We start from the raw sequence: 46,420 nt of genomic DNA on the forward strand, positions 1-46,420 counted from the left end.
CGGTACTCGGCGTGAGTCTGGCGCGAATAAGAAAAGGCATCCTCCGTTGAAAGATGCCCTACGAGAAGGTTATCACCTCTTGATCTTTGAAAAGAAACTTGACTAATGGCCACATAAGAAAAGGCTTACCCCGTGAGAGGTAAGCCTTTTTTCAGTACTGCGAGGTCCGGCAAGTCGCCGGGCCCGTTCTGCCCCGCTAGGGAGCAGCCGGGGAAGCGGCCTGTCCCGCGGTTTGCTGCATGGTGGGGGCCTTGTCCTTCATCGACTGCGGCATAGACGTCTTCGCCTTAGTCGCTGGCATGGTTGTATGAGTACCCTGGTGCCCGCTGGCCATCCCGCTCGATGCAGCGCCGGACTTGCCGACATTCATTGCTGCGCCTGTGCCCACACCGGCACCGGCACCGGCACCCGCGCCGTGACTGGCGCCGTGGCCGGAGCCCCCTCCCATCCCCCCCCGGGCCATGCCCTGGGTGGCAAATGAAAGCATGGTAAGCGCGGTCACCGCATAAATCGCCAACGTTCTTTTCATGGGTTATTCTCCTTCGAAGGGATTGTTGCTGCTGCCTCTGTTTCTACACAAGCCATGCCATGAGCGCCGAGCTTCGCCGCCGCGTGTGATTACCGGCAGTTGCAGCAGCCACCCTGGACAGCCCCCCCAAAAGTCGGTGCAAAAAGGTTCACCTTGCAGTGAACCTTTTTGCACATAAAGCCGTTACGCCGGAACGTCTTTGCAGCGCCTTGCCCTCCGGCATCCTTTTTCACCACTTTACCACCGGGTTCTCCAGCACCCCGATGCCGTCGATCTCGATCCGCACGGTGTCCGCCTGCTGCAGGTAGCGCGGCGATTTGAAACCTACCCCGACGGCCGAAATGGGGTTGGGTTAAATCGCTGACGGATGTCTCAAAGTTCTTAGACGCCTCCTGCGCAAAAATCAGTTTCGGCAACCTCTCTATTGGTTTCCGCACGAAACGGTTACTCAGGTGACTGATGCGCCAAGCCAGTTGCTGGAAAACCGAAACAGCAGGAAGTCTCACTCCGTTGTGGTCGAACCGGTAAACTGCTCATCGAAAGAACACAATTCACCGCGACGGTCTAATGAAATTAATCAAAACTGTTATATAGCGGGCGTAATGGTTGTTTCGCTGTGGACGATAGTTACCATCGAATGGCGTTTTGAGAGTTAATTAAATTATTCAATCTCGTCTCCGCCATTTCGCGGGTAAGGTTTTCCGACAAAAAGATTTCGCAAAACTTTATGTGAGCCGTGCCGGGTACTGCTTTTAAGGGCTTGTCTGTTCTACTGGATTGGATAGAACGGCTAAATCGGCATCCCAATTGCCCCCACCCGGGTTGATAATGACTCCTCCCCAAACAGAGTATTGCAAATTTGGCATGTATACTGCTCTAGGCCCACTTATTGTCCTTGTATGTTAAGCCATTAAATGGAGGCGCAGATGGGTATTTCACGGTGGAGATGGTACGGTAGAGTAGCCGACTGGCATCGGCTTTTGTTCAATTTGTTATTTTTTGTCCTATGCGGCGCAATTCTCGCGGCGCAACCGGCGCTGGCGCAGAACTTCACCTACCAGGCCGAGATGGGGGCGATGCGTTACGGCCACTCCGTCACGCTGCTGCCGAGCGGCAAGGTATTGATCGCCGGTGGCTACAACGACACCTCGTGCCTCAACTCCGCCGACATTTACGACCCCAAGACAGGAGCGATTTCCAAGGCACGCCCCATGCTCTTTCCCCGGAAGGATCATTCCGCTACCCTCATGGCAAACGGAAAGGTCCTCATTGTCGGGGGGCGCAATGGATTGGAGACAGTAAAGGCTGCCGAAATATTTGATCCCGCCACCGGCGTCTTCAACAAGACCAAAGGAACACCCATCGACCGGATCGGACACTCGAGCACCCTGCTCCCCTCCGGCAAGGTCCTTATTTCGGGAGGCACCACGGGCAACGCACCGGCGACGACAGCCGAGATTTACGATCCCAAGGCTGACTCCTTTGTCACGCTTCCCTCCAAATCCGCGGCGCGGATGAACCAGAACGCAATCCTGCTGCAAAACGGCAAGGTCCTGATTACAGGCGGCCTGCAAGACGACGTCTACGTCGCAACGGCAGAAATCTTCGACCCCACCACCGGAAAATTCGCAGTCACCGGGTCCATGACCACCCCTCGCTCCGCCCACTCCGCCACGCTTCTCGCAGACGGCAAGGTACTGATCGTCGGCGGACGCAACGGGTCCAACATCTTGCAAACCGCGGAGATCTTTGATCCCGCCACCGGCAGTTTCACCGCGGTCTCTGCACTGGGCTCAGGGCGCTCCGACTGCACCTCCACCCTTTTGCCCAACGGCACGGTCCTGGTTGCCGGGGGGCGCGACGAGAAAGGCTACCTAAGCAGTGCCGAGGTCTTCGACCCGGCCAGCGGGGTCTTTGTCCCCACGGTAAATATGACCTCGGTTCGCGACGTTCACTCGGCCATCCTTCTTCAGAACGGAACCGTCCTTATCACCGGCGGCTGGAATGGCCTTTCCGCAGCGAGTAGCGCAGAGATTTTCAACCCGGAGTTGCCGAAAAAAACCTACAAACTCCTGCTGAATATGGTGGGAAATGAAGACGTCACAGTCGGGTTCTCCCCCGGCGAGAAATGTTCAGGTACCTGCAACCAGTGGTTCCCCGCCGGCACTATGGTGAACCTCTCGCCGGTCCTTTCGGAAAATTCCCAGTTTCTCGGGTGGTCGGGGTGCGACTCCACGTCGGGTACCGTCTGCAGCGTGGCCATGAACGACAACCGGCTGGTCAAGCTGAAGAGCACCGGCGTCACAGCATCCGGCAGTGCAAATCAGGTCGCCATTACCGCAACGGCTGGCCCCCACGGGGCGATCTCCCCCGCGGGAATAACCATGGTCGACCGCTTCGGAAACCTGACCTACACCATCACTGCCGATACCGGCTACCATATTGAAGACGTGCTGGTAGACGGCAGTAACGATCTCGGGGCCATTGACACGTTCACCTTCACCAACGTCAAGGAATCCCATACCATCTCGGCGACCTTCGCCCTCGATGGCGCCTTCACTATAACGGCAGGAGTTACGGACCCGGCCACCGGTTCCATCTCCCCTTCCGGACCAGTCTCGGTCAAGACGGGGAACAGCCAATCCTTCACCGCGACCCCGGCTGCCGGGTACGCCATTCAGGACCTTATCGTCGACAACACATCGGTCGGTGCGGTCACGGACTACACTTTCACCGATGTGACGGCGAATCATAGCATCACCGCCTCCTTCGCCCGATCGGTTTTCACCATTACCGCAACGGCTGGACCCGACGGAACCATCACCCCGGAAGGACCATCCAGTGTCACCAGCGGTTCAAACCAGAGCTACACCATCACCGCCGCCGCAAACTACCAGGTCAAGGACGTCGTCGTCGACGGTACCTCGGTGGGGGCGGTAACCTCGTACACCTTCAGCAACGTGACGGCGAACCACACCATCGCAGCCACCTTCACCCCTATTGTCTATACCGTGACGGCAAGCGCCGGCGCCAACGGGAGCATCACCCCCGAGGGGGCAACCGGGGTCAAAAGCGGCACCGACCAGAGCTACGCCATCACCCCCGCTTTGAACTACAAGGTGGCTGACGTCGTCGTCGACGGCGTTTCCGCTGGGGCGGTGACAAGCTACACCTTCTTCAGTGTGAACGCCAACCACACCATCGCCGCCACCTTCACTCCCATTGTGTATACCATCGTGGCCACCGAAGGTCCCAACGGGAGTATCAGTCCGGCAGGAACGACGAGTGTCAACAGCGGCACGAGCCGGAGCTATACCATCACCGCCGCCCCCAACTACAAGGTGGCCGAGGTCGTGGTTGACGGCGTCTCGGTAGGTGCGGTAACAAGCTATAGCTTCGAAAACATCACCGCCAACCATTCCATTGCCGCAACGTTCACCCCCATCATCTATAACATCACGGCCACTGCCGGAGCCAACGGGAGCATCACTCCCGCCGGGACAACCCAAGTGAACAGCGGCAGCAGCCAGAGCTATACCATTAGTGCCGCCGCCAACTACCAGGTGGCCAATGTCGTAGCGGACGGTGTCTCCCTGGGGTCGGTCTCGACGTACAGCTTCACCAACGTAACCGCTAACCACACCATTGCAGCCACCTTCGCCCCCATCGTGTACACCATCACGGCCAGCGCCGGGCCCAACGGAACGGTCGACCCCGCCGGGGCTCTGGGGGTCAACGCCGGCTCCGACCAAAGCTACACCATCACCGCCGCCGCCAACTTCAAGGTGGCAGATGTGCTCGTCGACGGGGCCTCGGTTGGGCCTGTTACGAGCTACAGCTTCACCAACGTCAGCGCCGGCCACACGCTCAGCGCCACCTTTACCCCCATTGTCTATACGATCACGGCGACAGCCGGGGTAAACGGTACCATCGATCCGGCCGGAGCCAGCAGCGTGAACAGCGGTACCACCAAGGCCTATACCATCCTCGCCGACGCGCACTACCGGATTGCCGATGTCCAGGTGGACGGAGTTTCCGTAGGCGCGGTGTCAAGCTACAGCTTTGAAAACATCACCGCCAACCACACCATTGCCGCCACCTTTACCCCCATCGTCTACACCGTGACGGCCAGCGCCGGCGCCAATGGTACCATCGACCCGGTGGGCCCGAGGGAGGTGAACAGCGGTACCAGCGCGGTCTACGCCATCACGCCGCTCCCCAACTACAAGATCGCCGATGTCGTCGTCGATGGGAACTCGGTGGGCGCCACCACGAGCTACACCTTCAGTAACATCACTGGCGATCACACCATCGCGGCGACCTTCGCCCCCATCATCTACACCATCACTGCCACCGCGGATGCCAATGGCAGCGTGACCCCGGCGGGCTCCACCGATGTCATCAGCGGCTCCACCCATAGCTACGCCATCACCCCGTCGCCGAACTACAAGGTGGCCAACGTCCTGGTGGACGGCTCTTCCGTCGGCGCCGTCACCAGCTACACCTTCGTCAACGTGACAGGTAACCACACCATCTCCGCGACCTTCACGCCGATCATATACCAGATCAGCGCCAGCGCCGGTGCCAACGGGAGCATCACGCCGGTAGGGGCGACCAGCATAGCCAGCGGTTCCTCCATCACCTACACCATCACCCCCAGCACCGGCAGCACCGCGACCGACAGCTACAAGGTCGCCGCGGTCCTCGTCGACGGCAAGTCGGTGGGGGCGTTAAGAAGCTACACCCTCGCCAACGTCACGGCGGATCACACCATCACTGCGGCCTTCACACCGCTGGAGGCGAGCCTCGACTACTTCATCGTAACCGCCACTGCCGGCTTCGGGGGGAGCATCAGTTCCGCAGGTGACAGCGTGCTCTATCCCCACGAGAACAGCCCGGTCTACAGCATCGCCGCCGCCCAGGGATATGACATTGCCCAGGTCACCGTCGACGGCGTTGCCATGGGGCCCATAACGAGCTACGCCTTCGCCGACGTCACAGCCAACCACACCATCACTGCATCCTTCACCCTCAAGACCTACGCCGTAATTGCGACAGCCGGTGCGAACGGAAGCGTGACCCCCGCCGGCACCAGCGAGGTGCCCTACGGCGGCAGCGTCACCTATACCATCACCCCTGCTGCCGGCTACCGGATTGCCGATGTCCAGCTTGACGGCAAGTCACTCGGTGCGGTCCCGAGCTACACCGTCAGCAACGTGACGGCAGATCACTCCCTCACGGCGGCGTTCGTTCCGATAACCTACCGCATTTCGGCCTCTGCCGGCGCGAACGGCAGCATCACCCCGGTAGGGGAGAGTATACTGAACAGCGGCGCGAGCATAACCTACACCATCACCCCCATCGGCCTGTACCGGATCGCGGACGTGCAGGTGGACGGCGTCTCCGCCGGCAAGCTGTCAAGTTACACCTTTACCAGCGTCTCGGCTGACCACACCATCACCGCCAGCTTCGAGCCGCTGGTGGCCGGGGTCGACTACTTCGCCATCACCGCCAGCACGACCACCTCGGGGGGGAATATCACCCCCGCAGGGACCACCAATGTCCTCAAGGGAGCCAACAGCCCCGTCTATACGGTAACTCCGGATACCGGCTACGTCATCGTCTCCATCGGTGACAACGGGGTACAGATCGCCAAGCGCCCTGCAGCGCCGTACACCTACACCTTCACCAACGTCCTTAAGGCGCACGCGCTTACCGCGAGCTTCCAGCTCGCCACCTTCACCCTTACCCCCATTGCCACCGGCAATGGCACCATCTCGCCGGCGTACCCGGTTTCCCCGACCTACGGGTCGAGCTACTACTTCCGGTTCACGCCCGCCGCCGGATACCACATCGGCGACGTCCTGCTCGACGGCACTTCGCTTGGGCCGGTGGACGGATACAATTTCACCAATATCACCGCAAACCACACCATAGAGGCCAGGTTCGAAGCAAACGCCGCCATCACCATCTCCGCCAGCGCTGGACCTAACGGCAGCATCAGCCCTGCAGGTGACAGCTCCGTGCTGAGCGGCAGCAATGTAACCTACACCATGACCCCCGCGCCCGGATACCGGGTCGCCGACGTGGTCGTCGATGGCGTCTCCAAAGGGGCCCTCACCAGTTACACCTTCACGAAAGTGTCCGCGGTCAACCACACCATCGCGGTCTCCTTCACGCTCAACGTCTACACCATCACCGCTGCGGCCGGTGCTAACGGGGCCATCACGCCTTCGGGCGTCACCACCAACATCGCCCCGGGGGCATCGCTCACCTACACCTTCACCCCTGCACTCGGGTACAAAGTGGCCAGCATCGTCGTCGACGGTTCATCGAAGGGAGCAGCCGACAGTTACACCTTCACGAACATCATGGCTGACCACACCATTAGTGTGAGCTTCACCCAGATAACCTACACCATCACCCAGTCCGCGGGCGAGGGGGGCGTTAACTACCCCAACACCCCGGCCTACATCGGCTACGGCGGCAACGCGACTTACACCATCCAGCCAAGTCCCGGGTACCACGTGACCGACGTCCTCGTGGATGGCGTGTCGGTGGGCGCCGTGTCCACCTACACCTTCACCAACGTGACCGCTGACCATACCATCCAGTCCGTTTTCGGGTTGAACCCCACCGTAACCATCACCGCGACTGCCGGCGACAATGGCACCATCAGCCCTGCCGGAGCAGTGCCCGTCGTTTCCGGCAAGAGCATCACCTTCACCTTCACCCCTGCGGCAGCGTACCGCGTTGCCGACGTGGTGGTGGACAACGTCTCCAAGGGACCGCTGAGCAGCTACACCTTCACCAACGTCTCCGCTCAGGACCACACCATCACGGTGTCCTTCACCTTCGACTCCTACATCATCAGCACCAACGCCGGGGCGGGAGGGACCATCTCCCCTTCCGCCAATGTCGCCGTCGCCAAAGGGGGGGACAGCCCCATGTACACGGTAACCCCGAACCCCGGCTACCTGATCGTATCGGTCGGAGATAACGGGAGACAACTGGCGAAGGAGCCCACCGCACCCTATACCTACACCTTCACCAACGTCACCGCCAACCACGTCCTGAGCGCCGCGTTCAGGTTGCAGACCTTCACAATAACCCCGATCGTCGGCGCCAACGGCTCGATGTCGCCGGCCTATGCGGTGTACCCCACCTACGGTGCCAGCCAGTACTGCACGATCACCGCGAACCCGGGGTACCATGTGAAGGATGTGTTGATCGACGGCACATCCGTGGGACCGGTGACGAGCTACAACTTCACCAACATCACCGCAAACCACACCATCGAGTCGATCTTCGAGGCAAATCCCGCGGTGACGGTGACAGCAGGTGCCGGGGCGGGGGGGACCATCACCCCATCCGGCGCCATAAGCGCGCTTACCGGGACCAGCCCGACCTTTACCTTCACACCAGACAGCGGATACCGGATCGCCGCTGTCACCGTGGACGGCAACTCCGTCGGGACCCCGTCGAGCTATACCTTCAGCAAGATCGCAGCAAACCATGATATCGCGGTAACTTTCACCGAGAACATCTACACCATCAACGCCATCACCGAACCCAATGGCACCATTACCCCAGCCGGGAAAACCATCGCGAATGGCGGTGACAGCATTACCTACACCATCACTCCGGATCCGGGGTACAAGGTGCTGAACGTGGAGGTGGACGGCGTCTTCCAGGGGGCGCTGACTTCCTACACCTTCAGCAACATAAGTGCGAACCACACAATCGATCCGTCCTTTGCCTTGATAACTCCCTGATCCCGTTTTCCAGCTCACCACTCATTGGTGCCGGGGCACAACCCGGCACCTCCCTTAGGCCCGGCAGGTTCATTCTGCCGGGCCTCCTTGTGCGTATCTTGATCGGTGCCGCGTCCACTCCCCACTGAAGCCACCGCCATGTGGACAATGCAATCAGAACATGTCGTCGAGTACCGCTTGCGCATTGCTTCAATCCCGCTTAATTGTTTCGCCTTGACAACAGGCTGCCTAAGCGTGTAAGCAAGTTAAAACAAATTTAGTGATAGACGACAATACTAAACCATTCGCGAGAGTGGGGCGGAAAGCCTAAAGGGTCTCCAGGAGACAGCCGGGTTGCCGAAATATCAAATGATATTCAGCCCCGGCTTTTTTGCGTCCGCGAGACGGAGCCGGGGGATGTCCAAGGGGGAACGATGGACCGTTCACAGCGAGCGGCGCAGGCAGGGGAGCGCACCGCCAGGAAGATGTTAGGGGAGATCTTCGTGGAGAGGGGCATACTCTCCGCCCTGACCGTGGAAAGGCTCGTCGCGTATGCGCGCAAGAAGGGAAAGCGTTTCGGAACCGTGCTGGAGGAGTTGGAGCTGGTGACGCCGGACGAGTTGGCCCAGGCGCTGGCGCAGCAGCACGGCATGAAGTTCCTCGGGGACTTTCACCGCTACAAGTATTCTGAGGCACTGCTCGGGTTGATCCCGACCAAGGTGGCCCTGGCCAATCTGATCTTTCCGCTGAAGATGCAGGACGGGAAGTTGGCCGTCGCCATCAGCGACCCGACCCTTTCCGGCGTGCTGCGCACCTTGACGGAAGAACATGGCCTGACCGTACTCCCCTACGTGGCCCCCCGGCGCGAGATCATGCTGGCCATCAAGCTGCACTACCTGAAATCGGCCCCGGCGGCGGCAACCGACAAGAAAAGCGTGCTGGTCGTGGATGACGACCAGGCGGTGAGCCATTTCATCAGCTCCTCGTTGAAGCGCAAGGGATACCACGCCGTCTGTGCCGGCGACGGCATGGAGGCCTTCAAGGAGATCATGTCCAGCCGGTTCGACCTGGTGATCACCGACAAGGAGATGCCCAAGCTGAACGGCTACGCCGTGTTGGAGAGCCTGCGCACATTCCCGGAGACGGCGAACGTGCCGGTGATCCTGATGACCTCCGCCGCCACGGTGGATGAAGAAGCCACCGCGTTGCGGCGGGGCTTTTTCGACTTCATGTCCAAACCCCTGCGCGAAGCCACCCTTTCCGTCAAAGTCCAGCGCGCCCTGGCTATGACCGAAGAGTATTGAGCGCTACGCGGAGATCCTGAAACAGCAAAGGCCGCCCGTTGCCGGGCGGCCTTTTGAATTGGTTGGTGGTGCGAGAGAGGGGACTTGAACCCCTATACCGTGAGGTGCCAGATCCTAAGTCTGGTGCGTCTGCCAATTCCGCCACTCTCGCAAAATCGCACAGCTGAAACAACAAACCCCGCTTTTTAAACGGGGTCGCTTTTTATAGGTTGGGGTGGGTAGTGGGATTCGAACCCACGTATGAACGAGTCACAGTCGTTTGTGTTAACCGCTTCACCATACCCACCATATTCAATTGTGGTACGCCTGAGAGGGTTCGAACCTCTGACCTACGGCTTAGAAGGCCGTTGCTCTATCCAGCTGAGCTACAGGCGCAGAAGTAGAGCCTGCAATGAGTGGTCGGGGTGAGAGGATTCGAACCTCCGGCCCCCTGCTCCCAAGGCAGGTGCGCTAGCCAGGCTGCGCTACACCCCGATTCAAGAAGCACGTTTATAGCACAGCGTTTCGGGGTGTGCAAGATCTTTTTTCTCGTAAACACAACAACCAAAGGAACAGGGATGAAGGGGATGACAGGGATAAATTCTTCCGAAGGATAAGCAACATCCCCTTTATCCCTTTCATCCCTGTTAGTCGTTCTTTGCGTCTTGGCGGCTTTGCGTGAGCGCCTCTTTGAGCATCCGCATCGCACGGCCGCGGTGGCTGATGGCGTTCTTCACGTTCATGGGAAGTTCCGAGAAGGTCTGCCCGTACTCGGGGACCAGGAACAACGGATCGTACCCGAACCCCCCCTCGCCCCGCGGCGCCTCCAGGATCTCCCCCGCCAGCATGCCGTCGAAGGTCTGGCAGGTCCCGTCGGGAAGGCAGAGCGCGATGACGCAGTGAAATGCACCCGTGCGCCCCTCGCGCGGCACGCCGGCCAGCTCCTTCAAAAGGAGCGCGTTGTTGTCGGCATCGTTGGCGTGCTCGCCGGCAAAGCGCGCCGAGAAGACGCCGGGACGCCCGCCGAGGTAGTCGACGCAGAGCCCGGAATCGTCGGCGAGCACCGGCTTCCCGGTGAACCGGGCCGCCGAGAGCGCCTTCTTGATCGCGTTCGCCTCGAAGGTGTCGCCGTCCTCCACCACCTCCGGGAGATCCGGAACGTCGGCGGGAGAAAGGATCGTCTCCACAACCCCGCGCAACAGTTCGGCGAACTCTCTCAGCTTCCCCTTGTTGCCCGACGCTACCAGGAGCTCTTTCATGCCTGAAGCGCCTCCCGCTGCAGTTCGAAGAGCCGGGAGAGCCCGAGCATGGCGTGGCTGCGCATGGCGTCCATCTGCTCTAATGTGAACGGCTCCGCCTCGGCGGTTCCCTGCACCTCGACAAAACGCATGGACGAGGTCATCACGAAGTTCATGTCCACCTCGGCGCTGGAGTCCTCCGGGTAGTCGAGATCGAGGAAGGGAACGCCGTCGATGATGCCGACGCTCACCGCGGCCACCGCCTCGCGCAGCGGGCTTTCGCTCAGTTCGCCGTTGTCCACCAGGTTCTGCAGCGCGTCGGCGAGCGCCACGTAGGCGCCGGTGATGGAAGCGGTGCGGGTGCCGCCGTCGGCCTGGATCACGTCGCAGTCGATGAGGATGGAGCGCTCGCCGAGCTTCTCCATGTCCACCACCGCGCGCAGCGACCTGCCTATCAGGCGCTGGATCTCGTGGGTGCGTCCCGAGAGTTTCCCCTTCGCTGACTCACGCTGGTTGCGGGTGTGGGTAGCGCGCGGCAGCATGCAGTACTCGGCCGTCACCCAGCCGGTCCCCTTCCCTTTCAAAAACGACGGAACCCTTGCCTCCACCGTCGCGTTGCAGATGACCTTGGTGTCACCAAACTCGATCAGGACCGACCCCTCGGCGTGCTTCAGGTAGTTGCGGGTGATCTTAACATCTCTGAGTGCGTCCGCCGCGCGGCCATTGCTACGTGTCATCTCTGTCTCCCAAAGCCGTTCAACGCTCAACGTTCAACGTTCGTTTATCCTTCTTCTATTTAAAACCGCCATTTCCCCGACGGCTGCATCTTCGACTCGACCTGAAGGGGTCAAGGTGCAACAGACCACGTTCGCGGTCAGTCCCCCGTGCCGCCGTTCCCCGGCGGTGACACCCCGATCCGGACCTGACCGTTGCACGTCAACCGCCCGAGCCCGCTATTCACCCGGCCACCCGATGTTCGGTTCAACGTCGAACATTGAACGGCTGCCGAGTCAGTTGCCGCTGGGCGCTGTTTTGAGCTGCGGCACGACGTTCACCTTGCCGCGGCCGCCGTTGTCGTAGATCCTGGGTCCGCTCTCCCCCCAGAAGTTGTTGGGGGCGCGGAACTCCTCGGTCCCGGCGTTGTAGATATCGTGCCCGCTGTTGCCGCTGATGACGTTGTCCCAGGCCACGCCTGCGCCGTCGAAGACAAGCATCCCCTGCATCCCGTTGCCGGTGATCAGGTTGCCGTTCACCCGGACCCGCGAGCCGGTCAGGGACAGACCGTAATCGCTGTTGCGCGCGAGCTTCATGCCGCTCACACTGCCCTCGCACTCCAAAAGGGTCACCCCGCGCCCGTTGTCCAGCGCCGCCCCGCCGGCGAGCTTGACCCGGCAGTTGTCGCACGAGAGGGCGGAGCGGTTCATGGCGAGACTGGCATCCTGCAGGTAAATGGAACTTTTTTGTGCCGAGATCCCCACCCGGTTGCCGATCAGGTTCAAGCCGCGCAGGGTCGACTCGCTGTTGGCGAAGACAAGGCCCGTCTCGCAGTCCGAGGCGCCCCCCGTTTCCATCTGCAGCAGCGCATCCTGGAAGCGCATGCCGACCGCGCAGCGCTCGGCCCGCACCCCCTTCAGGGTCAGGTTTGAAAAGAGCGCCTCCAGTCCCGTCTGCGCGCCGTCGATGCGGCAGTTCTCCAAGACGTTTTTCTTTTCGCTCCCCAGCAGGGTCACCCCCTGCCAGTCTCCCGGCGTCGAATTGGCGAAGTTGGAAGTAAAGCGGATAGGGTCATCCTTGGTGCCCGAAGCGACGAGGCGTCCCTGCACGACCAGGATCGGATTGCGCCCCTCGCTCTTTTTGAAGCGGACCACCGTTCCCGGTTCCACGGTCAGCGTCGCCTGGGAAGCCACCGTCACCGCGCCCTGCACCAGCACCTCCCCGCGCCAGACCGTGTCCTCGGTCAGCATCTGGTCGACGTAGGAGAGTGCAGGTTTGAACGGTGCCTCAACGCGCTGTGCCACCGGTGCAGCCGGAGTTGCAGCCGCGCCAGCCTCGTCGCCCGAAGTCTTGACCGAACCGGTCTCGGCAGCCGCGATCTTGACCAGCGCCGTCCTGTCCGCCGTCCTGTCCGCCGTCCTGTCCGCCGTCCTGTCCGCCGAAGCGTCAGCGAAGGCCGAAGCCTTGGCCAAGGGGGGCGTGCCCACCGTAGCCTTGGCGAAGGTGGGAAGCAAAAAGGCCGCCAGAAGCGGCCCGCAGATAAATGGTGTCAGGTATCGTCTCATTGGACAGGGATCTGTAGGCTTTCCTGGTGGTAGACCTTGTTCTTGCCGCAGCGCTTGGCGAGGTAAAGCAACGAATCCACGATATTGAACAGCTCGTCCATCTTGTCGGCGTTCTCGGGATAGCTCGCAACCCCGATACTCACCGTCACGCCGCGATTGGTCCCCTCCACCAGCCTGCTGGCGGTGCCGTTTTGCACGCTGTCGCGCAGACGCTCCGCCGCGAGGATGGCCTGCTCCAGGCGCGTCTCCGGCAGGAGCACGATGAACTCCTCCCCGCCGTAGCGGAAGGCGACGTCGACGCCGCGGATGGTCTGCAGGATCAGTTCACCCATCAGTTCCAAAAGACGGTCGCCGGCGGCGTGGCCGTAGCTGTCGTTGTAGGACTTGAAGTCGTCCACGTCCATCATGATGATGGAAAACGGCTTGTGGTAGCGCCTGGCGCGCGCCATCTCCTGCCGGAAGTACTGCTTGAAGTAGCGGTGGTTGTGCAGCCCGGTCAGCGAGTCGGTGATCGCCAAAAGCTTGGTCTGCTTGTGCAGCGTGGCGTTGTGGATCGCCATGGCGGCAAAGGAGGCCAGGATGGAGAGCAGGTTCAGCTTCTCCCGGTCGAACTGCCTCGGGGCGAAGTCGTCCAGGTAGAGAATACCCACGATCCGCTCCTGGAAGATAAGGGGCACGCAGACCAGCGAGCGGATCCCCTCGTTCAGGGCGATCGGGTTGTTGAAGAAGGGGGTTTTCTCGGTGTCCTCTATATAGAAGATCTCCCCCCCCCTGAGCACCTGCTCGGTCAGCCCCCCCGGGGCAACCTCCCAGCGCTCCTTCTTCACGAAGTCGGCCGTAAGACCCGAATGCGCGTGCAGACTGAGCTCGCGCTTCGCATCGTAATAGAGCGCAACGCTCCCGGCCGGGGTTTCGGCAAATCTCATCGCGGAGGTGAGGATGGCTTGCAGCACCGTGTCCAGGTCGAGCGTAGAGACGACGGCTTTGGCAACCTCAATCAGGTCTTTGAGCGCCTTAACTTGGGACTCGAGCGACTCTTTCTGGCTGTTGCAATCACACTGGGTCATGGAGGCTCCCGGCAGGAAAATTAGCCAGCCATTAATATCACAGCGACGCCGTGCTTGTAAATGGCCGAGCTGTGTAAACATCGGCAATTTCGTTTTTTATGAGGGGCGGAAATTTTAATCTATTAACGCTTGACTTCGTCATACATCTTGTGGTTTATTTCTGGCCGCCCACAAAATGTAGGGCCCCAAGCAAATGACATGGCTACATGTTGAATATTCCAAGGAGGACGAAAGGTTATGAAGAAAACAGTCGAAAAGGGTCAGATCCCGGGTCTCACCAAGAACGCATTGACGGTGCTGGAGAAGCGCTATTTGAAGAGGGACCAGACCGGGAAGCCCCTTGAGACTGCATCCGACATGTTCCGTCGCGTGGCCACGGCGATCGCGCAGGCGGACACCGTGTTCGACAAGAAGGCGGACATCTCGGCGCTCTCCGACAGGTTCTACAGCATGATGACCAACTTCGAGTTCCTCCCCAACTCCCCGACCCTGATGAACGCCGGTCGCGAACTGGGGCAGCTCTCCGCCTGCTTCGTGCTTCCCGTGGGCGACAGCATGGAGGAAATCTTCGAATCCGTCAAGTACACCGCGCTGATCCACAAATCCGGCGGCGGCACCGGTTTCTCCTTCTCGCGCCTGCGTCCGGCAAACGACGTGGTCATGTCCACCACCGGCATCTCCAGCGGCCCCCTCTCCTTCATGAGGGTGTTCGACGTCGCCACCGAGACCATCAAGCAGGGCGGCACCCGTCGCGGCGCCAACATGGCGATCCTGCGCGTCGATCATCCGGACATCATGGACTTCATCATGTGCAAGAACGACCAGCGCCAGCTGAACAACTTCAACATCTCCGTCGGCATCACCGAGGAGTTCATGAAGGCGGTCGACGCGGACAAGGACTACACCCTGATGAACCCGCGCGACAAGAAGCCGGCCGGCTCCCTGAACGCACGCAAGGTGTTCGCCCGCATCGTTAAGCAGGCCTGGGAGAACGGCGAGCCGGGGATCATCTTCCTGGACCGCTTGAACAAGGACAACCCGACCCCGCACATCGGCGAGATCGAGTCCACCAACCCCTGCGGCGAGCAGCCGCTGCTCCCGTACGAGTCCTGCAACCTGGGCTCCATCAACCTGGGCAAGTTCGTGGTCCACGGCAAGGTGAACTGGGACAAGCTGAAGGAGACCGTGCGCACCGCCGTTCACTTCCTGGACAACGTCATCGAGGTGAACAACTACCCGCTGCCGCAGATCGATGAGATGACCCGCTCCAACCGCAAGATCGGTCTGGGCGTCATGGGTTGGGCCGACATGCTGATCATGCTCGGCATCCCCTACGGCTCCGAGGAGTCCGTCGAGCTGGGCGAGAAGGTGATGCAGTTCATCAACGAGGAAGGAAAGATCGCCTCCCGCGAGCTCGCCAAGACCCGCGGCCCCTTCCCCAACTTCAAGGGTAGCGTGTACGACGTCCCGGGCGGCGATCCGATCAGGAACGCGACCGTCACCACCATCGCCCCGACCGGCACCATCTCCATCATCGCCAACGCCTCCTCCGGCGTCGAGCCGCTCTTCGCGGTCAGCTTCGTGCGCCAGGTGATGGACAAGAACATCCTGGTCGAAGTGAACCCGCTGTTCGAGAAAGTCGCCAAGGAGCAGGGCTTCTACAGCGAGGAGCTGATGCAGCGGATCGCCGAGCACGGCACCGTGCACGACATCAGCGCCATCCCCGAGGACGTGCGCGACGTGTTCGTCACCGCCCACGACATAAGCCCGGAAGAGCACATCACCATGCAGGCCGCCTTCCAGCGCCACACCGACAACGCCGTCTCCAAGACCGTGAACTTCCCGCGTGAAGCCACCATCGAGGACGTCGAGGAGGTGTACCGTCTGGCCTACCAGATGAACTGCAAGGGGGTCACCATCTACCGCGACGGTTCCCGCGACGAGCAGGTGCTCTCCGTCGGCAAGAAGGAAGAGCCCAAGGCCGCCGTGCCCCTGACCGCGGAAGAGAAGCGCAGCATCAAGCGCGAGCGTCCCAAGGCGCTCAAGGGTTGGACCTACCAGATGCAGACCGGCTGCGGTCCGCTGTACATCACCATCAACGAAGACGCCTCCGGTCTCTTCGAAGTCTTCACCACCATGGGCAAAGCCGGCGGCTGCGCCGCGAGCCAGTCCGAGGCCATCGGGCGCATGGTATCGCTCGCCTGGAGAAGCGGCGTGCAGGCCCGTCAGGTCGTGAAGCAGCTCCTCGGCATCTCCTGCCACAGCCCGAGCGGTTTCGGCGACAACAAGGTCCTTTCCTGCGCCGACGCCGTCGCCAAGGCGATCCAGTCGCACCTGGCCCTCACCGGTCATGCCGAAGTCATCGAAGCCCCCGCCTTCGAGAGAGGCGCCTGCCCTGAGTGTGGTGGTGTCGTGGAGCACGAAGGCGGCTGCGCAGTATGCCGCGTCTGCGGCTACTCCGAGTGTGCCTAGCGAGTCAGTTGAACGCTACTATTGCGAGGGGTCTTAGAAAGACAGGCTGAGCAAAAAGTATCAAACGGAAGTAGAAGCAAACGAAGGGGGACCGCACCAGCCATGCTGGCGCGGTCCTCTTTTTGTTTCCCTACTTATAAATAGAAGCCCTTGATGAGTGAGGGGAAAGCCTCTCCGAAAGGACGGTTCCGCCTGCCCCCGCTCATAATGGCCCACAGCCCCCTACTACCCCAAGCAGTTTACTTTCCCGCCACCTGAGTTAGAATCAACCAATCCCGCCGCCCAACTCGAACCGCTCCTCTGCACTTTCGCTACACGTAACGAGCATCACTTGGATTGAAAGGCTACAGAAGTCCGACGGCTATCGGTTTCCCTCAGCTATCACCCGTCTCAACTGAGACATCTAAGAGGTCAGCCATGGAATATTTCGTCTGTCGCTGTCGTGGCATCGGTGAGGTGTTTGTTGATGGCGTGAGCCAGGGAACCAACAAGGACGCAGACGGCAAGGTCTCGGTCAAGCTGTGCAATCCGGGATTACACATCATCTCGCTGCGCTGCCAAAACGGGGGGAACTGCGTCCCGAAGACGGTGGAGGTGAACATCTGCGATACCGACCCGATCTGCCCCAAGGAGGTGCACTTCAGATGTTCATGAGAACTTTGCCGCTGAAGCTGTTCCTATTCGCCGCCCTTTGTTGCGCCGGGTGCGCCCACTACCACGACAATCCTCCAGCCTCGTCCTCCCAGCCGGGCTATCGCTACGACACCGTGCGCCTGCCGCCAAGCAAGGAGAAACCTTTCGTCGTCCTTGCCTTTTCCGGCGGGGGAACCCGCGCCGCCGCCTTTTCCTTCGGGCTGATGGAGGAACTTCAGAGGGTCACATACACTGCGCCTGATGCCTCCAAGCGGTCCCTGCTCCAGGACGTGGAGATCGTTTCCTCCGTCTCAGGCGGCAGTTTCACTTCCGCGTACTACGCACTCTTCCCCGACACCTTCTTCACCGATTTTCCCAAAGAGGTGCTGACCCGGAACATCCAGGGAGCGCTGGTGTGGAGGATGCTCAACCCGTACAACTGGTGGCGCCTTGCTTCCCCTGACTTCAGCCGCATCGACATGGCCGAAGAGTACTACGACCATGCCATCTTCAAAGGGATGAGCTTCGGCGCGCTGCTTCAGCGTCCCAAAGGGAGTTCCCCCTTTCTGGTGCTCAACGCCACCGACATCGGCATCACCCACCGCTTCGAATTCACCCAGGATCAGTTCGACCTGCTCTGCTCAGACCTCTCAGGCGTCTCCGTCTCGCGGGGGGTTGCCGCCTCATCCAATTTCCCGGTCGCCTTCGCTCCGCTTACGCTCAACATCTACAAGGATGGCTGTGTTCCGCTGCCGCTTTGGGTCGAAGAAGCGCTCAAGCCCGGCAACCGCGACAAGCGCCGCATCGCCGACGCGACCGCCGCGCACTCCTACCGCGAACCGGACCGTCGTTACGCCCACCTGCTCGACGGGGGGCTCTCGGACAACCTCGGCCTGAGGGGGCCGTTCACCGCGGTAACGACGCTCGACAGCGCCTGGAGCTTGGTGAAGCAAATCAACAGAGAAAGGATCGGGCGGATCATCTTCATCTCCGCCAACGCGAAAACCACCAAGAAACGGAGTTGGGACGCGAAGAGTTCGCCTCCCGGCGTGGGAGCGGTCCTGGACGTGGTCATGAACGGTCCCATGGACGATGTCTCTTTCGACAGCCTGGAGAGCACCGACGGCCATTTCAATCAGATGAAGCAGTTGGGGCGGACCATCGATTCCTGCAACGCGCGGCTGAAGCAGGCATTCCGGCCCGCGGACGAGCAGGGAGGCACGGCGAGAGGCCCCGAGCCAGAACCGATCCCCAATCCCCTCACCACCGATTATGGCTTTGTCGAGCTTACCTTCGATGACATCCCCGACCCGCATCTGCGCCGCTGCCTGCAGGAGCTCCCGACCAACTTCTCGCTGCCGGAACCGACCACGCGCCTGTTGCGCGTCTCGGCCCAGTACCTGTTGATGAACTCGGAAAGGTTCCAGGAGGTCATGAAGCGGATAGACGCGAAGTGGCAGCCGGACCAGGTCACCATCGACCAGGCACTCATCAACGAGGTGTGCGGCAAATACTGAACAAGGCCAGGATGGGCCGAGCCAGTCCGGACAGCGTCCTCACCCCACCAGCCGCTTAACATCCGGGAGGTTTTATGCCGACAGTGGAACGGGTTAACAACATCTCCTTCTTCGACATCGACTTCGAAGGTGACATTTTATCGGACGCCCAGTTGTGCTTCCTCAGGCAATGGTCAGATCGGGAGTCGCCTAATATGGGGCAGTTTTGCTGCAGCTTCAGATGGGTCTTTGATTGGGCTGACGGGGAGGAGACGTGCCTGCGCGGCATGGAGCGAATGGACCTCTCTCAGATGTTTATGAGCTCGGAGCTGATAGCTTCCCTTCTGGTGAGTTGTGAATATGCCGTGGGGGTTCTATGCATTTGGGAGGCCACCCCTCATGGAGCCGATCCGCTGGACTTAAAAACGAAGGCCTGGGACAACCACTACCTCGCCTATGAAAAGTTCAAGAGCACCCTCGAGGATACCATTGCCGCCTCAGGCTCCGGCGTCTTAATCCGGCGAAGCGAGCGCCGTTATCCGCTCACCGGCGTTAAAATCACCGAACCTGTCGCTGACATCATGGACTGTCGGGAAAAACGGGTCAAGCTGGGGCGCTGGCTTACGGGGAACTATGAGGGACAAAAGGAAGCTGCGTTGCTCGCCGCAATCGAAGGGCAAAACCTCAGCGACCGTATGTACGAAATGCTCTTTATACGCTGGACAGACGCGCTTGCAGTGTATGACGGCGGGGTGGGCGATAACTATGAAACCGCCCTGCTGCGATCAGCCTTGGTATATGAATGCGCCATCATCCTCCGTCGCTCCCTCTGTTCTTTGGCTGACCGCATGGATGTGACCACAGCTTCGCTGCGCGCTTATCTGCCGAACCCTTGGATCGTAAACCGGCGTCTGGAATCCCTCGGCCGTATCAGGACCTCTTTCGTCACGCTCCCCCCGGTTCAATCGATCGAGGCCCAGCACCTGCTCAAGGCGGCCTACAACTCCTTCGGCATCCCAGCGCTCATCAATCACTCCATGGAGAAGGCCCGCATCCTCGAGTCCCGCTGGCAGTGGACAAAGACACAGTTTATGGTTGCTGTCGGTCTTGTCACCTACATCATGGACAAGGTGGGCATCTTCGAGCTGCTGAAAGGACTGTTCCGGAGCTGAAAGCAGCCGTTTCATGCAGCAGCCAACCTCTCGCTGATCAGGTCCGGGTTTTTCCAGGTCGACGACCACGAAGGGCGTTGGTTCAGTCGATACGTTCCCCGTTTACTACCTTTTTCTGCCGACATAGACCGCAATGGGCACGGTGTAGACGATCTTGCCGTCTTCCCTGCGGGCGTTGATCCCCAAACTGTCGACACCGACGTCCGCCGTGACCATCTCCCGGATCACCTGGTCGTCCCCCGGCTTCGGGAAGGATGCCCGTATCTGCGTCTCCAGCTCGATATCCACGCCGTAAGCACTCCGGCGGCAGTCAACCAGACCGGAGCGCTGGAACAGCGTCGCGAATTCTTCCTCGGTCAAGGCATGGGTATGGGAAGGGTCGCGGATCAGCTCCAACCGGTCGTAGGCGGCCGATTTTGCCGAAGGAACGGCGACATCGGCCACCATTACCGCGCCGCCCGGCCGGCAGACCCGGATCATTTCGGCCAAAGCCCCCTGCGGGTCCAGGAGATGGTGAAAACTGTAGCGGGTGAGGACCAGGGAGAAGGAATCATCCGGGTAAGGCAGCGAAACGGCGGTGCCGATGTCCCAGGTGAGGTTGGCAAGCTGCTGTTCGGCTTGACGCTGCCTGGCCTGCTCGATCATGGCGGGGGTGATGTCCACTCCCGTCACCAGCCTGGCACGCCTGGCAAACGCGCAGGCAACCATCCCCGGGCCGCAGGCCACGTCCAGCACCTCATCCCGCTCTCCGACTCCCGACAATTCGACCAGCGCCTGCAGCGCATCGTGATGCCCCGGGACCTGGGTGAACGGTACGGCCTGCTGGGAGAATTGCTCTATGATCTTCTCCCGGTGCGCCTGCTCTTTATCGTTGGTCATCGTCCCCCCCTTTTCAAATGATGATCACAATAGCTTGCAATCTCCCTGGCTGTCTTGCTATATACGGCCAATGAGTGTCGCGAAACTGCCAAAACTGGCGCCGATTGAAATCGGCTGGAGAACGGACCTGCATTTGCCGGTTATACCTCTGTCCATGGAGGTAAAACATGCCGGGTGTGCCGCGCCCCACGCCCACCCCCGCGGCCAGCTCATCTACGCCAGCCGAGGCGTGATGAGGGTGGTGAGCGGCAATGAAGTGCTCGTGGTCCCTCCGTCTCAGGCTGTATGGGTTCCCCCCGATGTCGAGCACGAGGTCTATTTTCCCGGGGAAGTGTCGCTAAGGAATCTGTTCCTGGAGAGAGGCGTATCCGGCAGGTTGCCCAACGAGTGCACCATCCTCAAGGTATCCCCCCTCTTGCGGGAGCTGATTCTCAAGGTGGTTACCGTCGGCGAGAACTATCTACCCGAGAGTTCGGGATATCGGCTCATGATGGTGCTCGTCGACGAGTTGTGCCAGGCCGAGCCGACCGAACTGCGTCTCCCCATGGGGCATGACGAGCGTCTGCAGCGGGCCATAGAGAGGATGATCGCGGACCCTGGCGGCATCGAGACCATCGAGGGGCTGGCCTCAGTCGCCTGCACCAGTCCCCGCACCCTGGCGAGGCTTTTCATCCGCGAAACCGGCCTTACCTTCGGGGCATGGAAGAAGCGGCTGATCCTGCAGGAGGCGATAGAGCGACTGGCAAGCGGACAGAGCGTGACGACAGTCGCCTTCGACCTCGGTTACCAAAGCCTCAGCGCCTTCATCGACATGTTCCGCCAGGCCCTGGGCGCATCCCCCGGACAATACCTCAGCCAAAACAGCGGCACATCCACCCCAAGTTGACCCCCGCAAAAAGGACAACGTCCCCGTCCCTGCGCGGTGCCAGAGGTTCCCCGAGTACCGGCGCAGGACCGTCGCCCCATCAAGCCCCATCCAGTCGTCAAAAGGGAACTACCTACGTCCCTGAGGTGATTTCCTCTGAGTGAAATCAACCGCATTTTCAGCCTTGCCGGTTGCGGGTGCGCGTTTTCACCCTCATTAAAGCGCAAACCACCTCACCATCCGAATCGTTACACTTCCGACACTTACCTACACCAACAACGGTGGCATGCTTAATGCTAATTATATGTAGCTGCATTCCGGGATGCGCGAATACCAAACTGCCGGGGTGACTGTGGTGAGGTACACACCCTAGTCACGCCGGGACCCTCGCAGGAAAAACCGAAGGTTCTCAAGGAGGAATTGTTTTGGAATTAAAAAGAGGAAAAATGAAAAATGTAGTACTTGCACTGATGGGGGCGATACTTGCCGCCGGCACCGCGAATGCGGCGGTGACCTACAAGGTAATCGCCAACAATGACCTCGGCATGCACTGTGCCTGCCCGACCTTTGAAGGATTCCTGCTGCTGCCCCCCTTCAACACGATCAGGGCCCAGGTTATCCAGTACGGCGGCGACAAGCCGATCGTCGTCAGCTCCGGCGTCACCGTGAGCTACTCGTTTGCCGAAGAGACCGATGCCACACTGCAGGCGGACACCTACTTCTCCAGTTGGATCGCCAACGCACCGAAGTTGTTCCCGGGCTTCCAGCCCGTAGTGAACGGCAAGGTCAAAGGCCTTACCGGTAAAGGTATCGCGGACCTCATGTCCTATGACAGCCAGTCCATGTCCTACGTCGCAGCAGGCATCCCCGCCTACCCGGTCACCACCGGTACCACCAAGGACATCATGACCGACCCGCTGGGCGGTCCGAAACGCGACCCGTATCTCACCGCCAACGTCACGGTGAAGAACACCGCAGGTGCCGTCCTGGCCACCACCTCGACCGTGGTCCCGGTCGCCTTCGGCGGCTGCTGCTCCTGCCACCTCACCCTGGCCAGCCAGAACGGCTATCCCGCAACCCCGGCCGGCTCCTTCGCCTACCTCGGCAAAATGCACAGCCAGAACTCCAGCGGGATCGACATCGCCATGATCGATCCTGACGGCGACGGCAAGGGCGGCCCGGTGCGCTGCTCCTGGTGCCATTGGGATCCGGCCATGGGCGAGAGCGCCGCACCCGGCTGGCCCACCGGGACCAAGCTCCTTTCCGGGGCTAACTTCACGCTCAAGAAATCGGCGTATTCCTTCTCCGACGTCTTGCACCGCTTCCACTCCCAGAGCCAAAAGGTGCTGACCCAGTACGACGCGAATATCGCCAACAACTGCTACGACTGCCATCCCGGCAACAATGTGAACTGCTATCGCGGTGCGCACAAGGGCAAAACCGCCATCTGGTGCTCCGACTGCCATGGCAACCTAAACCAGAGGGTAGCCACCAACCAGCTGGCGAAGCCTTGGCTGCAGGCAACCCTGCCGACCTGCTACAACCCAAGCCCGGGAATCAACTCGGCTTTCACCTGCCACAGCGCAAACACCTACAAAACCAATGTGACCTGGGATCCGAACCTGTTCGGTAAATACATCAACGCCCGCGGCCACTATACCAGCGTACTGCTGTGCCAAACCTGCCACGGTATGCCGCACGGCGAAAACCCCTCGACTTCTGCCCCGGACAACGTCCAGAACTCCACGCTCCAGGGTGCCATCAGGGCCGTGTACCCGACCGGCAAGGACAAGAGCTACGCACTGGGCGTCTGCGACGTCTGCCACTACCAGAAATCGACCACCTGGTCGGTTCCGCCGCACGAGCTGTAATAAAGCAAAAGGGGGAGCGTAAGCTCCCCCTTCTCTTGTCCACGCCGAGACGGATGCGGGGCAGTTTTGACCTTAGCGGTCAAGGAAAACCGGCACTCGTTTCTCAAGGAAAGCGCCCATCCCCTCCTTCTGGTCCGCCGTGGCGAAGCTGTAGCCGAAGAGTTCCGCCTCGTAGGCGCAGGCCCGGGCCAGGTCCATCTCCAGGCCGTTGACCACCGCCTCCTTGCAAAGCCTCACGGCAACCCGCCCCTTGGCGGCGATCTTGGCCGCCAGCCTCTGCGCTTCGCCCAGCAACTCCTGCTGCGGCACCACCTTGTTCACCAGACCGATGCGCAGGGCCTCCGCGGCATCGACCATCTCGCCGGTCAGGATGATCTCCAGGGCGCGCCCCTTACCGACCAGGCGGGGAAGCCGTTGCGAGCCGCCGAAGCCGGGGAGGATGCCGATGTTGACCTCGGGCTGTCCGAACCTGGCGTTGTCGGAAGCGATGCGGATATCGCAGGCCATGGCAAGTTCGCACCCTCCCCCCAGGGCGTAGCCGTTCACCGCGGCTATGAACGGTTTGGAAGAGCGCTCGATGGCGGCGAAGATGCCGTGGGCCTTGAGAGCCAGGTCGCGCGCCTGTGTCGAGGTCATGTCCCGCATGAGGCCGATATCAGCGCCCGCGACGAAGGCCTTTGCGCCCGCCCCGGTCACCACCGCGGCGCGGATCCCGTCGTTGCGCTCTATCTCGGCGACCACTTGCTGCAGTTCCTCCAAGGTCCCCGGCGTCATGGCGTTCATTGCCGTGGGGCGGTTCACCGTCACCGTCGCAATGTGGTCAGTAACTTCCAGAAGCAGGTTTTCCAATTCCATTCTCCCCTCCTTGCCTGAAAGAGAGTCCTCTCTTTCGGTCTCTCTTGACGCAGATGAGCATACCCGGAAACCGGCAGACCCACCAGTGCCAGGTCTTGAAAAATCAGTTTTTGCTCTTTGCGGGAGATGTGTCTCGAAAGACAAGATCCTCCATCCCTGTCAAAGATGAAGTGAGCAATAGGGATTTCCTGACCGGAGCCCCTGAGGCATGCGCGGGTTCGTGATCGACACGACCACAGAAAATCCTCTATCTCATAAAGCTCAACGCTGCCTTTACCTACGCATCATGGCCCGCTTCGGCTTGAAGAATCGACGGGAAGCCTTACACTTGTTGTCATTGCACCTGCAGAAAGGAGGGGCGGCTAGGACGCAGGGATACGATCTTTGGTGTTTCACTATGCAGTGACTATCAAAGGAGGATTCTATGGCAATGATTATCTTGAAGAGACCGGCGATCCTAGGAATTCTACTGGCCTTCGTGCTCCTGATGCCGGCGGGATGGGCCTCGGCACAGACGTCCTTCGACCGCATCGTGGTGTTCGGGGACAGTCTTTCCGATCCGGGCAACGCCTTCGTCTTCGTGGGTAAGGCAAACACCCCGCCCTACCAGCTGCTGGACCAGCTCCTCGTGCCCGACCTCCCCTACGCCAAGGGCGGCCACCACTTCAGCAACGGCGCAACATGGGTGGAACAGCTGGCACGACAATTCTCGCTTTCAGACAATACCCGCCCGGCCTTCAGGGACCTCGGCTTCGACGCGACCAATTACGCAATCGGTGGCGCCAGGGCCCACGACAAGGCTGGAGAGGCCACCATGACCTTCGAGGTCACCACTTTCCTCAACGTTTTCGGCGGACAGGCCCCGCCCAACGCGCTCTACGTGGTGGAATTCGGCAGCAACGACATCAGGGACGCACTGGAGGCCCAGGACCCCGCCATCGTCGAACAGGCGGTGGCAACCCTGCAGGCCAACATTGCCGCCCTCTACAACGCCGGGGCCAGGAAGTTCCTGGTTTGCAACGCACCGGACCTCTCGCTCACACCGGCGCTCCTCGCCACCGACAAGGCGATGCCGGGAGCGGCGGCCGCCGCGCATCAGTTGTCACTGTACTACAACTTCCTCCTCGACTACCTGCTGACGTCGATGTCCGCCCAGCTCACCGACCTGCAGGTGGTGAAGGTCGGCTTTTTCAGCAAACTCGATGAACTGGTCACCAATCCGGAGGACTTCGGTTTTAGCGTCGTCGACTCCCCCTGCCTGACCCCCGGCTCGCCTCCCTACGCCTGCAAGAATCCTGATACCTTCATATTCTGGGACGGCATCCATCCAACCGAAAAGGTGCATGGTGTCATTGCACAGCAGGCGCTCTCAGAGTTGGCGAAGTAACCGATCAAAAAGAAACCGGAGCCTCCGAAATAGGAGCTCCGGTTTTTTCGTTTGTCACGGCAGCTCCTGCGCTAACCGCGCCATGGAGATCGCGAACGCGACGCGATGTTTGCGATCCAGACCACGGAGATTGCGAACGCGACGCGACGTTTGCGATCCAGACCACGGAGATTGCGAACGCAGCGCGATGTTTGCGATCCAGACCACGGAGATTGCGAACGCAGCGCGACGGTTGCGATCCAGACCACGGAGATTGCGAACGCGACCCGATGTTTGCGATCCATACCGCGGAGATTGCGAACGCAACGTGACGTTTGCGATCCGCACCACGGAGATCGCGAACGCGACGCGATGTTTGCGATCCAGACCACGGAGATTGCGAACGCAGCGCGACGGTTGCGATCCGCTCCACGGAGATTGCGAACGCGGCGCGACGGTTGCGATCCGCTCCACGGAGATTGCGAACGCGGCGCGACGGTTGCGATCCGCTCCGCAGAGATTGCGAACGCGGCGCGACGGTTGCGATCCGCTCCGCAGAGATTGCGAACGCGGCGCGACGGTTGCGATCCGCACCACGGAGATTGCGAACGCGACGCGACGTTGTGAACGTGCTACGAAGATTGCAATCGCGGCCGATGTTGCTTCCTGTTAATTTTGTCGGGATTCGTTGAAAGGATGTGAAATGAGGCCGGTTCTCACATGAGGGTCCGGCCTTTTAGATGGGGTTTATGAGGGGCTAGGTTACGATGATGGCCACCGGTTCACTCCAGGGGCCGAGTTCGTTGTTGCCGATACTCCTAATCCGGAAGTAGTACCAGCTCGCCCTTTCCAGATTGCCGACGACGGTCCGGACCTTCTTCAGGTATCCGTAATCCGCGTACGATTCTTCGCCTTGGGGATGCCCCTTGCAGATCTGCAATAGATAGGAGCCGGCCCCAGGGTCTCTAACCCAGATCAAGGTAACCTCCCCGATGTTCGGCCCGTTCTTCGCCCTCAGCATCAATGCGACGGAGCCGACGGACCTGTTGTACGTCCTCTTTGTCTTTTCCTTCGGCTGGTACCCGTTGTTGTGGAGCCAGGCGTCATCTTTCTCATGCTTCGCCCTGAGGACGAGATAGCTTGCGTTGATGTGCACGTCCTCCAACGCGGCCGAGATCACCGCATCGAGCTCCTTGGTTGTCAACTGGTTCAGGGCGGTGGCTCTCTCCCATTCCCTTGAGATCGCCTCTTTGTGCCCCCTGAATTGATCCGCTCCCGGAACCCATCCGTCCTTTTGGGTACTGATCTTTGGATGCGCAGCTTGCAAAGTGGCAGCGTCATCGAGCCAAAGGACCAATTCCGGGGGATCCATGTCCGCATGGTTCATCACGAATTTATCGAATACGCTCATGCTTATCCCTCCTGTAAAATTTGAATTTCCTAATTTTACACAGGACTATGTGGCTGTCAAGGGGGACTTGAAACGTGTCATGGATTATGGCTATGGGGTTGGGGCTATGGGGTGGGGTCTGCAAAACCGGGGGGGCCTGGCATACGAGGCCTCCCCGGCTCGGGCGGGGTCTACTCTATTCTCAACTTCGCCTTGATCTCCGGCGCGGAGGCGCTGGTCGCATAGACCGGGGTGCCGACGTCGAAGAGCTTGGACGCAGTCAATCCGCCCACTACGACCGGGTCCAGCCCCACGTTCCGGGCCAACTCGACCGCGGCTTCCACTGCTTCCTGATCGTCACCGGCGATCGGGATGCCGATCTTGTCGCCTTTACTGTTCACCGTCTGCTTCAGGTCTTCGAAATAGACCGTGTTGAAGGCCCGCACGATCCTAGCTCCGGGAAGCAAACGGGCCACCACGCTCCCCATCCCCCCCGGGTCCTGTCTCGCTTCCAACGCCATCGCCCCGTCCCGGTCAGGGTAGGGGTTGGAGGTGTCGATGACGATCTTCCCTTTCAAGGCCTGCTTCGTTTGGTTGTCCAGGTCCCGGTACGCCTTGAGCGGCACCGAAAGAAGAACGACATCGCCAAAGGCGATCGCTTCCGCTACGGTCCCGGCCCGGGCAGCAGGCCCGGCGGCCGTCACCAATTCCTGCAGGTTCTCGGGGTGCCTTGAGCTGAAGCAAACCTCGTAGCCCGCCTTGCCCAACAATATGCCCAAGTTACCGCCGATGTTGCCCGATCCGACGATGCCTATCTTTGTAATTCTCATGTTCGGATCCTCCTCGTTCGCTGATCTGCGCCCCCTCCTTCACTTACGAAATTTCCTCCTTTAAAGAGTATACTCCCTGGCGGCGTCCCGCTTCCAGGTCTTATAATCCTGGCAGATCGCTTGTAAGCCGGGGGCAGCCGACTGCCTGGGGAGAGACGCCAAAGACGCGCGTGTCAGGATTCGGCGCGCGTTCTTTTTCTTGTGACGGCAGGTTCGCTGTGTTACAGCAAAGGATGCAAGATCGTTATCGTCACTGGAGGGGTTGCCGTGGCAAACATAAAACGCAGCATCTTGGGTAACGTCGCGGAAATGGTCATTCACATCGAGGCCTACCCCAAGGGATTCGAGGCCTTCGGCTTTGACAAACTCGGCAGGAAGGTGATTTTCGCGCGGCGTACCACGCTGGAGCCGATCATCCTGGACGGCGCGCGGGTGGCGCAGGGCCTGGCCGACTTCGCAAGGAAGCCGGTAGCCCTGCGGGTCCAGTCGGAAAAAAGGGAGGATTTTCTCCCGAAAACGGCGTAAGGCGGCGCTGCCGCCGCTCAAGCGCCACTTGGGCAGGAGAAGCTGGTAGTAATGGAAAATTTCGTACTGATCGGGGTCTTCGTCCTTTTGGGGATGCTCTTTCGCCGCCTCGAGGCCTTCCCCAAGGACTCGGCTCAGACCCTCAACATGTTCGCTCTCTACGTCTCGTTGCCGGCGCTGATACTCCTCAAGGTGCCGCAGATCGCGTTCTCCCGTGAGATCCTGACCGCGGCGCTGGTACCCTGGGGGATGCTGTTCCTCTCCGTCGCGTCGGTGCTCTCCGCGGCGCGCCTGTGGCGCTGGGACCGGGCGACGGTCGGGGTGCTGCTCCTGGTGGTGCCGCTTGGGAACACCTCGTTTCTGGGCGTGCCCATGATCCAGGCCTTCTTTGGCGCCGCAGGGCTCCCCTACCTGATCATCTACGACCAGTTGGGGACGATGATCATCATGGTCACCTACGGTTCCTTCATCCTCGCCCTCTACGGCAAGGACGGCTCGGTGAAGCTCTCGGCGATGGTCCGCAAGATGCTCTTCTTTCCGCCGAGCATCGCCCTCATGGCGGGACTTTTGGCCCGCGGCTGGCCCTACCCCGAGAAATTCGCCCAGGCGCTGCAGAACATCTCGCTTACCCTGGTGCCGGTGGTGATGACCGCGATCGGCATGCAGATGCGGCTGAGGCTGCCGCGCAGGGTGATCGGGCCGCTGAGCTTCGGGCTGGCCATGAAACTCCTGCTCGCGCCGCTGGCGGTCCTGGCGGTCTGCCGCTTGGCCGGGCTCGCCGGCATGGTGGTCGACGTCTCGGTCCTGGAGGCGGCCATGCCCCCCATGGTGACCGCCGGCGCCCTTGCCGTCGTCGCCGGCATGGAGGCGGATCTCGCCGTAGCCATGATCGGCATCGGCATCATCCTCTCCTTCGGTACCCTCCCCGCCATCTACTGGCTGACGCGCCTTGGGTCCTGAATAAAACTTTGGCCACGGAGAAAACGTGAAACCCTCCGTGGCCAATGGTCCGCTTCTAAATAATGCTAGAACAGGTAGTAAAGGGAAAGTCCGGCACGGAACCCGTCGGCGGAGCCGACGTGGATGTCGAGGTTCTTTTCCCTGGCGTCGGTCGCGACCACGTAGGCGACACTCGGCAGCAGGTAGAAGTTGTGCGCCATCTGGAGGTAGCTCGCCACTTCGAAGGTGAAGTCCTCGTTGGCGGTGACATCACGGGTTGCGGTGTTGAAGTTCGCGTCCATCTTGGCGTCGATGGTCACGGTGTGGCTCAGTTCCTTCTCGAAGCCCAGGGACAGGGTGTGGGTGTCCTGGTCGCCGTGGTTTCTGATGGTGGCCCGGTAGACGGCGTAGGGGATGTTGTGGTGCCCGAGGTTCGCGCTCGCCGCGATGAAGGGACTAACATCGGTGGTGCCGGTACCCGCCTCGCTGTCACCGGCGGTATCGAACTTCAGCCCCAGGCCGGCCACCACGGTGTACGGCGCCTCTTCGCCGCCCAGCAGGCGGTATTTCGCCTCGAGCGCGAAATCGCCGAAGCCGTCACGCTTCTCCTGTTCCGGGGCGAACCCGTCCATCTGCACCTTGACCCGCTCGCTGAAAACGTAGGGGAGGGAAGCGGAGACTTCCAGGCCGTGGCCGAGACCGACCCCCACGGAGTAGAGCGATTCGGTGGTGTTCGCGGTCACCTTCCCGGTTTCCCCGAGGCCGCTTATGTCACCTTTGGTGTGGGAGTACTCGAACTGCGCCTGTGCCTCGACCTGCTTCTTATCCAGGACATCCGTGACCAGCAGCTTGTGCTCCGCATGCGCGGTGGCCGTTGTCATAAGTATCCCGCCCAGTACTGCCAATACCATCTTCTTCATGTAACAGTCTCCTCCTGCATTGAAATTATCCGCCGACGTTGCCCGCAGGTGTGACGTATCAACCGGGAGCCGTGATCCGCCAGGCCCCGATGCGGCCGCACCTAAGACAACGAAGGGGCAAAAACTTTTAATACAACAGAACATCCCGATATTACAACCCTAAACGGCGCAGCACCGGCACCTTTTCCGAAAGAGAGCACGGCGCTTCGGCCGCCACCTCCCCATAAACGGCGTTTACAGCGTTTCGCACCCGCGCAGGGCTTTAGGGTGAGCACACCCCTCCCTTCTTTGCAAAGTCCCCATACCGCCGGGATTGACAAAAAAGAAGAAAAATAATACATTGTTCTAGCTCATGAAGAAGGGGCCGTTGACAGCGCCCCTCCGACAGGAGCAGTTCCCGAACAAATCCGCAAAGGAGCAGGACAATGAGTCTCGCATTGCAATGCAAGTTTTTCGGCCACGTCATCACCGTCGACAAGGCGCTGGCCGTGAGGGACGGAGCGACGCCGGAACACCGGCACGCCCTCGTCTTCGAGTGCGACAAGTGCGGCAAGCCGGTACGCCCACGCGCGGCCGGCGACAAGCACGTCGCGCACTTCGTGCACATCAGGCAGAACCCCGAATGCTCCTACGCGGAGCCCTCCAGGGAGTACTAGCGAGGCTCGGGACGACCGGCGGCCACCGGGAAACCCGGTCCCGCAGCGGCGCGAAGCCGCTGCCCGGGTTCCCATACCGGCTGGAAAGAAAGCGGCTCCTGTGCTAGGATCGCTCGCATGACCGGTTTAAGCGAAACGGCCGCAAAGCGGCGCAAACAACTGCTGCGTTTCATCTCGACCGACCTGCTCGGGCCGATCGCGGGGAAGATGCCCAAGTCGTGCATCGAGTCCCTGGAAAAAGCGTCCTTCTATCCCAACATCAGAAAGCACATCCTGGACATCATCCCGGTGACCGAAGCGCGCATCGTGAGGCACGAGGTCGCCGCGGAGCTCCCCCCCTTCATCAGAACCGAAGCCGTCTTCGGAAAGCGCAACCTCTATCTGCTGCACGACGCCACAGCCTCGCCCCATTCCGGGATGGCCTGGATCGAAAACAAGATCCTCGAAGAGAGCGTGGGCTCCCTGCGCCGCATCATGGACTGGGGGGACGTGCAGCACGAGCCCCTGCTGCCGGCAAGCGAGCTCCGGCTCCCGGAACCCGTGGTGGTGTGCCATCCCGCCACGTACTACCACTGGCTCCTCGAGGTCCTGCCCAACGTGCTGTTCGCGGTGGCCGCCTTTCCCGGGGTGAAGATCGTGCTGCCTGAGAACTGTCCGCGCTACGTCTTGGAGGGGCTGGCAACGGCCCTCGGCCCCGGGGCGGAGCGCGACTTCGTCTTCTGCTCCAATCCCATCCGGGTGGAGCGGCTGGTGGTGCCGCAGTACCACACCCAGCCGGAATTCACGGACCCGCAGGTGCTGGAGCTCCTGAGATCGTCGGTGAAGGCAAAGGTGGTAGCGCAGGGACCTTCAGGCCCCGGACGGAAGATCTACATATCGAGACAGAAAAGCAGGCGCCGTCTCGCCGGGGAACCTGAGCTCGAGGAGAGGCTGCAGGAGGTGGGCTTCACGGTACTGCACTGCGAAGAGCTCTCCTTCGCGGACCAGATCCGCGTCTTCCACGAAGCCGAGGTCGTGGTAGGGAGCCACGGCGCAGGACTCAGCAACCTGGTCTGGTCCGAGCCTCCCTGCCGGGTGATCGAGATCTTCCCGAAAAACTACATCCTCGACTGCTTTGCCTGGCTCGGTTTCAGCCTCGGTTTCGATTACCGCCACGTCATCTGCGACACAGGACACAGGATAGACCAAAGGGCCATGGACGCGGTCCTCGCTGCCGTGCGCTGAGTCCGCCGCGGCCAATGTCAACGCCGTCCCCCCTTCCTGCATGAGCTTTTGCCCGACCTCGGCAACACGATCCAACAGCACACGCGCATGCCTCCGGCTCCAGCGGCCGGGGGCATTTTTGCGCCCGTTTTGCCCCCTCCCTTTTAGCGCCCGTTGTTTCGCAACGGATCGTTTCCAGCAGCGGGAAGTTCGCAGGCCCGTGCAACTGGTACTTGCCGGTTCTCGTTCTGTTTACCATTCTCTTCGCACAAGATCATGTATACACTTTTCGTTTACGAAAAACTTGATGCTGCTCTTTTTTTCGGATATAAACGCCCGTCCGCAAATTGTAATACAAGATATATGCTGTCAAATCCTATAGTTAAATCAATTAACCTTTTTTCTAAAACGATAAACACCGGTTAATTACCGGTATTTACAACAGACAAGGACCACCAAAACTTTTTAAATAGTTATCAATAGAATTTGGTTCAGTCAACATGGCATGAATAAGGAAAGATCAGTGAAAGTGAGTATCGTTAAAAAGATCACGGCATTGATTATCGCCATCGTCATAACAGCGGTGAGCGTGACGACTTACATTTCGTTGGCGAAGATGCGGCAGGAAATGGTGCGCGTGGCGACGGCGTCGCAGGAGAGCAGGTTGAACACCTTCTGGGAGCTGTTGCGGCAAAAGGGTGAACTGAGGATCTCAGATAACCGCCTTATGGCCGGCGATTACGTCATCAACGACAACAACGAACTTCCCGACAAGGTGGCGAAGATATGCGGTGGGACGGCGACCATCTTCATGAACGACGAACGCGTGGCGACCAACGTCATCAAGGAGGACGGCAGCAGGGCGGTCGGTACCAAGCTGCAGGGACCGGCCTTCGACGCGGTGTTCCGCAAGGGCGAGCCGTACCGCGGCGTGGCGCCCATCCTGAGCATCCCCTACTTCACCGCCTACGACCCCATCCTCGACGCGGGGGGGCACGTCATCGGCGCTCTTTACGTGGGTGTTAAAACAGCCGACTTCCTGCAGTCTTTCGAACACACCAGGATGGTGGTGATATCCCTTGCCATCGGCTTCACCCTTTTGGCCAGCGGCCTTGCCGCCTGGTTCACGAAGATGCTGCTCGCCCCTTTGGGTAAGGCCGCGGCCATCACCGAGGCGGTGGCCGAAGGGGATCTCACCGTGGCCATCCCGGCCGGCGGCGGAGACGAGGCGGGCAAGCTCCTTACCTCGCTGAAGACGATGGTGTTGGGGCTGTGCGGCATGATCAGTCGCGTCACCGGCTCGGCCGGGGCGCTCCAGGGGATCTCCGGACGGCTGGCCGCGGAAGCGGTGCACGCCGTGGCGGCCGCAAGGCACCAGCAGGACAAGGTGACCGAGGCCTCGGCTTACGTGCGGACCATAGCGGACAAGGCGGAGGAGATCCAGAACGGGACGCAGAGGTTGTCCCAGGCCGCCTCCGACTCCTCGTCGGCGATCCTGGAGATGACCGCCAGCACCGACGAGGTCGCCCTGAACGCGGAACGGCTTACGACCCTGGTGGCCGAGGTGACCGCGGCCATGATGCAGAGCGCCTCCGCCACCAGCGAAATCGGCGAGCACACCAGGTCCCTGGTCTCCTCGTCGCTTTCCACCGCTTCCTCCATCCTGGAGATGGAGGCGGCCACCAACAGCGTCAAGGGGAACGCTCTTTTGACTGCGGAAGTGGCCCAAGGGGTCGAGGAGGACGCCCTGAAGGGGGTGGAGGCGATGCGCGCCATGCGCCAGGGGATGAGCGATATACGCGCCTCCTCGGGCGTCACCAACCAGGTCATCGCGACACTCACCTCCAGGACCCACGAGATCGGGGCCATCTCCTCGGTGATCGACGACATCGCCAAGCGGACCTCGCTGCTCGCCCTCAACGCGAGCATCATAGCCGCCCAGGCCGGTGCGCACGGCAAGCCGTTCGGCGTCGTGGCCGAGGAGATCAAGATGCTGGCCTCGAGCACGGCCAACTCAACCAACGAGATCGCCGCCCTGATTGCCGCCGTGCAGCTGGAGACCGAGCACGCGGTGAAGGCGATCAAGGAGGCCGACCAGCGCATCGCGGCGGGAGATGAGCTCAGCTCCCGTTCCAGCGCCGCCCTGGAAAAGATCGTAAGCGGCGTGTCCAGCGCCCGGAGCCATGTCAGCGGCATCGCGCTGGCCACCGCCGAGCAGGCCAAGGGGACCAGCCTTATCCGAGAGGCGATGGACCGGGTTACCCAGATGACCGAGAAGATCGAAAGGGCGATCAGGGAGCAGGCCGGGGCCAAGGAGGCTATCATGTTCGCCGCCGAGGAGATGAGGGAGCTGGCCGCGCAGTTCCACTGCGCCACCCGGGAACAGAGCAAGGTGGGGCGTTCCATATCCGACTCGATCCTCGACGTGAGCGAGATGTCGAGGAAGATAGAGACGGCCTGCGCGGTGCAGGCGAAGGAGAACCAGCAGATAGCTGCGGCGGTCGCCGAGATCCACTCCGACGCCGACCGCTGCCTGCAGGCGGCCGCGCAGCTGGAGTCCGGCGCCAGCGACCTCGCCAGCCAGGTCGAAGTACTGCAGCAGGGCACCGCCGCCTTCCGGCTCTAAGGCAATAACCGCAGAACCTAACGGTGTGAAAGCAAAGGGCCGGCGGGAAACACAAACCGCCGGCTCTTTTTTGCGCCCGCAGCACGCCCCCGCCCCGTCCCTCCCTTCCCTCAACCGCCCCCCACAGCGACGCTGCAACTCCTCGCAATAGGGTTCAACTGCCCAAGCGAATCCCTGGCAACTGTTCCGGCGACGAGCTCCTTGCAAGAAGCTGCAGCCGGCCAAGCAAGCATTCGTCCGCGCGGCCGGCACGATGATGACAAATTCGCTAAAGAAAGGAGCAAACGATACCGATACTTCAGGCACTGGCACAACCAAACGCCGCACCGATCTGGCGGAGGAGATTATAGGATGAAACGTTTTCGCGATTGGGGGATATTTCACAAGATCATCAGCGCCACGCTGCTCTCCTGGCTGCTGCCGGTGGCGATATCGGTATTCCTGCTGACACCGTACCTGCGCTCGCTGATCATGAACGAGCGCGAGGAAACGGTGCGCGCCCTCGTGCAGCAGGCAACCAGCATGATGAAGGGGTACCAGGACCAGGTAGACCGGGGGAGCCTGACCAGGGAGGAAGCGCAGCGCAGGGCAATCCAGGAGATCTCCGCGGCCAGGTACCAGGGAACCAACTACCTCTGGATCAACGACCTCACCCCGAGGATGGTGATGCACCCCCTGAAGCCGGAGCTAAACGGCAAGGACCTTGCGCAGTTCAAGGATCCCAAAGGAAAGCTGTTCTTCATGGAGATGGTGCGCGCCTGCAACGAGAACGGGAAGGGTTTCGTCAGCTACCGCTGGCCCAAGGGCGCGGCCGGCGCACCGGAGCCCAAGCTCTCCTACGTCGAACTGTTCCGCCCCTGGGGTTGGGTGGTGGGGACCGGGATCTACCTGGACGACGTGCGGGCCACACTATGGCGGACGCAGCTGTACATCGGCGCCGGGCTCCTCGTGGTGCTCGCCTTGACCCTCATGCTGACCTGGTTCATAGCGCGCTCCATCACCCTCCCCCTGAAGGAGATGGTGCAGGCGGTGGAGGAGATCGCCTCGGGGGACGGAGACCTCTCCCGGAGCATCGCCTGCGGCCGCTCGGACGAGTTGGGCGCGCTGGCCAGGAACATGAACATCTTCATCGAGACCCTCCATAGCCTGGTGGGGAGCGTGCTCAAGGTGAGCATCCACGTGGTGATCGCTTCCAGCCGGGTCCACGGCATGGCCAAGCAGATCAACAGCAACGCGGACGACCTGGCCGCCCAGTCGGTCTCGGTGGCCACCGCGAGCGATGAGATGTCGGCGACCTCGCAGGACATCGCCCGGAGCTGCGCCCAGGCGGCGCAAGGGGGAACCACCACGAGCCGCGTCGCCTGCGACGGTGCCCAGGTGGTCAACGAAACCGTGGCGGGGATGCACCAGATAGCGGACCTGGTACGGGAATCGGCCACGACCGTGACCGGCCTCGGGCGGCGCTCCGACCAGATCGGGGAGATCATCGGCACCATCGAGGAGATCGCCGACCAGACCAACCTGCTGGCGCTCAACGCGGCGATAGAGGCGGCGCGGGCGGGGGAACAGGGGCGGGGTTTCGCGGTGGTGGCCGACGAGGTGCGCGCCCTCGCCGAGAGAACCACCAGGGCGACCAAGGAAATCGGCGGGATGATCGGCGTCATCCAGGGGGACACCAGGGCGGCGGTGCGATCCATGGAACACGGGGTGACCGTGGTGGAGAAAGGGTCCCAGGGGGCACAGCTCTCGGGGCAGGCGCTGCAGGACATCATCGCCCGCATCGACGGCGTGACCGGGGACCTGGCCCAGATCGCGACCGCGGCGGAGGAGCAGAGCGCGACCACGCACGAGATAGCGGCGAGCGTGCAGCGGGTGACCGAGATCGCGCGTCACACCTCGGCGGAGACGCAGCAGACCACCCACGAGGCGAACCAGCTGCTGGCCATGGCGGAGGAACTGATGGCCCTTTTGGGCAAGTTCAAGATCAACGAGGACGCCGCCCTGGTTATCAGCAGGGCGCGGAGCGCGCACATGATCTTCGTGGGCAAGATCAAGGGGCACCTGGACGGCACCCTCAGGATCGACCCGCAGGCCCTCCCCACCCACCTCACCTGCGCCTTCGGCAAGTGGTACCAGAGCAAAGGGAGGGAGGACTGCGGCCACAGCGACCTGTTCCGCCAGATCGACGCGCCGCACGCCAAGGTGCACGAGCTGGGCAAGCAGGCGGTGATCGCCTGCAACAACGGCGACCGGGTCAGGGCGGCGCAATTCTGCGCGGAGATGGTCGCCGCCTCCGAACTGCTGCTGGGGATCCTGGAACGGCTCGAGGGGGGGTGCTCCGCCTGATCGGCGCCTGGTGCCGCGACACGTTGATTCGCTCTTTGGTCCGCTACGGCGGGACGCGGGCGGTTTAAGCCGTTGACATCCCGGTCGAAGCGTCATAGATTCGCCTCTCGGACCGCGGCACAGCCGCAATACCAAACGAGAGAGAAACCCTCATGAAGCTTGCCCCAAAAACCAATGCCGCGCTCGCGGCGCTCCTCGCGGCCCTGTTTCTCGGCACCCCGGGCTCCTTTGGCGTGGCCCAGGCAACCTCCGCGCCGGCCGGCGCACGGATCTGCGCCCGCCCCAACGACGCGGTGCGGGAGTACGCAGGGGTGATCGAGAAGACCAGGAAGGAGCAGCCGGAGCTCGCCGAGGCGCTGCGCCTGTTCCCCAAAGGGGGGGATCTCCACAACCACCTCTCCGGCACCGTTCCGGCGGAGACGTACCTGGCCCTGGCGGCGGCCGACGGCGCCTGCTTCGGCCCCGAGGGGAAAACGGGACGCTACACCCTGGAGGGGGGCACCTCCTCCGGCGGCTGCGGCGACGGCTTCAGCCCCGTCTCCGGCGCCTCCCCGGCGGAGCGGGAAGGGATCCTGCAGTCCCTCTCCATGTACCGCCTCGGCTATGCCGACACGCAGCAGGGACACGACCATTTCTTCGCCACCTTCGCCAGGTTCCGCGCCGTATCCGACAACGTATGCAACACCCCGCCCATGCTCGCGGAGGTGTTGAGACGGTCCCACCGGGACGGGGTGTCCTACCTGGAGACCATGCTCTCCTTCCAGTCCTCGGCGGTGAACGCGCTGGCCAGGCAGCTGCGGCAGAGGTTCCCGCTGGAAGCCTCCTACCGGGACAGCCGCCAGTTCCCCGCCATGCAGCGTTTCCTTCTCGACGCAGGACTCAAGGACGCGGTGGCCGCCGCCCGCACCGAGATCGCCCAGTACGTGAACAAGACCCGGACGCTGCTCAACTGCGGCACTCCCGAGGCGGACGGCGCCTGCGGCGTTTCCTACGCCTTCGTGTCGACCGTTAACCGCACCTCCGCCCAGGGGGACGGCACCCCCGACCTCGCCAAGGTGTTCACCCAGGCCGCCTTCTCCATGCAGCTCTCGTCCTCGGAACCCCGCGTGGTCGGGGTGAACCTGCTCAGCAAGGAGGACGCCCCGGTCTCCCTGACGGGGTTCCAGGACCAGATGAGGATCTTCCGCTACTTCCACGACGCCTTTCCGGGGGTAAACATCGCCCTGCATGCCGGAGAGCTCACCCCCTGCTTCGTAGGGGGGGACAACCCGGCGCTCAAGGAGCACCTGACCGGCACGCTGAAGGCGGGGGCGAGGCGGATCGGCCACGGGGTCTCCTTCGCCTTCCTTAAACCGGAAGAGAAGTCGGAAGTGGCAGAGCAGATCAGGCGCAACAACGCCCTGGTCGAGATCATGTTCACCAGCAACGCACAGATCCTCGGTGTCGCCGGTGCGGAGCACCCGTTCGCGCAGTACCGCGTCTACGGGGTCCCGGTCGCCTTCGCCAGCGACGACGAGGGGGTGTCACACGCGAACCTTACCGACGAATGGATCTACGGCTTCGAGAAGTACGCCCTCACCAGGGACGACCTGCAATACCTCGGGCGCAACAGCCTGCAGTACAGCTTCATCCCCGGCGCGCCGCTGTGGGCCGACGTGGCGCAGGGAAAGCCGGTCGAGGCCTGCTCCGGAGACGCCCCCGGTTCCGCCACCCCGTCCCCGCGCTGCGCTAGCTTTCTGAAGCAAAGCGCGAAGGGGGCGGCGCAGTGGGAATACGAGGCACGGCTGAAGGAGTACTGGCACAACTACGGGAAGTATTTCGAGAAGAGGTAGGATGAACCGACCGCCAAGGCGGGAAAGCAAAGGGGGACGCGGCGCGGGCTGCGTCCCCCTTTTTTTTGGGCCTGGCTTGCTGCGGCGCCTGGCGCGGGGGCCTGTTTCGGAGAAGCCGGCAGCGCCCTCACCCGGCCTTCGGCCACCCTCTCCCAGAGGGAGAGGGAGAGGGAGAGGGAGAGGGAGAGGGAGAGGGAGAGGGAGAGGGAGAGGGAGAGGGAGAGGGAGAGGGAGAGGGAGAGGAGGAGAGGGGGTGAGAGGGAGAGGGATAACGCGAAGTGCTACATGAAGAGCATGAACCCGTTGGCGAATTGGACCAGGCCGCAGATGCCGACTGCGACGCCTGCCACCCAGACCGCCTTCTTCTTCAACAACGCGGCGATCGAGGAGAGCAGGATGGCGATCTGCAGGAAGATGACCGCGAGGCCGAAGGGGCGGCCGTGGCGCTGCGCCTCGTCCCTCTCCTTCTCGAGCTTCTTTGCTTCGTCCTGGATCTTGGCCTTCTCCTGGTCGTACTTGGCGATCTTCGCCTTCAGGGCCTGCGCCCTCGCCTCCATGGCGGCGCCCACCTGCCTGTCGCCGGTCCGGAGCAGCTCGCGCTCCAACTGTCCCTGCTCCATCTCGGCCAGGGACTGCTTGATGCTCTTCGCCTGGTAGAACGCCCACTGGTCCGAGGCCTGGCTCTGGGCCAGCACCGACCTGGTCGAGAAACCTCCCCCCTTGAAGGTGGCCAGCGTGGCGCAGACGGCCAAGATCACGGTGGTGAGTGCGAGATAGTTGAGCCAGGGCTCCTTTTTTTCTTCTGCCATTTTCATACCTCCTGCTGGTAATTAGTTGTCGCGGCGGCAGCTAGTGCTCATGCCGGTGATGTTGATCGGGCCAGTGCACGTGGGAATGGGTGACCGGCCGGTGCACGTGGAAGTGGTCATGCGGTTCCGCCTGCTCCCCTTCCGGGTGATCGTGATCGTGATGGTCGTCATGGCTGTGCCGGTGGGCGTGGGCCAGCTCCTCGTGGGTATGACGGTGGCGGTGCACCTCCACGTAGAGGAGAAGGATGCCGGCCAGCATGAGCAAGGTGGCGACCCAGTAGGCGGCGGGGGGGCGCTCGCCCAGGAGCGCCACCGAGAGCAGCGTCCCGAAGAAGGGGCCTACCGCGAAGAAGGTCGCGGTCCGGGCGGCGCCGATCTGGCGCAGGGCCTCCACGAAGAGGACCAGGCTGAGACCGTAGCTCATGGCACCGACCCCGAGCGCCCCGGCGACCTGCCCGGGCGTCGCGGTCCCCGTGGTGAAGAGGAGCGCCAGGATGACGGAGAAGAGCCCGGCGGCGAGCCCCTTCACCGACGCCAGGACCGTGGAGGAGATCTCGTCCACGTCGCGGGTCAGGTTGTTGTCGATGCCCCAGAAGACGCAGGCGACCACCACCAGGAGCCCGGACAGCGAGAAGGAAAGCCCCCCTTGTGCCCTCAGCACCACGAGGCCCGCGCCTACGAGGATCAGGACCTTGCCGGACCAGACGTAGGGGCCGATGTACTCCTTGAACACCAGCCAAGCGATGAGGGTAGTGGCCACCGTCTCCAGGTTGAGGAGCAGGGAGACCTCGGAGGCGGCCCCGTACTTGATCCCGAAGGCGAGGCAGACAGGGGCTACGATACCGCCGGCGACAACGGCGCCCGCCAGCTTCAGCCGGTGCCGGGGGGAGAGCAGGCGCAGTTCCGCGCTCGAGCTCTTCCCCTGGATCAGGAGCAGCACCTGCAGCCCGAGCCCGGAGCCGAGGTAGAGCAGCCCCGCCAGCAGCGCCGGCGACATGTCGCCGATGAGCAGCTTGCAAAAGACAGGCGAGACGCCGAAGAGCGCCGCGGAAAGCATGGCGAAAAGTTGTCCGGTGAAGACGGGCAGGCGGCACCTCCGCAAAGAATCGTCTTTCTTGGGAGAGGAACAATAACCGAATCGAAGGGATTTTTCCAGAGCGTAAACGAGAAGGAAAAGAAGACTTTACGTAGAGACGCCAAAGAGCAAACTACGGCAAAAGCATGAAAACAAACACCTTCAACGCAAAGGCGCAGAGGCGCTAGGACTGCACTAACAACAAGAATCACAAGGCATGAATGCCTGAAGGTTGGTTTCCCTTTGCGCCTTGGCGGCTGCGCGGCTTTGCGTTGAGGATGTTAAAAAGGGGAAGTATCTTTTGTGACCCGCATTTTGCTATAATTAGGCATCGGCACGAGAGGTGCCTGTCACGCTTTGCCTGACCGTAAGGGGGAACGTAATGAACATTTTCGATTGCGCCATAAAGATAGAGGAAGAAACCAAGGCATACTATCAAGGACTGGAAGCCGAAGCCATGGAGCCTGAGATGAAGATACTCTTCTCCATGCTGGCAGCCTCCGAAGAGGAGCATCAGAGGAAACTGAGAAGGCTCAGAAAGAAAATGGACGGTGCCATGCTGGATGGACTGACCAGCAACGTCTGCAGGTTCAGACCGCTGCTCAGCCAAAAAGAACTCCTGGAGGAAACCGGAAGGGACCCGAACCTGTACCGCTTCGCGGTGGGCAACGAGGAACAGGAGATCCGCTTCTACGAAGAACTGGCGTCGGCGGCGACGAACGAGAAGACCCGCAAGGGGCTGCGCATGCTGGCCCAGGAGGAACGGCGCCACCTGCAAAAGGTGACCAACATCTACTCCTTCGTGGAAACGCCGAAAACCTTCCTGGCCTGGAGCGAGTTCAGCAACATGCGGGAACTCTAACACCGCCTCTGCATGAACAAACGAAGAAGCCCGCCGCAAACGGCGGGCTTTCTCTTTTCACCCTCCCCTACCTTCAACAAAAAGCCGCAAAGGCAAACAAAACGAACCATCGGCCACGGAGAAAATCAGAACAAATCTGAGCTCACTCGGTTTCGGCCTTGGCGGGGTCGTAGGCGCTGTCCGGGTCGCACTCCGGACGGAGGTAGCGCTCCAGTCCTTCGTACAGGCGGTCGGAGGTCAGCTTGATCGCCATCACCATGTCCATCTCCTGAACACCCCCCTGCTTGAGGTAGCTCAGGTGCAGCCGGTCCACCAGCCCCTTCAACTGCTGCGACAAACAGTAGGCCTCCTTCAGCATGACGTAGTTGCTCTCGGAAAGCTCCTGCAGCCTTTCGTCTTTCAATCCTGTTGTCATGGTCCCTCCCGGGCGCGCGGCTCAATGCCAAGCGATGCAGTTGACCGGGCAGCTGTCTATGGCCTGTTGGATCTTCTCCCTGTCTGCGCCCCCCTGCCCGTGCACCTCGGAGACGCCGTCGCCGTTTAGCCTAAACAGCTCGGGCAGGATGCTCACGCAAAGCCCGCACCCTATGCAGATCTGCTGATCGACGTACACCTGGTTCGGCATCTGTGGCCCCTCCGAATCTAAGCTGCGAAACGGATAAAAGATACACGATGATCCTCAAATGTCTAACCCGTCCGGGGCAGGGGCGGGAGCCGAGGGCGGCGCTGCGGAAGGGGGCTGCGGTTCTTGGGGAATGGGGAGCCGGCGACGGGCTTATTTCGGTTTGTAGGTGAAGCAGTCGGGATGCGACTCGTGCATGCCGACGTCCACGGCGGGAGCCGTGCATTCGAGGGACTGGTTGTAGCTGCAGTTCTCCACCTTGCAGGCGCCGATGCCCCCCTGGACGTCGATGATCCCCCCCCTCTGGCTCCCCTGCATGAAGGTGTCGCACTCGGGGCAGGTCTCGCCGGGGCCGCCGACCGTGATGGCGAGCGTGTGGCAGGAATTGTGCTTATTGTAGGCGCACTGCGTTACGTTGCAGGAATTTATCTTCACCATCTGCTTCTCTTGCATGTTCTGCCTCCTTTTGCGGCCCCCTTCACGCATTAGGAGTTTTTTAACAGAAATGGTTTGATAGTCAAGTCGCCGAGAGCTACCCGCAGCACCCCCCGCCGCCGAAGCCCGGGATCTTCCTCTCCCTGAGCCACTCGTGGATCATGCCGCTGGCGCACCCGACCCCGGCATCGACCTTGAGGGCGGCGGCGGGACAGTTGAGGGCGCAGGCGCCGCACTCCATGCAGGCGTCACGGTCCACCATCACGGCCCGCTTCCCCTCCATGCGGAACACCTGGTGCGGACAGACCTCGACGCACCGGCCGCAACCGATGCAAAGCGGGGTGGAGAGCTCCAGCGTGGCCACCCCTTGCAGATACCTGAAACCTTTCATCCCTTCCTCCCTTTAGACCAGAAGCCTTCCGGCCATGACGATGAAGAGCGCGCCCCCCAGGGCACCCGCCATGACCGGGAGCCCCAGGCGCATCTCCTTCTTCACCCCGGACTTCGAGGTGTACGTGGTGCAGCCGGTGAAGTTGAGGGTGTAGAAGGAGGAGACCGCCGGGAGCGCCAGGAAGGCGGCCAGAGTCGCCGCCCCTCCCCAGCTCACCCCTCCGGCGAGGGCGTAGAGGAGCGCGCAGTAGAGCGCTCCCGCGAAGGCCCCCTTGACCGCGAAGCTCCTGGTGGGCAATAACGGCAGCAGCAGCGGACCGATGGCGACGCCGGTGCAGACCGCCCCCAGAAAGGCGGCCGCCGCGGCCGCCGCGGCATCCGCGCCCCAGACGAGCCTCGTCACGAGGTAGATGAGCGCCGCCGCCGGGAGCACCGGCTTGGCCGCGAGGACCAGTTCCACCGGGATCAGCACCAGGCGGTCGTACCAGTTGAAGCGGAGCTCGCGCATGGCGGGAGTGCTCGAACCACCCCGGTCCAGGTAGGCGGGGAGATCGGCCGCGCGCATGGTGGCGTAGGTGACGTCGAAGCCGCTTCTTTGTTTCACCCGGTGCGCCGACACCCCGGCGGCACCCAGGATGGGAAGGATGAGCCTACGGTGGCCGACCACCCGGTCGAGCCCGCTCTTTTCGATGCGGTGCACCAGCTCGCCGGTGCCGAAGGTCCCCTTCCCCGCCGCGCACCAGACGTTGATGCCGTAGGTCTCAAGGACCAAAAGCCACACGTTCCTGCCGCAAAGCGCACGGCGCACGAGGTCGTAGCTCATCTTGTAGTTCGCGGTCACAACGACCGGCGCCTCGCTGTCGGGCGCGCCGATGGCGTAGAGGCCGGGAGGGACCATGAAGGTCATCCGGTTGATCCCCCAGCGTGCAAAGCATGCACCCAGGTGGTCGGCGAGGGTGAGGCTGCCGCTGACCTGGGGTGCCCGGCCTGCGCCGGCCGGAATCCAGCGCACGAAACCGGGGACCTTTTCGCTGATTTCTCCGCCGCCCGCGGAGGTGGGTGGACCTCAGCAGGGAGGAGTCGCGGTGTTTCCCGCTACACCTGGCGCGCTGTCGCACGCTTTCTGCTTAACGGCGATTTTCTTGAACTGCCTGATCTCCATAGTCACCTCTTGCCCGTTTGTCTCAGACACCTTCTTTCTATAGCGGTTTTCTGAGGTACCGGTCAAGTCTATGTCCAGAAAAAAAAGAAGGACGGTCCGGGCCGTCCTGATCTTCCTGGCAAACAAGGTCCTTTTCCACCTCGTCAGGGAAAGGCGAGGTTGCCCTCCCTGTGGCAGGTGGTGGAGTCTCCGCCCCCGCAACTGCGGAAATGATAACTGGCATGGCTGTCGGTGACCTCCAAGCGAACCTGAACCCCATGCGCCGTGTCCGCCTCTAGTGCATGCTCGATACGGTGCAGGGGAACAGGCCTCTGTGCCATCACCATCATCACCACGAGGTTGATGGCGGCAAGCAGGAGCAGCAGCAGGTTCAGGTACCTGCCCCGGTCCTGCTCCTCCGGCGCCTCGCCCCCCCCCATTTGCTTTTCTTCGTGGTTCAGCATCCATTCCTCCAACCGGGCGACGCTCTTGCAGCTCAAACGATGGGAGTTCCGGCACGCCTTTTCGGAATTCCCGGTTGTGAACGGGCACCACCGCACCGCGCACCGCACCACCGATGCAGGCCCGGGCACTGCGCCAGGCCTGCTGACACGGCACGTGATACTACAACTAGAGTTTCTCGATCTTGCTCTTGCTGCGCATCCGGTCGACGCATTCTGCAACCGCCCTGCGCAAGTGGTCCTGCTTTAAGTACTGGGCGATCTTCTCCTTCACTTCCTCGAACTTCTCGGTGCCCGGGGCGATGCGATCGTTTACCTTGATGATGTGATACCCCATTTCGGATTCGACCACCCCGCTCATCTCACCTTTTTTCATGGCGAAGGCAGCCTTGTCGAACAAAGTGGAGACCTGCCCCTTGCCAATGACGCCCAAGTCTCCGCCGCGGGCCGCGCTCGGGCAGGTCGATTCCTTCTTCGCTACCTCGGCGAAGTCCTCGCCCCCCTTAACCCGCTTCAAAAGGGTCTCGGCCTTCTCCTTCGCCTGCCGTTTCAGCTGGGGCGCCGCTTTCTGGTCCACACCCACCAGGATGTGGCTTGCCTTGATGCGTTCCCCCTTCTTGAAATACTTGTCCTGGTTGTCGTCGTAGAATTTCTTCACCTCGGCATCGGTGACCGCCACCTTGGGCGCGACTTCCTTCTCGATGTACCCTGTGACCACGATCTCGTGGCGCATGGCGTCCTTCACCTCCTGCGTCGTCATGTTCATCGACTGGAGAGCCTTGTCATATTCCGCATCGCTCGGGTACTTGGCCCGGTTCTGGGCGTACTTCTCCTCGACAAGCTTGTCGAGGTCCTTGGGGGCCGATTGGGAGGCCTCCTGGTACAGGAGTTCCGCGGAGGTGAGCTGGATCAGTACCTGGTCCAACGCCTTTTTCATCTGCTCCGGCGGCAGTTGCTGCGTCACGCCGCTTTGTGCCAGGAGCACCTTGAGAGCGCGGTCCACCTCGGGCTTGGTAATGGCAACGCCGTTGACCTTGACGACGGGTTCACCTTTTTTTTCAGCCTTTCCCGCGGTGGCCGAGCAGGCGGAGGTGGAAAAGAGGATCAGGGTGGCGCAGGCGGCGCTGGCAAGCTTTTTCAACGGTGACATCATTTTGGTTCTCCTTTGGGTGGTGTACATATGCAGAAACCGGGAGGTAAGCACATGGAAAGAGCAAAAGGCGTACCGGCTGGATCCCTTCCCTGCGTCCTGGTCGCGCTCCTGGCGGAGCCACCGGGCAAAGTGCGCAAAACAACATGTTATTTGAATACCAAGATGCATCCTGAAAAATCGAGCCCGCGCTGAAGCTCAGACGCAAACAGGTGGCGGCAAGGATGTAAAGTGGGGCATTTGCCCCACAAGTCGGTAAAGAGGTAGCAAAAAAAAGCCCGAAGCTTTCGCTTCGGGCTTTGCATTGCAACAGCAATCAGACAAATCAGCGTTTACTGCAGGTTGTACACCGCCACGTTCTTGCTGGATACCAGGGTCGAGCCGTTGTAGACGCGGATGTTGGTGGTCCACTTGTACCCGGCCTGGTTGCCGGCGGTGTTCGGATCAGC

36 protein-coding genes, 4 tRNA genes and 1 riboswitch are annotated in these 46,420 nt (G+C 61.4%); of the genes, 17 read left to right on the forward strand and 23 right to left on the reverse strand.

What is annotated here, in order from left to right; translation table 11 throughout:
- Positions 1-196 precede the first annotated feature (196 nt).
- A complete protein-coding gene (locus tag KOM00_RS19395) occupies positions 197-529 on the reverse strand; it encodes a hypothetical protein (RefSeq protein WP_216500669.1) in 333 nt (110 codons plus the stop codon).
- A gap of 926 nt (positions 530-1,455) precedes the next feature.
- Here KOM00_RS19395 and KOM00_RS19400 point away from each other — a divergent pair.
- Together KOM00_RS19400 and KOM00_RS19405 are read left to right on the forward strand one after the other, a co-directional pair.
- Entirely contained in the window at positions 1,456-8,304 is a 6,849-nt protein-coding gene (locus KOM00_RS19400) for an InlB B-repeat-containing protein (RefSeq protein WP_216500670.1), read from the forward strand.
- A gap of 264 nt (positions 8,305-8,568) precedes the next feature.
- A riboswitch (cyclic di-GMP riboswitch) is annotated at positions 8,569-8,645 on the forward strand.
- Positions 8,646-8,717: 72 nt separating this feature from the next.
- Entirely contained in the window at positions 8,718-9,587 is an 870-nt protein-coding gene (locus KOM00_RS19405) for a response regulator (protein WP_216500671.1), read from the forward strand.
- A 66-nt stretch (positions 9,588-9,653) separates the two neighbouring features.
- Here the strand turns inward: KOM00_RS19405 and KOM00_RS19410 are convergent.
- From KOM00_RS19410 to KOM00_RS19445, 8 genes are all read right to left on the reverse strand, one after another.
- A tRNA-Leu gene (locus tag KOM00_RS19410) sits at positions 9,654-9,738 on the reverse strand.
- A 59-nt stretch (positions 9,739-9,797) separates the two neighbouring features.
- Positions 9,798-9,873 (reverse strand) — tRNA-His (locus KOM00_RS19415).
- A gap of 12 nt (positions 9,874-9,885) precedes the next feature.
- A tRNA-Arg gene (locus KOM00_RS19420) sits at positions 9,886-9,962 on the reverse strand.
- Positions 9,963-9,983: 21 nt separating this feature from the next.
- Positions 9,984-10,061: transfer RNA gene (locus KOM00_RS19425), tRNA-Pro, on the reverse strand.
- Positions 10,062-10,213: 152 nt separating this feature from the next.
- The gene (locus KOM00_RS19430) at positions 10,214-10,825 is read right to left on the reverse strand and encodes an XTP/dITP diphosphatase (RefSeq protein ID WP_216500672.1); all 612 of its coding nucleotides are present in this window, start codon (positions 10,823-10,825) and stop codon (positions 10,214-10,216) included.
- Entirely contained in the window at positions 10,822-11,541 is a 720-nt protein-coding gene (gene rph, locus KOM00_RS19435; RefSeq protein WP_216500673.1) for a ribonuclease PH, read from the reverse strand. Before rph ends, KOM00_RS19430 begins: the two co-directional genes overlap by 4 nt.
- A 273-nt stretch (positions 11,542-11,814) precedes the next feature.
- Entirely contained in the window at positions 11,815-13,083 is a 1,269-nt protein-coding gene (locus tag KOM00_RS19440) for a right-handed parallel beta-helix repeat-containing protein (RefSeq protein ID WP_236027093.1), read from the reverse strand.
- Entirely contained in the window at positions 13,080-14,150 is a 1,071-nt protein-coding gene (locus tag KOM00_RS19445) for a sensor domain-containing diguanylate cyclase (protein ID WP_216500674.1), read from the reverse strand. The genes KOM00_RS19440 and KOM00_RS19445 overlap by 4 nt, the downstream gene beginning before the upstream one ends.
- Before the next feature lie 237 nt (positions 14,151-14,387).
- On the opposite strand from KOM00_RS19445, the gene KOM00_RS19450 reads away from it, so the two are divergent.
- From KOM00_RS19450 to KOM00_RS19465, 4 genes are all read left to right on the forward strand, one after another.
- Complete coding sequence (locus KOM00_RS19450) at positions 14,388-16,622, forward strand: vitamin B12-dependent ribonucleotide reductase (RefSeq protein WP_216500675.1); 2,235 nt, start codon at positions 14,388-14,390, stop codon at positions 16,620-16,622.
- 417 nt (positions 16,623-17,039) lie between these two features.
- Entirely contained in the window at positions 17,040-17,276 is a 237-nt protein-coding gene (locus tag KOM00_RS19455) for a hypothetical protein (protein ID WP_216500676.1), read from the forward strand.
- Complete coding sequence (locus KOM00_RS19460; RefSeq protein ID WP_216500677.1) at positions 17,267-18,772, forward strand: patatin-like phospholipase family protein; 1,506 nt, start codon at positions 17,267-17,269, stop codon at positions 18,770-18,772. The genes KOM00_RS19455 and KOM00_RS19460 overlap by 10 nt, the downstream gene beginning before the upstream one ends.
- A gap of 74 nt (positions 18,773-18,846) precedes the next feature.
- Positions 18,847-19,923 (forward strand): hypothetical protein, encoded by a 1,077-nt coding sequence (locus KOM00_RS19465; protein ID WP_216500678.1) that lies wholly within the window; start codon positions 18,847-18,849, stop codon positions 19,921-19,923.
- A gap of 105 nt (positions 19,924-20,028) precedes the next feature.
- Here the strand turns inward: KOM00_RS19465 and KOM00_RS19470 are convergent, their stop codons facing one another.
- A complete protein-coding gene (locus tag KOM00_RS19470; protein ID WP_216500679.1) occupies positions 20,029-20,802 on the reverse strand; it encodes a class I SAM-dependent methyltransferase in 774 nt (257 codons plus the stop codon).
- A gap of 154 nt (positions 20,803-20,956) precedes the next feature.
- On the opposite strand from KOM00_RS19470, the gene KOM00_RS19475 reads away from it, so the two are divergent.
- The gene (locus KOM00_RS19475) at positions 20,957-21,688 is read left to right on the forward strand and encodes an AraC family transcriptional regulator (protein WP_236027094.1); all 732 of its coding nucleotides are present in this window, start codon (positions 20,957-20,959) and stop codon (positions 21,686-21,688) included.
- Between the two features lie 425 nt (positions 21,689-22,113).
- On the forward strand, positions 22,114-23,538 hold the full coding sequence (locus KOM00_RS19480) for a hypothetical protein (protein WP_216500681.1): 1,425 nt from the start codon (positions 22,114-22,116) through the stop codon (positions 23,536-23,538).
- A gap of 72 nt (positions 23,539-23,610) precedes the next feature.
- Here the strand turns inward: KOM00_RS19480 and KOM00_RS19485 are convergent, their stop codons facing one another.
- Positions 23,611-24,393 carry an enoyl-CoA hydratase-related protein gene (locus KOM00_RS19485; RefSeq protein WP_216500682.1) on the reverse strand — a complete coding sequence of 261 codons (783 nt, stop codon included), beginning with the start codon at positions 24,391-24,393 and terminating at the stop codon, positions 23,611-23,613.
- A gap of 424 nt (positions 24,394-24,817) precedes the next feature.
- Between KOM00_RS19485 and KOM00_RS19490 the strand changes: the two genes are divergently transcribed.
- Positions 24,818-25,780: an SGNH/GDSL hydrolase family protein gene (locus tag KOM00_RS19490; protein ID WP_216500683.1), complete on the forward strand. Its 963-nt coding sequence runs from the start codon at positions 24,818-24,820 to the stop codon at positions 25,778-25,780.
- Between the two features lie 736 nt (positions 25,781-26,516).
- Here KOM00_RS19490 and KOM00_RS19495 read toward each other — a convergent pair.
- Both KOM00_RS19495 and KOM00_RS19500 read right to left on the reverse strand, forming a co-directional pair.
- Positions 26,517-27,170 carry a fibronectin type III domain-containing protein gene (locus KOM00_RS19495; protein ID WP_216500684.1) on the reverse strand — a complete coding sequence of 218 codons (654 nt, stop codon included), beginning with the start codon at positions 27,168-27,170 and terminating at the stop codon, positions 26,517-26,519.
- 170 nt (positions 27,171-27,340) lie between these two features.
- Positions 27,341-27,979, reverse strand: a complete 639-nt coding sequence (locus KOM00_RS19500; protein ID WP_216500685.1) for an NADPH-dependent F420 reductase — start codon at positions 27,977-27,979, stop codon at positions 27,341-27,343.
- A 267-nt stretch (positions 27,980-28,246) separates the two neighbouring features.
- On the opposite strand from KOM00_RS19500, the gene KOM00_RS19505 reads away from it, so the two are divergent.
- Positions 28,247-28,504: a hypothetical protein gene (locus tag KOM00_RS19505; protein WP_216500686.1), complete on the forward strand. Its 258-nt coding sequence runs from the start codon at positions 28,247-28,249 to the stop codon at positions 28,502-28,504.
- 51 nt (positions 28,505-28,555) lie between these two features.
- Positions 28,556-29,464, forward strand: a complete 909-nt coding sequence (locus KOM00_RS19510) for an AEC family transporter (RefSeq protein WP_216500687.1) — start codon at positions 28,556-28,558, stop codon at positions 29,462-29,464.
- 65 nt (positions 29,465-29,529) lie between these two features.
- On the opposite strand, the gene KOM00_RS19515 is transcribed toward KOM00_RS19510, so the two are convergent.
- The gene (locus tag KOM00_RS19515; protein WP_216500688.1) at positions 29,530-30,363 is read right to left on the reverse strand and encodes a transporter family protein; all 834 of its coding nucleotides are present in this window, start codon (positions 30,361-30,363) and stop codon (positions 29,530-29,532) included.
- Positions 30,364-30,788: 425 nt separating this feature from the next.
- On the opposite strand from KOM00_RS19515, the gene KOM00_RS19520 reads away from it, so the two are divergent.
- The 5 genes from KOM00_RS19520 to KOM00_RS19540 all read left to right on the forward strand — a co-directional run bounded on the left by KOM00_RS19520 (position 30,789) and on the right by KOM00_RS19540 (position 39,026).
- Positions 30,789-31,019, forward strand: coding sequence for a hypothetical protein (locus tag KOM00_RS19520; protein WP_216500689.1), 231 nt, complete (start codon positions 30,789-30,791; stop codon positions 31,017-31,019).
- 117 nt (positions 31,020-31,136) lie between these two features.
- Entirely contained in the window at positions 31,137-32,243 is a 1,107-nt protein-coding gene (locus KOM00_RS19525; protein ID WP_216500690.1) for a glycosyltransferase family 61 protein, read from the forward strand.
- A 502-nt stretch (positions 32,244-32,745) separates the two neighbouring features.
- Positions 32,746-34,848, forward strand: coding sequence for a methyl-accepting chemotaxis protein (locus tag KOM00_RS19530; RefSeq protein WP_216500691.1), 2,103 nt, complete (start codon positions 32,746-32,748; stop codon positions 34,846-34,848).
- A 351-nt stretch (positions 34,849-35,199) separates the two neighbouring features.
- Complete coding sequence (locus KOM00_RS20950; RefSeq protein ID WP_216500692.1) at positions 35,200-37,194, forward strand: methyl-accepting chemotaxis protein; 1,995 nt, start codon at positions 35,200-35,202, stop codon at positions 37,192-37,194.
- Positions 37,195-37,346: 152 nt separating this feature from the next.
- Complete coding sequence (locus KOM00_RS19540; RefSeq protein ID WP_216500693.1) at positions 37,347-39,026, forward strand: amidohydrolase family protein; 1,680 nt, start codon at positions 37,347-37,349, stop codon at positions 39,024-39,026.
- Positions 39,027-39,307: 281 nt separating this feature from the next.
- Here the strand turns inward: KOM00_RS19540 and KOM00_RS19545 are convergent, their stop codons facing one another.
- Positions 39,308-39,835 (reverse strand): DUF4337 domain-containing protein, encoded by a 528-nt coding sequence (locus KOM00_RS19545; RefSeq protein WP_216500694.1) that lies wholly within the window; start codon positions 39,833-39,835, stop codon positions 39,308-39,310.
- A gap of 40 nt (positions 39,836-39,875) precedes the next feature.
- Entirely contained in the window at positions 39,876-40,937 is a 1,062-nt protein-coding gene (locus KOM00_RS19550; protein ID WP_268899020.1) for a DMT family transporter, read from the reverse strand.
- A 355-nt stretch (positions 40,938-41,292) separates the two neighbouring features.
- Between KOM00_RS19550 and KOM00_RS19555 the strand changes: the two genes are divergently transcribed.
- Positions 41,293-41,772 (forward strand): ferritin-like domain-containing protein, encoded by a 480-nt coding sequence (locus tag KOM00_RS19555; RefSeq protein ID WP_216500695.1) that lies wholly within the window; start codon positions 41,293-41,295, stop codon positions 41,770-41,772.
- A 142-nt stretch (positions 41,773-41,914) separates the two neighbouring features.
- On the opposite strand, the gene KOM00_RS19560 is transcribed toward KOM00_RS19555, so the two are convergent.
- The 7 genes from KOM00_RS19560 to KOM00_RS19590 form a co-directional block, all read right to left on the reverse strand.
- Complete coding sequence (locus KOM00_RS19560) at positions 41,915-42,187, reverse strand: hypothetical protein (RefSeq protein WP_216500696.1); 273 nt, start codon at positions 42,185-42,187, stop codon at positions 41,915-41,917.
- 21 nt (positions 42,188-42,208) lie between these two features.
- Positions 42,209-42,397 carry a ferredoxin gene (locus KOM00_RS19565; RefSeq protein WP_216500697.1) on the reverse strand — a complete coding sequence of 63 codons (189 nt, stop codon included), beginning with the start codon at positions 42,395-42,397 and terminating at the stop codon, positions 42,209-42,211.
- Between the two features lie 150 nt (positions 42,398-42,547).
- The gene (locus KOM00_RS19570) at positions 42,548-42,847 is read right to left on the reverse strand and encodes a DUF1540 domain-containing protein (protein ID WP_216500698.1); all 300 of its coding nucleotides are present in this window, start codon (positions 42,845-42,847) and stop codon (positions 42,548-42,550) included.
- 79 nt (positions 42,848-42,926) lie between these two features.
- Positions 42,927-43,220, reverse strand: a complete 294-nt coding sequence (gene hgcB, locus KOM00_RS19575; protein ID WP_216500699.1) for a mercury methylation ferredoxin HgcB — start codon at positions 43,218-43,220, stop codon at positions 42,927-42,929.
- A 12-nt stretch (positions 43,221-43,232) separates the two neighbouring features.
- Positions 43,233-44,381: a mercury methylation corrinoid protein HgcA gene (gene hgcA / locus KOM00_RS19580; protein WP_268899021.1), complete on the reverse strand. Its 1,149-nt coding sequence runs from the start codon at positions 44,379-44,381 to the stop codon at positions 43,233-43,235.
- A 143-nt stretch (positions 44,382-44,524) separates the two neighbouring features.
- Positions 44,525-44,824, reverse strand: coding sequence for a hypothetical protein (locus KOM00_RS19585; protein ID WP_216500700.1), 300 nt, complete (start codon positions 44,822-44,824; stop codon positions 44,525-44,527).
- A 166-nt stretch (positions 44,825-44,990) separates the two neighbouring features.
- The gene (locus KOM00_RS19590) at positions 44,991-45,971 is read right to left on the reverse strand and encodes a peptidylprolyl isomerase (protein WP_216500701.1); all 981 of its coding nucleotides are present in this window, start codon (positions 45,969-45,971) and stop codon (positions 44,991-44,993) included.
- Between the last annotated feature and the right edge of the window lie 449 nt (positions 45,972-46,420).

Origin of the sequence: Geomonas diazotrophica (genome assembly GCF_018919385.1) — a bacterium.
GTDB classification, from domain to species: domain Bacteria; phylum Desulfobacterota; class Desulfuromonadia; order Geobacterales; family Geobacteraceae; genus Geomonas; species Geomonas diazotrophica.

What these genes read in the sequence shown, in the direction of transcription:
- KOM00_RS19485 (WP_216500682.1), bottom strand. Translation starts at nt 24,393, where the DNA reads ATGGAATTGGAAAACCTGCTTCTGGAAGTTACTGACCACATTGCGACG.
- rph (WP_216500673.1), bottom strand. Translation starts at nt 11,541, where the DNA reads ATGACACGTAGCAATGGCCGCGCGGCGGACGCACTCAGAGATGTTAAG.
- KOM00_RS19490 (WP_216500683.1), top strand. Translation starts at nt 24,818, where the DNA reads ATGGCAATGATTATCTTGAAGAGACCGGCGATCCTAGGAATTCTACTG.
- KOM00_RS19465 (WP_216500678.1), top strand. Translation starts at nt 18,847, where the DNA reads ATGCCGACAGTGGAACGGGTTAACAACATCTCCTTCTTCGACATCGAC.
- KOM00_RS19590 (WP_216500701.1), bottom strand. Translation starts at nt 45,971, where the DNA reads ATGTCACCGTTGAAAAAGCTTGCCAGCGCCGCCTGCGCCACCCTGATC.
- KOM00_RS19555 (WP_216500695.1), top strand. Translation starts at nt 41,293, where the DNA reads ATGAACATTTTCGATTGCGCCATAAAGATAGAGGAAGAAACCAAGGCA.
- KOM00_RS19395 (WP_216500669.1), bottom strand. Translation starts at nt 529, where the DNA reads ATGAAAAGAACGTTGGCGATTTATGCGGTGACCGCGCTTACCATGCTT.
- KOM00_RS19560 (WP_216500696.1), bottom strand. Translation starts at nt 42,187, where the DNA reads ATGACAACAGGATTGAAAGACGAAAGGCTGCAGGAGCTTTCCGAGAGC.
- KOM00_RS19515 (WP_216500688.1), bottom strand. Translation starts at nt 30,363, where the DNA reads ATGAAGAAGATGGTATTGGCAGTACTGGGCGGGATACTTATGACAACG.
- KOM00_RS19570 (WP_216500698.1), bottom strand. Translation starts at nt 42,847, where the DNA reads ATGCAAGAGAAGCAGATGGTGAAGATAAATTCCTGCAACGTAACGCAG.
- KOM00_RS19585 (WP_216500700.1), bottom strand. Translation starts at nt 44,824, where the DNA reads ATGCTGAACCACGAAGAAAAGCAAATGGGGGGGGGCGAGGCGCCGGAG.
- KOM00_RS19525 (WP_216500690.1), top strand. Translation starts at nt 31,137, where the DNA reads ATGACCGGTTTAAGCGAAACGGCCGCAAAGCGGCGCAAACAACTGCTG.
- KOM00_RS19430 (WP_216500672.1), bottom strand. Translation starts at nt 10,825, where the DNA reads ATGAAAGAGCTCCTGGTAGCGTCGGGCAACAAGGGGAAGCTGAGAGAG.
- KOM00_RS19520 (WP_216500689.1), top strand. Translation starts at nt 30,789, where the DNA reads ATGAGTCTCGCATTGCAATGCAAGTTTTTCGGCCACGTCATCACCGTC.
- KOM00_RS19470 (WP_216500679.1), bottom strand. Translation starts at nt 20,802, where the DNA reads ATGACCAACGATAAAGAGCAGGCGCACCGGGAGAAGATCATAGAGCAA.
- KOM00_RS19500 (WP_216500685.1), bottom strand. Translation starts at nt 27,979, where the DNA reads ATGAGAATTACAAAGATAGGCATCGTCGGATCGGGCAACATCGGCGGT.
- KOM00_RS19480 (WP_216500681.1), top strand. Translation starts at nt 22,114, where the DNA reads ATGAAAAATGTAGTACTTGCACTGATGGGGGCGATACTTGCCGCCGGC.
- KOM00_RS20950 (WP_216500692.1), top strand. Translation starts at nt 35,200, where the DNA reads ATGAAACGTTTTCGCGATTGGGGGATATTTCACAAGATCATCAGCGCC.
- KOM00_RS19510 (WP_216500687.1), top strand. Translation starts at nt 28,556, where the DNA reads ATGGAAAATTTCGTACTGATCGGGGTCTTCGTCCTTTTGGGGATGCTC.
- KOM00_RS19400 (WP_216500670.1), top strand. Translation starts at nt 1,456, where the DNA reads ATGGGTATTTCACGGTGGAGATGGTACGGTAGAGTAGCCGACTGGCAT.
- KOM00_RS19440 (WP_236027093.1), bottom strand. Translation starts at nt 13,083, where the DNA reads ATGAGACGATACCTGACACCATTTATCTGCGGGCCGCTTCTGGCGGCC.
- KOM00_RS19565 (WP_216500697.1), bottom strand. Translation starts at nt 42,397, where the DNA reads ATGCCGAACCAGGTGTACGTCGATCAGCAGATCTGCATAGGGTGCGGG.
- KOM00_RS19405 (WP_216500671.1), top strand. Translation starts at nt 8,718, where the DNA reads ATGGACCGTTCACAGCGAGCGGCGCAGGCAGGGGAGCGCACCGCCAGG.
- KOM00_RS19540 (WP_216500693.1), top strand. Translation starts at nt 37,347, where the DNA reads ATGAAGCTTGCCCCAAAAACCAATGCCGCGCTCGCGGCGCTCCTCGCG.
- KOM00_RS19450 (WP_216500675.1), top strand. Translation starts at nt 14,388, where the DNA reads ATGAAGAAAACAGTCGAAAAGGGTCAGATCCCGGGTCTCACCAAGAAC.
- hgcB (WP_216500699.1), bottom strand. Translation starts at nt 43,220, where the DNA reads ATGAAAGGTTTCAGGTATCTGCAAGGGGTGGCCACGCTGGAGCTCTCC.
- KOM00_RS19455 (WP_216500676.1), top strand. Translation starts at nt 17,040, where the DNA reads ATGGAATATTTCGTCTGTCGCTGTCGTGGCATCGGTGAGGTGTTTGTT.
- KOM00_RS19495 (WP_216500684.1), bottom strand. Translation starts at nt 27,170, where the DNA reads ATGAGCGTATTCGATAAATTCGTGATGAACCATGCGGACATGGATCCC.
- KOM00_RS19475 (WP_236027094.1), top strand. Translation starts at nt 20,957, where the DNA reads ATGGAGGTAAAACATGCCGGGTGTGCCGCGCCCCACGCCCACCCCCGC.
- KOM00_RS19460 (WP_216500677.1), top strand. Translation starts at nt 17,267, where the DNA reads ATGTTCATGAGAACTTTGCCGCTGAAGCTGTTCCTATTCGCCGCCCTT.
- KOM00_RS19445 (WP_216500674.1), bottom strand. Translation starts at nt 14,150, where the DNA reads ATGACCCAGTGTGATTGCAACAGCCAGAAAGAGTCGCTCGAGTCCCAA.
- KOM00_RS19545 (WP_216500694.1), bottom strand. Translation starts at nt 39,835, where the DNA reads ATGGCAGAAGAAAAAAAGGAGCCCTGGCTCAACTATCTCGCACTCACC.